The organism is Salinimicrobium catena, assembly GCF_900102915.1.
GTDB lineage: Bacteria > Bacteroidota > Bacteroidia > Flavobacteriales > Flavobacteriaceae > Salinimicrobium > Salinimicrobium catena.
The window spans coordinates 57,672-108,721 of record NZ_FNGG01000007.1; the positions used below are offsets into that span (position 1 = coordinate 57,672).

The 51,050-nt window shown below is 43.4% G+C and carries 31 protein-coding genes and 1 riboswitch (1 of these 32 only partly in view); of the genes, 12 read left to right on the plus strand and 19 right to left on the minus strand.

What is annotated here, in order from left to right:
• Nucleotides 1-351 carry the 3' portion of a TonB-dependent receptor gene (locus BLS64_RS12325; RefSeq protein ID WP_093113825.1) on the plus strand. The gene continues 2,166 nt to the left of window position 1, outside the view, so 351 of the gene's 2,517 nt are visible here — the last part of the coding sequence; its start codon lies off the left edge, out of view; the stop codon is at nt 349-351.
• Between the two features lie 575 nt (nt 352-926).
• Here the strand turns inward: BLS64_RS12325 and BLS64_RS12330 are convergent.
• The gene (locus BLS64_RS12330; protein ID WP_143019318.1) at nt 927-1,661 is read right to left on the minus strand and encodes a hypothetical protein; all 735 of its coding nucleotides are present in this window, start codon (nt 1,659-1,661) and stop codon (nt 927-929) included.
• A gap of 908 nt (nt 1,662-2,569) precedes the next feature.
• Nucleotides 2,570-3,313, minus strand: a complete 744-nt coding sequence (locus BLS64_RS12335) for a hypothetical protein (RefSeq protein WP_143019319.1) — start codon at nt 3,311-3,313, stop codon at nt 2,570-2,572.
• Between the two features lie 734 nt (nt 3,314-4,047).
• A riboswitch (cobalamin riboswitch) is annotated at nt 4,048-4,179 on the plus strand.
• Nucleotides 4,180-4,290: 111 nt separating this feature from the next.
• Between BLS64_RS12335 and BLS64_RS12340 the strand changes: the two genes are divergently transcribed.
• From BLS64_RS12340 to BLS64_RS12375, 5 genes are all read left to right on the plus strand, one after another.
• Nucleotides 4,291-5,265: a ribonucleotide-diphosphate reductase subunit beta gene (locus BLS64_RS12340; protein ID WP_093113822.1), complete on the plus strand. Its 975-nt coding sequence runs from the start codon at nt 4,291-4,293 to the stop codon at nt 5,263-5,265.
• 11 nt (nt 5,266-5,276) lie between these two features.
• Complete coding sequence (locus tag BLS64_RS12345) at nt 5,277-6,926, plus strand: ribonucleoside-diphosphate reductase subunit alpha (RefSeq protein WP_093113821.1); 1,650 nt, start codon at nt 5,277-5,279, stop codon at nt 6,924-6,926.
• Nucleotides 6,927-8,929: 2,003 nt separating this feature from the next.
• The gene (locus tag BLS64_RS12365; RefSeq protein ID WP_093113817.1) at nt 8,930-9,628 is read left to right on the plus strand and encodes a DUF2490 domain-containing protein; all 699 of its coding nucleotides are present in this window, start codon (nt 8,930-8,932) and stop codon (nt 9,626-9,628) included.
• Nucleotides 9,629-9,739: 111 nt separating this feature from the next.
• Nucleotides 9,740-9,910 (plus strand): hypothetical protein, encoded by a 171-nt coding sequence (locus BLS64_RS15245; RefSeq protein ID WP_176763478.1) that lies wholly within the window; start codon nt 9,740-9,742, stop codon nt 9,908-9,910.
• A 573-nt stretch (nt 9,911-10,483) separates the two neighbouring features.
• Complete coding sequence (locus tag BLS64_RS12375; protein WP_093113815.1) at nt 10,484-11,557, plus strand: helix-turn-helix domain-containing protein; 1,074 nt, start codon at nt 10,484-10,486, stop codon at nt 11,555-11,557.
• Between the two features lies 1 nt (nt 11,558).
• Here the strand turns inward: BLS64_RS12375 and BLS64_RS12380 are convergent, their stop codons facing one another.
• Entirely contained in the window at nt 11,559-13,106 is a 1,548-nt protein-coding gene (locus tag BLS64_RS12380; RefSeq protein WP_093113814.1) for a protein adenylyltransferase SelO, read from the minus strand.
• 287 nt (nt 13,107-13,393) lie between these two features.
• Here BLS64_RS12380 and BLS64_RS12385 point away from each other — a divergent pair, with 287 nt between their 5' ends.
• Nucleotides 13,394-13,753, plus strand: a complete 360-nt coding sequence (locus BLS64_RS12385; protein ID WP_093113813.1) for a hypothetical protein — start codon at nt 13,394-13,396, stop codon at nt 13,751-13,753.
• A 128-nt stretch (nt 13,754-13,881) separates the two neighbouring features.
• Nucleotides 13,882-16,008, plus strand: a complete 2,127-nt coding sequence (locus BLS64_RS12390; RefSeq protein WP_093113812.1) for a Tex family protein — start codon at nt 13,882-13,884, stop codon at nt 16,006-16,008.
• A gap of 177 nt (nt 16,009-16,185) precedes the next feature.
• Here BLS64_RS12390 and BLS64_RS12395 read toward each other — a convergent pair whose 3' ends face one another.
• The 10 genes from BLS64_RS12395 to tamL all read right to left on the minus strand — a co-directional run bounded on the left by BLS64_RS12395 (nt 16,186) and on the right by tamL (nt 30,351).
• Entirely contained in the window at nt 16,186-17,166 is a 981-nt protein-coding gene (locus BLS64_RS12395) for a YpdA family putative bacillithiol disulfide reductase (protein WP_093113811.1), read from the minus strand.
• A complete protein-coding gene (rpe, locus tag BLS64_RS12400) occupies nt 17,153-17,815 on the minus strand; it encodes a ribulose-phosphate 3-epimerase (RefSeq protein ID WP_093113810.1) in 663 nt (220 codons plus the stop codon). Before rpe ends, BLS64_RS12395 begins: the two co-directional genes overlap by 14 nt.
• A gap of 403 nt (nt 17,816-18,218) precedes the next feature.
• Nucleotides 18,219-19,082 carry a sigma-70 family RNA polymerase sigma factor gene (locus BLS64_RS12405; protein WP_011708302.1) on the minus strand — a complete coding sequence of 288 codons (864 nt, stop codon included), beginning with the start codon at nt 19,080-19,082 and terminating at the stop codon, nt 18,219-18,221.
• A gap of 90 nt (nt 19,083-19,172) precedes the next feature.
• Nucleotides 19,173-20,270 (minus strand): PepSY-associated TM helix domain-containing protein, encoded by a 1,098-nt coding sequence (locus BLS64_RS12410; RefSeq protein ID WP_093113809.1) that lies wholly within the window; start codon nt 20,268-20,270, stop codon nt 19,173-19,175.
• A gap of 50 nt (nt 20,271-20,320) precedes the next feature.
• Nucleotides 20,321-22,663: a TonB-dependent receptor gene (locus BLS64_RS15405; protein WP_093113808.1), complete on the minus strand. Its 2,343-nt coding sequence runs from the start codon at nt 22,661-22,663 to the stop codon at nt 20,321-20,323.
• A gap of 184 nt (nt 22,664-22,847) precedes the next feature.
• Nucleotides 22,848-25,061 carry a polyribonucleotide nucleotidyltransferase gene (locus BLS64_RS12420; RefSeq protein WP_093113807.1) on the minus strand — a complete coding sequence of 738 codons (2,214 nt, stop codon included), beginning with the start codon at nt 25,059-25,061 and terminating at the stop codon, nt 22,848-22,850.
• 308 nt (nt 25,062-25,369) lie between these two features.
• Nucleotides 25,370-25,639: a 30S ribosomal protein S15 gene (gene rpsO / locus BLS64_RS12425; RefSeq protein WP_093113899.1), complete on the minus strand. Its 270-nt coding sequence runs from the start codon at nt 25,637-25,639 to the stop codon at nt 25,370-25,372.
• 127 nt (nt 25,640-25,766) lie between these two features.
• Nucleotides 25,767-26,624, minus strand: a complete 858-nt coding sequence (gene accD, locus BLS64_RS12430) for an acetyl-CoA carboxylase, carboxyltransferase subunit beta (RefSeq protein ID WP_093113806.1) — start codon at nt 26,622-26,624, stop codon at nt 25,767-25,769.
• A 50-nt stretch (nt 26,625-26,674) separates the two neighbouring features.
• Complete coding sequence (gene fbaA / locus BLS64_RS12435) at nt 26,675-27,742, minus strand: class II fructose-bisphosphate aldolase (RefSeq protein WP_093113805.1); 1,068 nt, start codon at nt 27,740-27,742, stop codon at nt 26,675-26,677.
• A gap of 44 nt (nt 27,743-27,786) precedes the next feature.
• Nucleotides 27,787-30,351, minus strand: coding sequence for a translocation and assembly module lipoprotein TamL (gene tamL / locus BLS64_RS12440; protein ID WP_093113804.1), 2,565 nt, complete (start codon nt 30,349-30,351; stop codon nt 27,787-27,789).
• A gap of 37 nt (nt 30,352-30,388) precedes the next feature.
• Between tamL and BLS64_RS12445 the strand changes: the two genes are divergently transcribed.
• Nucleotides 30,389-31,132 (plus strand): TrmH family RNA methyltransferase, encoded by a 744-nt coding sequence (locus BLS64_RS12445; RefSeq protein ID WP_093113803.1) that lies wholly within the window; start codon nt 30,389-30,391, stop codon nt 31,130-31,132.
• Here BLS64_RS12445 and porT read toward each other — a convergent pair.
• A complete protein-coding gene (gene porT / locus BLS64_RS12450; RefSeq protein WP_093113802.1) occupies nt 31,119-31,829 on the minus strand; it encodes a type IX secretion/gliding motility protein PorT/SprT in 711 nt (236 codons plus the stop codon). The genes BLS64_RS12445 and porT overlap by 14 nt on opposite strands.
• Before the next feature lie 4 nt (nt 31,830-31,833).
• Nucleotides 31,834-32,562, minus strand: a complete 729-nt coding sequence (gene ubiE, locus BLS64_RS12455) for a bifunctional demethylmenaquinone methyltransferase/2-methoxy-6-polyprenyl-1,4-benzoquinol methylase UbiE (RefSeq protein ID WP_093113801.1) — start codon at nt 32,560-32,562, stop codon at nt 31,834-31,836.
• 131 nt (nt 32,563-32,693) lie between these two features.
• On the opposite strand from ubiE, the gene trkA reads away from it, so the two are divergent.
• Together trkA and BLS64_RS12465 are read left to right on the plus strand one after the other, a co-directional pair.
• Entirely contained in the window at nt 32,694-34,043 is a 1,350-nt protein-coding gene (gene trkA, locus BLS64_RS12460; protein WP_093113897.1) for a Trk system potassium transporter TrkA, read from the plus strand.
• A complete protein-coding gene (locus BLS64_RS12465) occupies nt 34,043-35,539 on the plus strand; it encodes a TrkH family potassium uptake protein (RefSeq protein WP_093113800.1) in 1,497 nt (498 codons plus the stop codon). Before trkA ends, BLS64_RS12465 begins: the two co-directional genes overlap by 1 nt.
• Nucleotides 35,540-35,701: 162 nt before the next feature.
• Here the strand turns inward: BLS64_RS12465 and BLS64_RS12470 are convergent, their stop codons facing one another.
• Together BLS64_RS12470 and BLS64_RS12475 are read right to left on the minus strand one after the other, a co-directional pair.
• Nucleotides 35,702-36,892 (minus strand): pyridoxal phosphate-dependent aminotransferase, encoded by a 1,191-nt coding sequence (locus tag BLS64_RS12470; protein ID WP_093113799.1) that lies wholly within the window; start codon nt 36,890-36,892, stop codon nt 35,702-35,704.
• A 22-nt stretch (nt 36,893-36,914) separates the two neighbouring features.
• Entirely contained in the window at nt 36,915-38,015 is a 1,101-nt protein-coding gene (locus BLS64_RS12475) for a fatty acid desaturase family protein (protein WP_093113798.1), read from the minus strand.
• A gap of 110 nt (nt 38,016-38,125) precedes the next feature.
• Here BLS64_RS12475 and rsmG point away from each other — a divergent pair, with 110 nt between their 5' ends.
• The gene (rsmG, locus tag BLS64_RS12480) at nt 38,126-38,755 is read left to right on the plus strand and encodes a 16S rRNA (guanine(527)-N(7))-methyltransferase RsmG (RefSeq protein WP_093113797.1); all 630 of its coding nucleotides are present in this window, start codon (nt 38,126-38,128) and stop codon (nt 38,753-38,755) included.
• Nucleotides 38,756-38,813: 58 nt separating this feature from the next.
• Here rsmG and BLS64_RS12485 read toward each other — a convergent pair whose 3' ends face one another.
• Together BLS64_RS12485 and BLS64_RS12490 are read right to left on the minus strand one after the other, a co-directional pair.
• A complete protein-coding gene (locus tag BLS64_RS12485; RefSeq protein ID WP_176763479.1) occupies nt 38,814-45,608 on the minus strand; it encodes a LamG-like jellyroll fold domain-containing protein in 6,795 nt (2,264 codons plus the stop codon).
• Between the two features lie 306 nt (nt 45,609-45,914).
• Nucleotides 45,915-51,050: LamG-like jellyroll fold domain-containing protein (locus tag BLS64_RS12490; RefSeq protein WP_305367225.1), on the minus strand; the 5,136-nt coding region annotated here is incomplete at its 5' end.

Consider the following 51,050-nt stretch of genomic DNA (forward strand, 5'->3'; position numbering starts at 1 on the left):
ACTTCCTACAGTTTTAGCAAATTGAAAATAGCAACAGGTTTAAAGTGGTACACAGGTAAAGCGATTACAAATCCAGTGCGGGGAAAGGAAGTAATGAATGGTGAAATAAATTTTGAACCCGCAAACGCCAGTAAATTGCCCGATTATTTTAGATGGGATGCATCCATGATATATGATTTTGAGGTCAAAAAATTTTTAGACATAGAAATGGGTATTTCTTTATGGAATATTACCAATAAGAATAACATCACCAACAAATTTTATAAATACAGCGAAGTACATTCGTATTTAGATATTAAAGAAAATTCGTTAGAATTTACACCAAACATCCTTTTAAAAATGATTTTTTAAATGATTTCCGAAAGTTGACTTAATATTGAAATGGCTGAATGACATGGTTGCTATTTTGGCTTTGTTTGTGAATTTATCCTGCCAGGACTTCTAGAAAATTTAAAACAGCCGATCCAAAGTTTCTTTCTTTCGTTCAGTGGCATAATTATGGTTTGCCATAGTTGATTTCTAGTAGTTCTAATTACCTTTTAAAGTCTAACAAAGATTTTTTTTTATGTGAATATTTCGTTCCTCCCCAGTCAATTTTTTCTATAAGCTTTTTTCAAATTTCTCAATTTAGTCAAATACATATTTTTTGTCAGACCATAGAATCGCCTTCAGCTTCTATTATTACCTTCAAAAGCCTTAGAGGAATGAATTCATGCAGTTTACAGAACTAGAACTTTAGAGGTTTATAAATAGATTGTTCCGGAGTGTACAGGAAAGTAAATTAACACGGCAAAGGGTGGAGCACGACATAATGTAAAATGGAGCGAAAGTAGTGAAATACAAATGACATTTGTGTCGGGAATACAAAAGTAAAATGGCATCCATTCTTAATGGATGCCACCTCCTTTAAATTCTATCTTTAGTTTTTACTCCTCGTCTTGATCATCCTCATCATCTTCCATTTCCACATCACTTGCTAAATCCAGTCCATCAGCAACGACATCAAAAATTTCAGTGTTCTCAGTTGAGCTAACAACTATAACACCTTCTTCGTTCTTAGTTGCATTGGCATACTGCTCATCAGTAACGGAAATAAACCATGCCACAGGATCGAAAGTGATTTGAGCAATAGCTACTTGAGCTTCTCCAAAGGAAATTAATCCTTCTCTCTCTACTTCAAAAGTTTCCTCAGAGTTAAATTCGAAACGAATGTTATGCTCTACTCCATCTGGAGCTACATAAGTTCCAAAAAGAAGAATAGCCGGTTGTTCTGATCCTTCACTTAATTCTATTTCCACCTCTACTTCTTCATAATTTCCTGCAGGAATTGATATGAAATTGATGTCAGGTGTAGTGGTTCCGGTAGCGAAATCAATTAACGTGTTTTGCTTTAGTTCGAATTCTATTTCTATAGAATCATTGTCTGTTTCTGCTTCGAATTCTAACCTGCTAATGGCAATATGTCCTGTAGAAAAGGAAAGGGTACCGGCGGCAGCTTGCTTTAGTGGAGTTTCCTTGCTAATGGCTTGAGTTGTTAAAGCCGATTTAACTGTGTTGAATTCTACTCCCACTTGTGCTTCTGGGGTAGATTCGGATTCTGTGCTACAAGAAAATAAAGCCACAGCTACGGTCATCATAAATGTTAAGGATAAGTTTTTCATTTTTAATAGATTTAGGTTTATGTTATATCTCTATAACAACAGTCGTATTTAATTTTACCCTTCCTATTCTGTTAATTTTTAAAAAGAAAGAATTTTGTCCTGATCTATATGTAGTAATTCACTGGCCCATAGGCTTATATAACTGTAAATAAGAGTAGATATTTTTGGGAGATTGCTGGAGGCCGTACAGAAAAAAAACCACTTTTATTTTTTCATCCTGAGTGTTTTCCATTTTGATTACCTGATCAAATGCAGTCGGCTGAACAGATGCGGCTGTTTTCCATTTACTTCCTTCAGAGCCCTCGCTGTTACCATTTTTGATGGCCTGCCATTTACGGGATTTAGAATTAGGATAGGTCGTACGGAAGCACCGGTTTAGAGGGAGAATGCTGATCCAGGCGGCTAACTTCTAAATCCCGTTCCTTTGCCTGCCAAAATGGTTACAGACGGGGAGGGCCTGAAAGTAAATGCCGTTGAAGCTGCACGGGTACTTTTATCTTGTGATATGGGTAGGACGAAGCAGGCGGACGCATTGCGCAAGGATTCCTGAAGCTGGACAAACCTGTGGAGCAGTAAGAGGACAGCGCAGGGAAACCTGGAGCAATGGGTGCAAGACTTTCACCCAAAGCTCTTTTCCCGAAACGCAGTGTAGGGGAATGTGCTTTGGGAGACATTTCCTTGTCTTCAGTTGTCGTAAAAAATCCAGTTGTGCCAGTCTCAACATAGGGTTTGAGCAAAAATAAGTTAGGTAAAAAGGATACAACTCGAGACACAACTGGTGTACACCATGAGGAACAACTTGTGCCGCGAAAATCGTTTTTCTAGGGAAAAACGATATAAAAACTATCTAAAACTTTTAAAAAAGCTAAAAGCTTATTTTTTATTTCTTTTTATATATAACCTTTACTTTATGTTTTCATTTTTTTCCGGCGGGTGAAAGAAAAAAGTGGAATGACTGCATCGATAAGCTGCAAACGAGAAGCTCCGTTATGGTACACAATATTCTGAGGGTGATCGTTGTATTTCAGGCATAGCTGCATGGGTCTTTTTTGAACTGCTCTTTTGGAATAATTCTTTTGTACTTCAAGGAGGTTTTCTCTTGCAGCTGCACATTTTAACCGAGAAGCCAGGGCCGGTGAAATATTAAATATTTTAGAAACTCCGTGCACAGAAACAGGTACAGCCAAATCCCGGTTCAGACGAAAATGCAGAAAATGATAGGTTCTCCCTTTTATCAGAACGCTCTTCTGTTTCTTCAATCTTCTCAGAAATGCTTTATAGAGATAGGCATAGATGCCTGCCCCCACAAATGCTTTCAGCTTCAACAGGTCGAGGGGTCGTAAAACCATGGCAGATCGGCTCCGCCAGTTATTTTCACTTCGGATCTTATCAAAGGATTTGATAATGTAATACCCTGTCCTGGTATTAAGCCTGATCCAGCCTTTCTGCTCAAAAAACTTCAGATAAGACCGGAGGGTTTTTTCTGATTTGATCCTTAGTACATGTTTTATGGCCATTAGCTCTCCACAGGATAGTTTTGTTTTTCCCTGTGGGTACAACATTTTCAAGAGCAAGAAGAACCTTAGCCTGGAAACATAATGTTCCTCCTGGGAGGAAATCAACAATTGTAAGGGGACAGTAATAGGGCGCATAAAAAGGTATCAGGAAAAATCACAGGAATAGAATATCAAAGCCGTTTTTTATTCTAAGGGGGTCGGGCAGTAAAGAGTCCTTTTCTAATCATGACAATAACAGATAAAAAAATCCCTCCGAAAATCATCTGACCTTCATAGGGATAATTGATTTGACTTTCGATAAGTCAAATGTGGGATGCGGAAAGCAATATGAACATCCCCTGAATCAACTTTAACCAAATTGAGGAGTATGAATTGAAGAATCTTTACTGCAAATACCATTTTTATTAATTTTCTTTCAAGAGCAACGAGAAATATCATTTTCTGTGATATGAGGAATTGAGGAGGCGAAATAAAGAAGGTTCTGTTAGTTTTGAATTTGTTTCAGGTTAATTAAGCACAAATGATTTCGTTCACCTTGAGACGAAAAAAATGCTCAAAAAGATTCACAATTCAGTCAACATCGCGAATTTTAAACCATGAAATTTCATTGTTTGCATGGTCTGCGGGATGGGTTCTAAAATTCCCGCCATAGTTTCGTTACTACCTCTATGCATTCGCGGGTGCGTTAGTAGTGGTTGTCAGGTTGATGGAACTCAATTCCGTACTTTTTGGGCTTCGGCTTTCCACCAGGATAGCACCATACCTCCTACTTCAGATAGAAATACTGAAGTAGTGTTGTGGAAAATTATGTGGACAACTTTCCAAGAGTGCAAAATATAGCTCTACCTTATTGCCTACTTTTACACCCGTAAACCTGTAACTGAAAAGTATTACCCACTCGTAATAAGAAAGGGGAATCATGTGAAAATCATGAACTGTTGCGCAACTGTAAGTAGCTAATAGCTACAAGTCAGAACACCTTCCTTTTCAGTTAGACTTTACTTTCGCATAAAAAGTAAATGTCCATCGATACTCCGTGAACCATCCTTCTTCACAGGATTCCTTGGCGATGTTTTTTTATGCTTTTGAATTGAACTAAAAACAAAAGTATTATGAGTATTTTCGACCCACGACTAAATTATAAGCCCTTTGAATATCCCGAAGTCTTACAATTCACAGAAGCATTAAACAGAACCTATTGGGTGCATTCTGAAGTGGATTTTACTGCCGATGTACAGGATTTCCACTCTCACCTCACTCCAAAGGAAAAACAGGTGATCAAACGGAGCCTTCTGGCCATAGCCCAGATAGAGGTTGCCGTCAAATCTTTTTGGGGGAATCTGTATGAGCATCTACCTAAACCCGAATTTAATGGCCTTGGTAGTACCTTTGCCGAATGTGAATTTCGACATTCTGAAGCTTATTCCAGATTGTTGGAAGTCTTGGGATACAATAACGAATTCCAGAACCTCGTTGAAACTCCTGTAATTAAAAAACGGATAAAATATCTTTCAAAAGCCCTTGCACATACTAGATCCAAGGATAAAAAGGAGTACGTAAGCTCCTTGATTCTTTTTTCCATTCTTATTGAAAATGTTTCTCTATTTAGCCAATTCGCGATCATCCTTTCCTTTTCCAGGTTTAAAGGGGTGATGAAAAATGTTAGCAACATTATAGCCTGGACCTCAGTGGACGAACAAATCCACGCCAATGCGGGAATCTATATCGTAAAAAAGATCCAAGAAGAGTATCCGGAATTTTTTAATCAACATTCGCTGGAGGAAATCAGGGCAATGGTTGATAATTCAATAGAAGTAGAAGCCGAAATACTCGACTGGATCTTTTCTGAAGGAGAAATTGAGCACCTCAGTAAACGGGATCTGCTAAATTTTATGAAATTTCGTGTAGACGAGAGCCTGGATAAAATTGGAATGGAAAAACTTTATCCTGTATCAAGCTCTGGAAATCAACCCCTCTTATGGTTTGAAGAAGAAATCTTTGCGAATAGCCTGGACGATTTTTTTGCCAAAAGACCCGTTGACTACACCAAGCATGACAAAAGTATTACCGCTAACGATTTATTTTAGAAAATTACGATATGAAGGAAAGACTATGGTGGCTTAATGAAGAAAGCCAGCAAATATTGAACCGCGGCTATTTGCTTAAAGGAGAAACCACAGAAGCGGCAATAGAAAGAATAGCCAATGCGGCAGCTAAAAGATTGTTTAAACCTGAAATGGCAGGGGCTTTTATTGAGATGATCGAAAGAGGCTGGATGAGCCTGAGTTCGCCCATTTGGGCCAATATGGGTACAGAAAGAGGCCTTCCCATTTCCTGCTTTAATGTTTACGTTCCTGATACCATTGAGGGCATCACACATAAACTTGGAGAGGTAATCATGCAGACAAAGATTGGCGGGGGAACCTCAGGTTATTTTGGGGAGCTTCGAGGCCGTGGAAGCGCTGTAACCGATAATGGCAAGAGCAGTGGGGCCACCAGTTTCATGAAGCTCTTTGACACAGCTATGGATACCATTTCCCAGGGCGGAGTAAGACGTGGCGCTTTTGCTGCATATCTTGATATAGACCATCCAGACATTGCAGAATTTCTGGAAATAAAAAATATTGGAAATCCCATTCAAAATCTCTTCAATGGGGTTTGTGTTCCAGATTACTGGATGCAAGAAATGATAGATGGAGATTACCAGAAACGGGAAATATGGGCAAAAGTACTGGAGAGCCGCCAACAGAAAGGGCTTCCTTACCTCTTTTTTACAGATAACATCAACAGGAATAAACCACAGGTATATAAAGACCAGGAATTAACTATCCATTCCAGTAACCTTTGTTCAGAAATCGCCCTTCCTTCCAGCAAAGAGGAATCTTTCATCTGTTGCTTATCTTCCATGAACTTGGAACTATATGATGAATGGAAAGATACAGAGGCTGTTAAATTAGCTATATATTTCCTGGATGCCGTATTACAGGAATTTATAGCTAAAACTGAAGACAATTACTATCTTTCATCAGCAAACAGATTTGCAAAGCGCCATCGGGCTCTTGGCTTGGGAGTAATGGGCTGGCACTCTTACCTTCAAAAGAATATGATCCCTTTTGAAGGACTTCAGGCCAAAGGTCTCACTAATAATATATTTAAAGAGATAAGTGAGAAAGCACTCAAAGCCTCTAAAGAGCTTGCGCACATTTATGGAGAGCCGGAAGTTTTAAAAGGATATAGACAACGAAACACTACTTTAATGGCTATCGCCCCCACCACTTCCTCCTCGGCAATTTTGGGGCAAACTTCCCCTGGTATTGAGCCTTTTAGCAGCAACTATTATAAGGCCGGTCTTGCAAAAGGTAATTTCATGCGGAAGAATAAATATTTGAAGCAATTGTTGATTGATAAAGGAATAGACAATGAAGATACGTGGCGTAGTATTATGCTTAATCATGGTAGCGTTCAGCACCTAAAAGAACTCTCTTCAGAGGAAAAGGCAGTTTTTAAGACCTTTAAGGAAATCAATCAGCTGGAAATAATACAACAAGCTTCGGTACGTCAGCGTTTTATTGATCAGGCACAAAGTTTAAACCTCAACATCCCTTCAGATTTGCCAGTAAAAGAAGTGAACAGACTCCTTATAGAGGCCTGGAAACTGGAAATAAAAACTTTATATTATCAAAGAAGTCAAAGTGTATCAAAAGAATTCATAGCAGAGATGGTGACCTGCGCCAGTTGTGAAGCATAAGGTTTTGAACTTGAACGATGAAATATCTCCTCTCTCCTCAGAAACTTTACCCGTAAACCATAAATGTTTGCGGGTTTTTAATTTTAGATAAAGGAATTTTTCCTTAGAAAATCTATATCCTTAGGGAGTTTTTTAGTAAGAGACTGTGAAATATTCCCATTTACTTTTTTCATCCGGAGCGTTTTCCATTTTGATTACCTGTCAGTATTTAGTCGGCTGAATAAGCTTGGGCTGTTTTTCATTTACTTCTTCCAGAGCCCTCGCCGTTACCATTTTTGATGGCTTTCCCAACACGGGATTTAGAATTAGGATAGGCCGTATTCAGACCTTCTGGGAGAATCCTATTGTTGATCCAGGCCGGCTAATTTCTAAATCCCATTCCTTTGCCTTTAAAAATTGGTACTTAAGGTGAGGGCCTGGAAGTAAGCGTCGGTAAAGCCGCACGGGTACTTTTTTGTTGTTATATGGTCAAGACGAATTAGGCGGACGCATTGCGCAAGGATTCCTGAAGCTGACTATTTTGTGAAGCAGTAAGAGGGCAGCGCAGGGAAACCTGGAGCAATGGGTCCAAGATTTTCACCCAAAGCTCTTTTCCCGAAATGCAGTGTAGGGGAATGTGCTTTGGGAGTAATAATTAATAAATAATTAGGTTAGGTAAAAATGACACAACAGGGAACAACTGGTGCCACCGTAATGTTGTTTATTTGGAAAAAAATGGTGTAAAAACATTTAAAACTTTTCAAAGATCAAAAAGTTACTTTTTTTTTCTTTATCTAAATTCCTGTTTCGACAAATATCCAGAAAATGATGGGCTCTCCCTTTTACCAGAACGCTTTTCTGTTTTCCCAGTCTTCTGAGGAAAATAACGTATAGATAGGCATAGAATCCTGCTCCCACGAAAGCTTTTAAGCGGAGAACATCCAGAGGAAACATAGTCATCGCATAGCGGTTTTTCCAATCATTTTCACTGCGAATTCGATCAAAAGCATTGATCAGGTGGAATCCTATTCTGGCGTTTCGTCTTATTCATCCTTTCTCTTCAAAGAAGCGCAGGTAGGACTTTAGGGTCTTATCTAATTTATTTTAAGCACGTGCTTATGACCTTCATCTCACCCCATGTGAGTCTTGTTTTCCCCTGCGGATAGAGCATTTTTAGCAACAGGAAAAACCGCGGCATGGACACATAATGTTCCTGCAGTGCTAGGGTCAACATTTGTAAGGGTGCAGAGATGGAAGAGCAAAAGAATTGAGGAACTGATCGAATTGATCAGAAATCTAGGGAGGCTTAAAAAAGAGCTTTGTGAGATTTTACCATCTTTGAAATAAATCCCTCCGAAAACCAGATAGACTTCAGGAGGGAGTAGCGATTTGACTTTCGTAACATCTAAATTGTTTAACTGCAAGGAATTTATCATAATTAAAGAGGGAGTTAACTCTCTCGAGGCTCAAAAAATTATTGAATGAAAAAAGATCCTAAAGATTTGAAGGATTTATTTTAATTCACAAATATGGAAAATCGGTAAGGCAGAGAGAGGGTTGGGTTTTACCAATTTGTCCTCAGGCGTCTGCCAAGTTTGGAATGATTTTATTTGATACTAAATCATTACTTTTACATTGAGACGAAAAAAATGCTCAAAAAGGTTCACAATTCGGTCAACATTGCGAATTTGAAACCATGAAAGTCCAGTGTTTGCAGGGTCTGCGGGATGGGTTCTAAAACTCCCGCGGTCACTTAAAGCAGAAAGTCCGCAGCGTAAGCTGCGGATTTTTTTGTTTTTTGGAAAAGCTGGGCTTGCTCAAAGCTTTGGAGAAAAACAAAAAAGCGCACCGACGATAGGCGGTGCAGACTTTCTATTTTCAGGCGGGAACGCAGTGAGGAACAGCGCAGCTGATCCTTTGAATCCCAAACTTTCCGAAAAGATGGACTTGCTCAAAGCTTTGGGATAAACATAAAAAAAGCATCGAGGAAACGTAGGTAATCTCTCACAGAAAAAAAGAAGTGAATGAACACAAACCGAATGACCTCAATTTTTAAAAACAAGACATTCATTGCCCTGCTCTTTTCTATTCTGGGTGGCGATCTGGTTTATTCACAAACTCCGGAATCGTATTTTCTTGAGAATGAAGTCGGAATTTCTTTTCGGGGAGAAGGCAAATTGTTCTATGATGTGGGAGTGGGAAGTAGGGCATTGCTTCAGGAAAGATTTGATGGAGAGAAAATTTCAGGTTATCAGCATGAACATCTGGAGCTGAACTTATTCATCAATTACCTGAAAAAAGAAATTCTCGTCCTTAGTCTTGGCTTAAGATACCGCTTCAGAGACCTTTTTGATGACTCTGAAACAGACGAATTCAGAGTTATTGAACAATTGTTAATTGATCCTGCCAATCTGCCCCTGTGTCACAGGTTTCGTCTGGAACAGCGGTTCAGGGAAAATATGATACATAGGTTTAGGTATGATCTATCGTATTCCACTCCAATAAGCCAAAACTCCTCCTTTAGTGCGGGCACAGAGGCTCTTTATGCTGTTTCTCCTCAGTTGAAACCGGAGGCAGAGCAAAGGTTTTCAATAGGTCTGGAAAACTCTTCTTTAAGACATATCAATCTGGAAATAGGACTTGAATACAGGATGGAAAATTATGCACGAAACCTGTCACACGAGTTTTTCATCACATCGGGGCTGCAGGTGAATCTCCAATGATCTGAAGCAGAGGTATTTTTAAAAAACCTTTAAGGTTTGTTTAAGATGCTCCGCCATTATGATTTTCTAACTTTAACCGTTGAATATCAATGTGTAACAATAAGTTGGAATATGGAACGAATCACCCTACAGGAGTTTTTAAGCCTCCCAGACCACGAGCAATTTGAGATCCTAGAAAATGAAGGAAAGTTCATTGAAGACCGTTCAGACGGGAATACCAAAACCGAAGTTTACGCCATTGACCGTTTTTTTGTAGAGGTTGAGGTGAATAAAACAGGATAATTTACATCTTCCAAGTTTAATGCAGAATTAAACCTGTTCAATAACAGATCGTTGGGGAAAGGGTGATCCTTTTTCCCTGCAGATTCTGTTGTTTTAAATTTCTGCGAGGCTAACTTACAAGCAAGCTTAAAGAGACCAGAAATATAAAAAATACCAGTACCATTAAATTTTCTTCCCAGGAGTGGTTTCCTTTTCTTCTGAGAAGCTTTCGGCAACAATGTGTCTTGTAGGTGCTCATCTTTTTGCGGATTTAATTCAACGACAGTTCCAGCTTCTTTAACGAGCAATTTTTTCCTAAAATAGTAATTTTCCCACACTTTTCAAAGCTAATTCCTTTAAAAAATGAGGGTTGGAGCGGTCAGGTCAGGATCCAATTTTATTAGCTGTCGCTGCCAAATTGAGTACACGACTTTCTTCGTAAAAGATTCGGTGAAAGTGCTTTATTCAACACAACCTTAACATTATTCAGAAATTCTTTGGGTAAATTAGAAGTAAGGAAGCATCTTCCTATTTTCTGATTCTGTATGTTTTGGGAAAAAGTGATTTTTTTGGTGATTCTTATTGAAGTTGATCATGTCGAAATTCTTTTTGGAAGTGCAGGATGTGAATGATAACGTCCCTAAACTCGCTTCCCTGTTCAAGATAGGTTTTAAAAAAAACCTTGCCGAATTCACCGTTCTAATACCTAACACGCTGGGGAAAGGGAAGGTTATGGGCATCAATTTCTCTAATGGCATCGGGCTTTATACCTACAAATGTTATTTTGAGGAGGATGTGGAGATCGTCCTGAAAAATTCGACGCTCAACCCTATTCGTATGGTGCACTGCCTAAAAGGGGAGATCACTAACTCCGGGGAGGAGATTTCAGAACCTGTCAGGATCGCGAAACATCAGCATTTCTTTATCGCGCCTAAGTCGGGCGCTTCTCACAGTATTTTTTTTCCGAAGAGAAAGCACATCGAACTCTGTTACCTGGAGATCGATCGGGCGAAGTTTAAGCAGAGTCTTCCGTTCGAACTGCAGGAAGTAGAACCAATTTTCTATTCTCTTTTCGGAGATGTTTTTGCCCTGCAGGGAAAATACCATTCGGGAATGTTCAGCCTAAAGGTTTCAGACATTATCAAGGAGGTGTACGATTGCAAGGAAACTGGATTTCCACGGATGAATTTCATGGAAGCCAAGGCCCTTGAGATCCTGTCTTTCATGCTTTCCAGATACCGGAAAGAAATAGGTGGTATGGCCGTTATTAATATTACCGGCAGGGAATTCAAGGCTGTAGAAGCCATTACCGAACATATCAATCAAAACCTCGCCAACCTGGAAACCATTCCAGAACTGGCCGGCATGATAGGCATCAACGTGAATAAACTGCAGTCCATCTTTCAATCGGTGTTTGGGAAAACGGTGAACGAATATATTCGTGACGCACGTTTGTCAAAAGCGCTCACCCTTTTAACCAAAAGAGACATCCCCATTGGAGTGATAGTGCAGGAGGTGGGGCTGAACAGCCGCAGCTATTTTTCAAAGATCTTTAAGGAAAAATACGGAGTTTTACCAAGGGAGATCCTTCAACATGAATCTGGTTTTATACCAGAGCATATTCGGGAAGAGAAGAGCGAGAACGGCAACAACTGGAAAAACGAGTAGGTTACGAGCTGCATGACAACATGGAGCATCCGGCTTTATTTGTGGCCCATTCCGGCCTTTTTTGCACCAGTTCGTCAAAACCTTCGGCCGCGTAAGGAACTTTCATGGCCTCCTGCAGGCGTAGAAAGCGCTTGTTGTCACCCTTTTCCAGATCTTCTATAGCCTGGTGTAGCAAATAGTTTCTAAGGATGATCCTGGGGTTGTTCCGGTTCATGATCTTTGCGGAAAGCTTCCGCGGAATTGAATTTTTGGTGATCCTTTTAATGTAATTTTCCATCAGGTCTTTGAGATCACCTCTTTCGGGAGTATTAAGCTCCCGGTAAAAAGAAGAAGAAAAATGATGCACAAAATCCTTTTCTTCCAGTGAGACTTCAGCCAGTAAACGGTAGAACAAAGTCATATCTGGCTGAAGGGAAGAGAGGATTTTTTCAAATTGAGTAATAAGCTCTTTATCTTCTAAAGTAACCTTGTCAAGACCAAGCTTTTTTTCCATCATTCCATAGTAGGCATTCCAGAAGATCTCTTCATAAGAATTCAGCGCCTCTTCAAGCGGTTCCAGATCGTCAAAGAGAATGGAAATTGCGTTCGCCAGTTTCCCCAGGTTCCAGTATGCAATAGAAGGCTGGTTTCCGAAAGCGTACCTGCGCCCGGGAAGATCGGTGGTATTGGGTGTGAAATTATGGTCGTAATTGTCCAGGAACGAAAATGGCCCGTAGTCAATGGTCAGTCCCAGGATAGACATGTTATCAGTGTTCATTACCCCATGAACAAAACCAACCCGCTGCCATTCAACCATCAAATTCGCGGTCTTTAAAACCACTTCTTTGAACCAGGTGAGGACGGGGTCTTCCCCTTTAATGTGCGGATAGAATTCAGCGATGGTCCAATCAACAAGTTTTTGCAATTTTTCCCGATCCTTTTGGGCTGCCAGGGCTTCAAAATTTCCGAAGCGAAGAAAACTGGGAGCGACCCTCGTGGTGATAGCACCGGGTTCATACTCGGCGTTACCATTGTAAAACATGTCCCGCAGTACCTTTTCTCCCGTAGAGACCAGGCTTAACGCACGCGTAGTAGGCACGCCTAAAAAATACATGGCCTCACTAATAAGGTATTCCCTTACCGAAGACCGCAGCACCGCACGACCGTCTGCCCGGCGGGAGTAAGCAGTGGGCCCGGCTCCTTTTAACTGAAGTTCAAAACGGCCTTTTTGAGAATGGATTTCACCTAAAGTGATCGCGCGGCCATCTCCCAATTGCCCGGCCCAGTTCCCGAATTGATGCCCGGCATAGCAGGCGGCATAAGGATACATGCTTTTGGTAAGCCTGTTCCCGGCCAGGATATCGATATCCTCTTTTTTCGGGTCAGCCAGTTCAAGATCGGCTGCCAACTCTTTTGACCAGGCAAGGAGTTTGGGTTCAGGTACGGGAGTGGGTTCGGCTTTGCTGTACAGCATGCCGGGGGTGTGGCGGGGAGTGCGGTCGCCGCTGTCGTCACCTTCAAATCGGGTCACAAAATCGTTCCTGAACTTCTTCTCACTAAGTCTTTCCATGTTTCGGGTTTTCTCTACTTATACTGGTCAAGTATGATACCAAAGTTACGCAATGAAGGGCTACCTGAAAAAGCTTCCGAAGAGCCTTTTTTAGCGGGATGAACTTCAGATAAATGGGATTTGATGCAGTTGGAGTTATTCGGTGGAGAGACTTTGTAGGGATTTTCTTTAGAAAATTAACACCTGCTTAATGAATTGATATTCTAAAAGTTAAAGCTGAACTAAATTGTTTTTTGACAAAGAAGAAGTACCCTACATTTAAATAAAAATTCAAAAAAACAATTGTTATGACTTCATATCAAAGCCGAAATCAAATCCACAGCGAGCTGCAAAGAATGCTGCCGCACCAGATCGAAGAATGTAAAGAATGTGATGAACTCCCGCCGGCGCTGGAAGAATTGATAAAGCATAATTTCCAGGCCACTTTTGTGTGTTATGATAAAAGAACCAATACTATTGAGGTTGGTATCGAAGAAGGGGAAGCCGTAAATTCTTACCCCGAGATCACCGTGCACAAGTTCAAACTTGAGGAAGCTGTGTCACAGGTAAAGAAGACCTTCAGGAATTCAGATCCAGATCTTCAGTTCTACGGAAAGCTGCTTGCCGGCCATGGCAGGGCAGGACAGGTTGATGTAGTACTGGTATAAAAAAGATCTTTCGGTAAATATATTCCAGCCTTCTGAAATTCTTCGGAAGGCTTTTTTTATGGAAAAATTTAGGCTAGATTCGGCTTTGAAAGCAGTTCATTTATCTTTGCCTTTCCTAAATCTTTCTCATGACCAAATCACAGTTCATCATTTCCCGAAGCGGAATAGCCTCAAAAAATGTAGAAAATACCCTGAAACTGCTGGAAGAAGATGCTACCATTCCCTTCATTGCCAGGTACCGCAAGGAGATGACGGGGAATCTTGACGAACTTCAGATTGGGGAGATCCTGAGCTTTAAACAGGAATACGAGGAACTGGAGAAGCGCAAAAAGAGCATTTTAAAAGCCATTTCTGAGCAGGATGCCCTCACTCCTGAGCTGGAGAAGAGCATTCTTGAAGCCGATGACCTTACCAGGTTGGAAGATCTTTACCTGCCTTACAAAAAGAAGCGGAAGACCCGTGCCGATGCTGCGAGGGAAGCCGGCCTGGAGGCTCTGGCAAAGATGTTAATGGCCCAGAATTCTGCTGATATCGAAGCTGCAGCCGAAAGATTCGTAGGCAAAGAAGTCGCTTCTGTTGAAGATGCACTTTCGGGAGCTAAAGATATCGCCGCGGAATGGATCAATGAGAATGAAGGCATTCGCGGCCGATTGAGAAAAATTTTTGAGCGCACCGCTGAAATTTCAGCAAAAGTGGTTAAAAAGAAAGAAAAGGAAGAGGCTGCACAAAAGTTCAGGAATTACTTTGATTGGCAGGAGCGGTTAAAGTTTATTCCTTCCCATCGCCTGCTGGCCATTTTAAGAGCTGAAAAAGAGGGTTATCTTAAAGTTAAGATAGAGGTTGATCCAGAAGAAGCGAAACAACTCACCGGCAGGTCTGTGCTAAAGAAGCAACCAAATTCCTGTACGCCTTATGTGGAAGAGGCCATGGAAGATGCTTTGAAAAGACTGCTTTTTCCTGCACTTTCTAACGAAGCTCTGACTGCGGCCAAAAAGAAGGCCGATGAGGAAGCCATCGCTGTTTTTTCTGAAAACCTGCGGCAGTTGCTGCTTGCCCCGCCTTTAGGTACCAAAAGAATCCTGGCCATAGATCCGGGGTTTAAGTCGGGTTGTAAAGTGGTGTGCCTTGATGAGCATGGCAGGCTGGAGCACAATGAGACAATTTATCCGCATCCGCCGCAAAAGGAGGTTTCCATGGCTTCGAAAAAGATAAAGTCGCTGGTCAATGCCCATAATATAGAAGCGATAGCCATTGGAAACGGAACTGCTTCAAGGGAAACCGAATTTTTCATCAGAAAAGTACCGTTTGATCGAGACGTGCAGGTGTTCGTGGTGAATGAAGCGGGCGCTTCGGTATATTCAGCTTCTAAGATCGCCCGTGCCGAATTTCCCAATTATGACGTGACGGTAAGAGGCGCGGTTTCCATTGGGAGAAGATTGGCAGACCCCTTAGCCGAACTGGTAAAGATCGACCCGAAAGCGATAGGGGTGGGGCAGTACCAGCATGATGTGGACCAGGTCAAACTTAAGACCGAACTGGACAGGGGAGTGGAAAGCTGCGTGAACGGAATTGGAGTGAACCTGAACTCGGCCAGTGAAGCCTTGTTGAGCTATGTTTCAGGAATTGGACCGGCTCTGGCCGCGAACATCGTTGCCTACCGAACTGAAAACACCGGGTTCTCTTCCCGTCAGGAACTGCTGAAGGTGCCACGACTGGGTGCCAAAGCTTTCGAACAGGCCGCCGGATTCCTGCGAATCCCGGATTCTGAAAATCCGCTGGACAATTCTTCGGTTCACCCAGAGAGTTATTCGGTCGTTGAAAAGATGGCTAAAGATCTAAAGGTCGAGGTGAAAGAGTTGATTGGAAACAAAAGCCTGCTCCAAAAGATAAAGCCGGAAAAGTACCTTTCCGAAAAGGTGGGGATGCCTACGCTGAAGGATATCCTTGGGGAGCTGGAAAAACCAGGAGTGGATCCGCGGAAAGCGGCTAAAGTCTTCGAATTTGATCCGAATGTTAAGAGTATTGCAGATCTAAAAACTGGAATGAAACTGCCGGGAATAGTGAACAACATCACCAATTTTGGTTGTTTTGTGGACATTGGTATCAAAGAAAGCGGACTGGTGCACATTTCGAAACTGGCAAATGAATTTGTGAGCGATGTGAATTCGGTAGTCAAGCTGCATCAGCATGTGCAGGTGACCGTACTGGAAGTAGACGAGGCACGCAAGAGAATCCAGCTGTCTATGATAGACTGAGGGAAGTTAGAGGTTGGAAGTGGGAAGTTAGACCTGGAAAATTTAAGCAACAAGCACCAATTTCCAAAGACGTGGAAGCAGAGATTCCTCAGTCGTCAAAAAGTTCCCCGCCCGTCCGGCAGGCGGGTTCGGGATGATACCTGTAACCGGCAACCGGCAACAGAAGATGGTTAACAGCTAAGAGCTGGCGATATCCTCCATGATCATCTTCGCGTGCACCCTCGAATTCTCGATGAACCACTTATGGGTTTCAACTCCCCCGCAGATCACCCCGGCCAGGTAAATGCCTTTTACATTGCTTTCCATAGTGTCCGGGTCGTATTGTGGGATCCTTTTTCCGTCCTCGGAAAGTTTAATACCCATGTCTTTCAGGAATTCAAAATTAGGACGGTAGCCGGTAAGCAAGAGTACCCAATCGTTCTCCAATACCTGTTCGCCATCTTTGGAGGTGATGACGACTTTATTTTCCCGGATCTCTTTGATCTCGGCATTGAAAATGGCCTTTATGCTGCCTTCGTCGATGCGATTGTCAATATCGGGCTTTACCCAGTATTTCACTCTCTCTCCAATGGCCGGCCCACGTACCACCATGGTCACATCTCCGCCTTTTCGGTAGATCTCAAGCGCGGCATCTACAGCCGAATTACTGGCTCCAACTACAATGGTCTTCTGGGTCGCGTAAAAATGTGGATCCCCATAATAATGTGCCACTTTCGGCAGGTCCTCTCCGGGTACATTCAGGTAGTTCGGGATATCGTAAAAACCGGTGGCGATTATGACATTTTTGGAACTATAGGTTCTTTTTGAAGTGGTTACCTTATGAAGGTCAGCCTCAGTGTCTATCTTTTCCACCTTTTCAAAAAGGTGAATATTGAGATGGTTCGAAGTGACTATTCTTCGATAATATTCCAAAGCTTCCTGTTTGTGCGGCTTCGGATTTGTACTGATAAAAGGTATCTCATCCAGTTCCAGCTTTTCAGAAGTTGAAAAGAAGGTCATGTTCGAAGGATAATTGTACAGCGAGTTAACCAGCGTCCCCTTCTCTAAAATGAGATAGGAGAGGCCTTTCTTCTTGGCTTCGAGGGCGCAGGCGATACCAATGGGTCCGCCGCCCACGATCAAAACGTCATATATTTTTTCTGTCTCAGGAATTGGCAAGGGCTTTTAGTTCTTTAATGGTTTTTGTAGGATCTTCTGCTTTGAAGACATAGCTTCCGGCCACCAGGGCATCAGCTCCGGCCTCTATAAGTTGAGCGGCATTCTTATCGGTCACCCCGCCGTCGACTTCTATGATAGTATCAGCATTGTTTTCGGTGATGATCTCCTTCAGTCTTCTCACCTTTTTATAGGTGTTCTCGATAAAGCTTTGACCGCCGAATCCGGGATTCACGCTCATGACGAGCACCAGATCAAGGTCGTTGATCACATCGGCCAGCAGCTCAACACTGGTATGCGGATTGATCGCTACTCCGGCTTTCATACCTTCAGCTTTTATCGCCTGAATGGTTCTGTGGAGATGGGTACAGGCCTCGTAATGAACTGTAAGTATATCTGAGCCAAGATCTGCAAAGGTTTTGATGTATCGATCTGGATCTACGATCATGAGGTGCACGTCAATGGTTTTGGTGGCATGTTTGGCAATGGCCTGCAAAACGGGCATTCCATAAGAAATATTGGGTACAAACACCCCATCCATGATATCGATGTGAAACCAGTCGGCATCGCTCTTATTGATCATTTCAATATCGCGCTGAAGGTTTCCGAAATCAGCAGCTAAAACAGAGGGGGCAATTACTTTTTTTGTCATGTGAGTTGTGTCGTGAGTGTGGGGCAAAAATAACAAGAATTATGCAAAACCCTGGTTTTTGCTTTTGTTTATCATTTCTGCGAAAGTTGGTGCTTAATTATTTTTGTATCTTAAAGAAACTAAACTTACCAATCTTAAAAACAGTTCCTATGGAAGTAGAAGAAAAAAGCAATAAAAGAAACTACGGAAGGATGGGGTGTTTCGTAGCGATTCTGATCTTGATTCTCATAATCATCCTGATAGCTACGGGGGTGATGAATTATCCATGGGAATATTAGACTGATCTTTACGGCTTTGCTTTAAGCTATTAAAAAGTGAACCCCGGTAATCAGCCGGGGTTCTTCATCAATCAATCAAAAAACGAACAGTTCATTTAAAAACTGTTTGTCATCTTTACCGGGTATTACCCCAGGTATGTCTTAAGGATCTTGCTTCTTGAAGTATGTTTCAGTCTTCTAATAGCTTTTTCCTTGATCTGTCTTACTCTTTCTCTTGTTAGGTCAAAAGTCTCGCCAATTTCTTCTAAGGTCATTGGATGTTGATCTCCGAGCCCGAAATATAACCTGATCACATCAGCTTCACGCGGGGTAAGGGTCTCAAGGGCTCTTTCGATCTCTGTACGCAGAGATTCATGAAGAAGTTCTTTGTCCGGATTAGGAGACTCCCCTGAACGCAATACATCATAAAGGTTAGAATCTTCCCCTTCAACCAGCGGAGCATCCATCGATACGTGACGCCCGGAATTCTTCATAGATTCCTTAACATCATTAATGGTCATGTCAAGCTCTTTCGCGATCTCTTCTGCGGAAGGTGGGCGTTCATGTGATTGCTCTAAAAAGGCAAATGTCTTGTTGATCTTGTTGATCGAACCGATCTTGTTAAGTGGAAGGCGCACAATACGGGATTGTTCTGCCAATGCCTGAAGAATAGATTGGCGAATCCACCATACGGCGTAGGATATGAATTTGAAACCTCGGGTCTCATCAAATCTTTTTGCCGCTTTTATTAATCCTAAATTTCCTTCGTTTATAAGGTCGGGAAGGGTCAATCCCTGGTTTTGATATTGTTTAGCCACAGAAACCACAAAACGAAGATTCGCTTTAGTCAGTTTCTCCAGGGCGCGGTCATCACCCGCTTTAATTCGCTGAGCCAGCTCCACCTCTTCATCGGCCGTAATCAGGTCAACTTTACCAATTTCTTGCAAATACTTATCCAGCGAAGCAGTTTCACGGTTTGTTACCTGCTTCGTAATCTTAAGTTGTCTCATCTATCGTTCTCCTTGGATTTAATTGTAAAATAACTCTTGTAATAAGTTATACGGGAAGAGGTGAGAAAATGTTACAAGAAATAAAGATAATCAAAAAATAATTTCTTCCGGGACTTTTTCTTGCTTTTTTCGAGCCTTGAGTCGCTTCTTTTTCTTGCGTTTTTTCCCCTGGCGCCAGATAATAAAACCTGATATTGAGAGGAATGGACCTGAAAGGCCAACCAGCGCGTAGAGCAGTTTTGACCAAATTCCTCCATACTGTCCAAAATGCAATGGGATCAGGGTATTTGACAATTGAGTAGAGAGATCGGCCTTGGTGATCTTTATTTCCCCGGTAATTTCTCCCGTTCGATGATCAACCAAAAAGTAATTTCCAAATTCACTGAAGTAGAATGGATCGCCTTCATAGATTCCATAAATGACGACGTAACCCTGTTCGTTCAGGGGCAGGCGGATATAAGTGGGTGTAAAATGAGGTTTTGTAACTTTTATTTCTTCCAGTGCAGTCTCTATGGGTGCGATAAAGGCGGGGGTTTGAGCCGCGGCCGGTGGATTAAATCCGGATTGAGTAACCGTCCAGGCTAGGACAGTACCTGTGATCACCAGCAGAAGATTGAGCAGTAATGCCCATACTCCCACGATGCGATGCAGGGAAGAATAAAAGCTGCGTTTGTTCTTCTTTTTAATCCTGGTGCGGAACAGGAGAGTGTCCATAATTGATTTCCTGTAGACAATAAGGCCGGTAAGCAGGGAAATGAAGAACAGAACCCCAACAATAAGCACCACTAATCTTCCCCATGGTCCAGATTGAAAAGAATAATGGAATTTTAGAAGCCATCGGGTAAAAGTAGTGAGTTCATTCACCTCCTTTATGATCTCTCCAGAAGTGGGATGAACAAAAACGAAAAGACGTTCTGTGGGTTTTCGAAGATTAAAGATCAGCGCCTCATTTTCTTCGAAGTGCATCAGCCTGATGTCCCACTGCCCGTATTCCTGCTGGATCTTTTGAAACCCCTGGTCAATATTAAGACCTTCAAAATTTTCCACCTGTATATAGTCTTTCCAGAGCACATCTTCAATATCGTGCTGGAAAACGAGGATAGTACCCGAAATCCCCATTAAAATGAGGAAGAGGCCTGCAATGAGGCCCGTCCAGGAATGATATTTTAAAAGGGTTTTATTTTTCATCTTTTAAAGTTGAAGGCCCGGTTGAACAGGCCTTCAACTTCAGAATTTAATTATAGTTCTATTTGCAGCGAAAGATTAAATCTTGCCCCGGTACCTTTGCGGTAGTTGGCTGCCCGTGCATCCCATTGTGAAATAGGTAGATAATAATCTTCATTTAACAGGTTTTCCACACCCAGTCCAATTCTTGTTTCCTCGGTTAGCTGATAACTACTGCTGAGGTTCACCAGGTGAAAATCATTTACAGGACCCATTCCATAGGTGTAAGAACCGTCTGCTTTAGGATCAAATTTTTCCCTGTTCCCGCTGTAAGTATGCGATAACCTTGCCGAAAATCTGTTAAGGAAAGCGTACTGCAGGTAAGTGACGGTTTTCAAAGGCGGAATTCTATCTCCGTTCATCCAGGTGTCATAATTTCCGTTATCCTGAGAATCCAGCTCTCCTTCGGTCCAGGAGATGGAGCTCCCCGCGCTCCAATTTGAAGTGAAGCGTGTGTCGAAGGCAGCTTCAAAACCATATACCTTTTCTGGTTGTCTTGCGATCTGGAAAACGCCATTCACTTCTTTATAAGTGGCTCCAAGTTCTGAGGTGCTAATGAAAGCAGCTCCGCTAAGTCTCGTATTGCCTAACCTGCTGTTGAATCCGGCTTCGTAGTTGTTCGCAATAACAGCTTCTGATGAGATCTGGGAAACCGTATTTTCAGTAGCTGAACGAAGCGTCCTGCCAAGATCGGCTATTGAAAAACTCTGGGAAAAGCTTACAAATGGCTTGAATGCTTCCCATTGGTTATACCTAAGCCCCACGTTAAATGTGGTTGCATCATATATAAGTGTACCCCCGTCTACATCAACGCCGCCATTTGGAGTATCTCCTCCGTATGGGAAAATGTAGATCGTGGTGTAATCTGGAATATCGATATTAATATTTTCAAAGCGGATTCCTGCTTTAAGTACAAAATCATTGTACAGGGTTTTCAGCTGGGCATATGGCGCAAAGTTCGTCATGTCTGTTTCAGGCACCCAGCTACGGCCGTCAACAAGTCCCTGCGCGGTCACATCATTAAGGATATCAATACCATATAAGATGTCTCCGTTAAGTTGCCCCAATTCGTAACCGGTCTTGAAGTTTGCACGAACTCCTTTTTTGGAGCTGGTGATCATGGATTGACCGCCTTCGTAACCTTCTTCGGCATTATAGAAGAAAGGGGAGTAGCCGTAAACGGTTTTGAAATCCTGGAAGTAAAGATTCAGTTTAAGATCGGTGTTCCCAAATATTCCGTAGGAATCATAGGTCAGCTGCCCGTTATGGTTATAGCGGTTTCCCTGGTCTACTCCAAGAACTTCACCAATCACTCCAATCGCAGGACGTTCCCCGTAAACACCGTTCTGGTTAATATACTCGGTATCCTGATTGCTGCTGAAGTAATTGTACATGAATTCCACAGCATTTGAAGAATTAAGTTGATAATTCAATTTTCCGAAAGCGCTGTACTGGTTGGTCTCTCCTTGTCCGTAAGTTGGTGACTGCACCTCGCCATTAGCATCTCTGAAGATACCGGTTTGGCGGAAGCTTCCGCTAACTACATATCCCAGTTTTTCACCGTAACCTGAGAAGCTCTGGTAAACTTTTGAACCTACAGTATGATCTATATCTACTAGTGATCCTTCGGTGCTTAATTCTGTAGTGCTGTTGAAAGGCTTGCCGATTTTTGGTTCTTTGGTGATGTAATTGATGATCCCGCCGTCGGCACCATTTCCGTAGATCGCGGTAGCCCCTTTGATAACCTCAATGCGTTCAATAGTGTTAGGGTCAATAGTGTTAATGTCTCGGCTTCCATCTCTTAAAGGAGTGGATTGAGGTATTCCATCTATCAAAACCAGCATATCTCGGCCACGCAGGGTTTGGCCGGTATTGCTGGTCATGCCGGTACTCATGGCGAGCCCGGGAACTTCATTAAGAATATCAGCTACAGAATTACTGGTTTGAGAGAGTGTCTGAATTTGTTCAGAAGTCAGTACAGAAACAGAAGAAGGAACCTCATCCAGGGTTTCTGTTCTTCGGTTTGAAGTGATCACAATCTCTCCCAGATCCTGAAACTCTTCTTTTAAAACGACTGTGATGTTTGTTTCAGTTCCTGAAGTGGGAGTAACAGTCTCAGTTTTTGATGCAAAACCCATGGCTGTAAACCGAAGATCCAAGGTTTTGGCGGGAACAGATTCAAAGCTGAAGTTTCCTTTTTCATCTGTGGCAGTTTGCTGCCCGGTCTCAACTACTGTGACCTGAACATAGGGAACTGGAAGGTCCTTTTCGTTTTTCACCTGTCCTGTGATCTGTGCCTGCTGAGCGCTGGCCCAGAAGCCGGTTAGAAATATGCTTAAGAATAATAAAGTGCGCATAATTTAGGGGGTTGTATTTATTTAGATTGTTTAAAAATAATGGCAAATGTAGAACGGTTCTAAATAATATACAAGGGCAGGATACATGATTTTGATCAGGAATGGGGTAAGTTGCTCAGCAACAGTTCAAAAAAAAACGCCCCGAAATTTCAGGGCGTTTTAATATCAAGGGTAATTCGCTATGTTAATCGCGTTTTTCTCTTCCTCTTCGGTCGTCACGACGACCGCGGTCTTTATTGCGATCTCCACCTTCGCGGTTTCCGCGTGGTGGACGGGATGCAAAACCTTCAGGTTTTGGCAGGATAGCCTTTCTGGAAACTTTTGGTTTCCTGGTCTTTGGGTCGATGCCAAAGTATTTCACTTCAAAAACATCTCCCATGTTCACCACATCGGTAACATTTTCGGTGCGTTCCCAAGCAAGTTCGGAAACATGTAGCAAGACCTCGTTGCCTTTAGCTTCGGTATATTCTACCACCGCGCCAAAATCAAGGATCTTCACCACTTTAACTTCGTATACCTGTCCAACTTCAGGCTTGAAAGTGATGGCTTTGATGCGCTTCTTCACTTCGTCAATACCGCTTTGGTCAACACCAAGGATCTCGATCACACCCATGTCCTCAACTTCTTCGATGACGATGGTTGTACCGGTCTCCTTCTGCATTTCCTGGATGACTTTTCCACCCGGTCCAATAACAGCTCCGATGAATTCTCCCGGAATTTCCACTTTCTCCATCTTTGGAGCGTGAGGTTTTACGTTAGAAGCCGGTGCGGCAATGGTTTCGGTGATCTTGTCCAGAATGTGCAGACGTCCTTCTCTTGCCTGTTTAAGGGCTTTGACAAGGATCTCGTAAGAAAGACCTTTGATCTTGATATCCATCTGGCAGGCAGTAATACCATCTGCAGTTCCGGTCACTTTAAAGTCCATATCTCCCAAAGCATCCTCGTCCCCGAGAATATCAGAAAGTACTGCATAGTCTTCTCCTTCAGAAATAAGACCCATTGCGATCCCCGAAACGGGTTTGGTCAACTGTACCCCGGCATCCATAAGAGCCATGGTTCCCGCACAAACGGTAGCCATAGAAGAGGAGCCGTTAGATTCCAATACTTCAGAAACAACCCTGATGGTATAAGGAGAATCATCTGGTACCATTCCTTTTAATGCACGCTGTGCCAGGTTTCCGTGTCCTATCTCACGTCTTGAGGTTCCCCTGATAGGGTAAGCTTCTCCGGTTGAGAAAGGAGGGAAGTTATAGTGTAAATAGAAGGTTTCTTCTCCCTGGTAGGTTGGAAGGTCTACCTGATTGGCCTCTCTTGAGGTTCCAAGGGTAACGGTAGCAAGAGCCTGGGTTTCCCCACGGGTAAAGATAGATGAGCCGTGTGTAGATGGAAGATAATCAACCTCACACCAGATTGGGCGGATCTCATTTGTCTTTCTTCCGTCAAGACGAATACCTTCTTTTAGTGTAAGGTCACGCACTGCTTTTTTATGTGCTTCCTTGAAATACTTAGAGATAAGGGCGCCATCTTCTTCCTGTTGTTCTTCGGAAAAAAGGGCTTTTACCTCTTCTTTTATTTCTGAAAAAGCATTGCTGCGCTCATGTTTTCCAAGAGCCTGCTTTGCAGTGTCATATATTTTTTGGTATGCCGCATCAAAGATCTTCGCTTTGATATCCTCATCTGTACGCGCCACTTCATACTCGCGAGTTGGTTTTTGACCAACTGCCTCGATCAAACGTCTTTGAGCCTGGCACTGGATCTTGATGGCTTCATGGGCGAACTTGATAGCATCTGCCATCTCCTCTTCAGAACACTCGTCCATTTCACCTTCTACCATCATCACAGACTCTTCAGAAGCACCAACCATCATGTCGATGTCAGCTTCACTTAGCTGGCTGCGGCTTGGGTTGATCACAAATTCTCCTTTGATCCTGGCAACTCTTACCTCAGAGATAGGAGCCTCAAAAGGAATGTCACTTAGCTGAATGGCTGTAGAAGCGGCCAGTCCTGCAAGGGCATCGGGCATTACTTCCTCGTCATGAGACATCAGCTGGATCATCACCTGGGTTTCGAACTTATAATCTGCAGGGAAAAGCGGTCTCAAAACGCGATCTACAAGACGCATTACCAGGATCTCCTCTGTACTTGGTCTGGCTTCCCTCTTGAAGAATCCGCCAGGATATCGTCCGGCGGCAGCAAATTTTTCACGGTAGTCTAAGGTCAACGGAAAGAAATCCATTGTGGTAGGAGTGTATGAAGATACCACGGTACATAGCAGTACGGCGTTCCCCATTCTTAGCTCAACAGAACCATGGGCCTGTTTTGCCAGTTTTCCGGTTTCGAGGGAAATGGTCCTGCCATCACCCAGCTCGATAACCTCTTTAAATGTTTTTGGAATCATAAATAAATTTTAGTTCTGCTCCTGCTTTATAGAAGGAGGTGTTAAACAATGGTCTCCCGGCTTACCGGCCGGGACGGTTGTGTTGTTGTTGTGGGTTGTTGTAAGACCAATGAAAAACTGCCTTTTGCTCTTCGGTAAAGCTTAAAAATTTCTGGTGAAAAGATCGAGCTTTGATTTGTCCGAAAAATTGAGGTTAAAAATTTACACAGAATTTTCTAAGGAAAGCAGAAAAAACCATTAAAATTTGCTAAAGCTCAGCTGTTTCAGAAGAAAAGCGATAAAAAAAAGGGGCGCGAAGCCCCTTAATGTTATTTTCTTAATCCTAATTCCTTAACGATGGCACGATATCTCAAGATATCCTTCTTCATTAAATAATCCAGCAGGCTTCTTCTTTTACCTACCAGTCTAACCAATGACCTCTCGGTGTTATAATCTTTACGATTGTTCTTAAGGTGCTGGGTTAAATGTTCAATGCGGTGAGTGAACAAAGCGATTTGCCCTTCGGCAGATCCTGTGTCATTCTTTCCTTTACCGTGTTTTGCAAACAGATCCTGTTTGGCTTCTTTTGTTAAATACATTCCAATATTAATTTTAATGATTTTTATGTATATGACAGCCTCTCTGCCAGGCGGCAAATATACTACTTTCTGTATAATTAACTATCCCGGCGCAAATTAAATTTTTGATCCTCAGTAAAAGAGGGTTTTAAGCCCTTAAAGGTTGATTCAGAATAAGGTCAATATATTGATTCACCTTGTTCTTCAATTCTGAACGCTTTGTAATGAAGTCCAAAAAGCCGTGTTCCTTAAGGAATTCTGCGGTTTGGAAATCTTCCGGAAGATCTTTTCCGGTGGTGTCCTTAACCACTCGAGGTCCCGCAAAACCGATCAAAGCTCCGGGTTCTGCAATGTTGATGTCTCCAAGCATGGCAAAAGAGGCGGTGGTGCCCCCGGTGGTTGGATCTGTACATAAGGAAATGTACGGGATCTTCGCATCGGCAAGCTGCGCCAGTTTAGCTGAAGTCTTTGCAAGCTGCATCAAAGAGTAGGCAGCTTCCATCATTCTTGCTCCTCCAGATTTTGAGATCACCATCAAAGGAATTTTGTGTTCTAAAGCATAATCTGCCGCACGGGAGATCTTCTCCCCAACAACAGCTCCCATTGAACCTCCAATGAATTTGAAATCCATACAGGCGATCACCAGGTCTTTTCCTTTTGATTTTCCAACTGCTGTGCGAACTGCATCTTTTAGGCCGGTTTTTTCCTGGGCTGATGCAAGACGATCTGTATACTTCTTGGTGTCCTCAAAATTGAGGGGGTCTTTTGAAGTGAGGTTCTTGTCCAGCTCTGTGTACTGGTTGTCATCGAAAAGGATCTGGAAGTATTCGTTACTTCCTATCCTTACATGATAACCGTCTTCTGGACTAACGTAGAAATTCTTCTCCAGTTGTTCTGCATCTACGATCTTGCCGGTGGGGGATTTGTACCATAAGCCCTTCGGAACATCTTTTTTGTCTTCGGTAGCTGTTTGTATCCCTTTTTGTGTTCTTCTAAACCAAGCCATTGACTGTTGGATTTAATGTTTCAAAAGCGAAACAAGTTATAATTTTTTGATTATAAAGTATTGACGTTATTAAGATCTTCAAAAGCCTTTTTTAGTCTGGCCTTAAAGGTTAATTCCCCTTCTCTTAACCATTTTCTTGGGTCGTAATATTTTTTGTTCGGAACTTCTGGTCCTTCAGGATTTCCTATCTGAGACTTCAGGTATTCCCCTTTTTCTCCCATATAATCCCTGATCCCTTCGGTATAGGCATACTGAAGGTCTGTATCTATATTCATTTTTATCACCCCGTATCCAATGGCTTCCCTGATCTCTTCTACGGTGGAACCGCTTCCGCCGTGGAAAACGAAGTCAATAGTGTTCTCACCAACTCCGAATTTTTCTGAAATATATTCCTGGGAATTTTTGAGGATCACCGGAGTAAGTTTTACGTTTCCGGGTTTGTATACCCCGTGAACGTTTCCGAAGGCAGCAGCAATGGTGAACTGGTCGCTCACTTTGCTTAGTTCTTCGTAAGCGTAAGCCACTTCTTCAGGCTGAGTGTATAATTTTGAAGAATCGATATCGGTGTTATCTACTCCGTCTTCTTCTCCGCCGGTTACCCCTAATTCGATCTCAAGGGTCATTCCCATCTTGCTCATTCTCTCAAGATATTCGCGGCAAACAGTGATGTTCTCTTCAAGTGGCTCTTCAGAAAGGTCTAACATATGAGAGCTGTAAAGCGGTTTTCCAAATTGCTCATAATGCTTTTCACTGGCATCCAGAAGTCCGTCAACCCACCCGGTGAGTTTTTTGGCGCAGTGGTCTGTGTGCAGGATCACGGTAGCACCGTAAAGTTCTGCCAGTTCATGCACATGTTTGGCCCCTGCTACTGCCCCGGCAATAGCCGCTTTTTCACCATCGTTAGAAAGGCCTTTTCCGGCATTGAACTGCGCACCACCGTTAGAGAACTGGATGATCACGGGAGCGTTAAGTTCTGCTGCTGTTTCAAGCACGGCGTTGATACTGCTGCTTCCTATCACATTCACCGCAGGCAAGGCGAAATTCTTGCTTTTTGCGTATTTAAAGATTTCCTGGACTTCTTTTCCGGTGGCTACTCCGGGTTTAATATTATGACTCATAGGTTTTTAATTTTAGGATAACAAAAATAAGAAAATTTACCGGCTTAAAAAGGATAATTGATCCCCACGTTATAGACGGCATTAGGAAGGTTGTAGTCTCTGAACCACCTGCTGCCTTCGGGCCTGGCCGGATCATAGGTTTTGAAACCAACATCAAAACGCAATACAAAGAAATCAAAATCATAGCGCAGCCCAACGCCCGTGCCTATTGCCAGTTCTTCCAGATCTTGTAAAGAGGTGAAGGTGGAAGCCTCTTCTTCTACCACATCTAGCGCGTTCCAGATGTTGCCGGCGTCCACAAAAACAGCGCTGTTGAGATCGCCAAAAAGATTGAAACGGTATTCTGCACTTAAGGCTATTTTCATGTTAGCTTCATTGAACTCGTTCCTGCCGCCGCTGCTTCCGGGTCCTAGTGAGTATGGCTGCCATGCACGGTTGTCGTTGGGCCCGCCGGCAAAGAAGCTGCGGATAAAAGGAATGCTGTTGGAGTTCCCATAAGGAATAGCGATCCCGCCAAAGGTGCGGATGGCAAAAATATTTTTCCTGCCAAGATCCCAATGCTTTATGTAATCTATTTCGGTTTTGGCGTATTGGGAGAAATTGACCCCAAAAAGATTGTATTTGCCATCTTCATTTTGATCAAGGTTAGCAACCTTAGAGACCATCGAAAGGAAGTTACCGGCAGTTTCCACTTTTACACGCAGGCGGGAAAAATCCTCGTCATAGATGTTCTCCTTTTTATTAAGGATGTAGGAGAAATTTGAAGCGAAAATTAAGTTATCCTCGGTCAGTCTGTTCTTTCTTTCCCTGATGTCGTTCAAGTTCTGCACTTGAGAATTTGTGAGATTTTCCACCTCCCCAATTCGGGCATCCCTTAAAAAAGCGTTGGCGCCCTCGGGAATAATAAGGTTCCTGCCTCCGTCTTCATTGATCACGAAGTAGCCTTCGTTGGTAACCACGTTCTCGGCAGTGGCAATGTCATTCAGTTCTTGATAGGAGTTTCGGTACACATTGAAATAGTTGGGAATATTAAGATTCCTTACATATTGAATATTGACCAGGTCAAGAAGGTGGGTAAGGGTTTCTGAAGGCAGCCAGCGGTAATTCATTACTGCTGTTAAGCTTTGTTTATCCAGACCAATGTTTGTCTGGGTGCTCGCTCCCAGGCTGAAGGTGGTGAAGGGGTACATGTACTTTGGAATGAAACTTTCCGTAGAAACCGGAAAGAATATTCGGGGCAGGGTAAGATCCATGTCGACTCCTACTTCAGTAATGTCAAAGAACCTGTCGGTATCATTGGCCGCATCTTTAGAGGAGCCAATGCTTCCGCGGGCCGAAATTTCCAGGATCTCTGCACCTCTAAAGACATTTCTTATAAGAAGCGAACCTCCAAATCCAATTCCGAACTTTTGAATGTTGCTTTGTGAAATGTCGAATTCAAAGCCTAAAGAATAGCGTTGCCTTGCTGTAAGGAACACATTGGCGATAAGATCGGTGCCGGTGCTGTCGGCAGGATCTTCCATATACTGTATATTCGGATATTTAAAGATCCTTAGCTGGTTAAGCCGGTTATAGGTGAGGCTGCGCTGCTCATCTGAATAGATGTTGTTGGGGGTGATGAAGATGGCATCTGTAAGAGCTCTGGGCCTGTACTTTAATTTACCAAAACTGTAAATGTGGTAACCTTCCCTGGAAGCGGTGTCGGTAACTGGATCGTTTCGGTTCTCAAAGGTATAATCGGGAAAAATGTTTACCCGGCTTATCTTGTGCACCTTGTAAGGGATCCTGGTAGCTGTTCCATTTACCGTGGCCTGCCGGTTCTGAATGATGACCGCGGTATTTACCTTGTGATCGGTGTTGATGGTATCGGCTTCAAAACTCAGGTTTTCCTGCTCAAAATAATAAAGTCCGTTATTCCTGAAAAGGCTGGTGAGGCGTTCCCTTTCTGTCCCGTAATCTTCGGTGCGGTATTGTTGCCCGGGTACAATTAAGGAATTCGCTTTATGTGCTTCATAAATGGAGTCGGCCACAATAGAGGCGATACGGGTGGTAATGGAGTCAACTATATAGGGTTCTTTAGGAGTGACAAAATAATTCACTTTTGCCCTTTTCTTTTTGGTAGGGATGATCTCGTAGCCGGTCTCGGTGTTGAACCAGCCGTTGTTCCAGTACCAGGCCTTCAGTCGGTCGGCCGAACGCTGAGCCAGGCTGCTGTCGATGACGGCAGGCGGTTCTCCTGTTTCCTTTATCCACTCGTTGATGTTCACGTAAATATTCCCCAGGCGCACTACCTGTTTTTCAGAAAGAAGATCTGCCAATCGTTCTTTTCTTTGCGGCTCTTTGGTCAGCCAGTGTTGAAAAAGGGAATCGGGACTGGGTTTAGCCAGATTGTAAAAATATAACTGTAAAGGGAGACCCAGAAAAGTAGTATTTGGCTCCTGGTACAGCTGATTGTAGATGCGTTTTTCCTTTATTTTCTCACCGTTAACCAGAATGGTGTTATCGGTGAGCAGGCGCTCATCATCCTCAACTCTTTTAACTGCATTACAGGAGGAAAGTAAAATGAAGGTTAAAAGAATTAATGATATTTTTGCCCCAAAGTGTTTCAAGTAGTGATTTTAAAGTGTTCAAAAATACAACTTTGGTATGTTTAGCAAAAGCCAAATTAAACTTATAAACAGTCTGGCCCAAAAAAAGTACAGGCGCAAGCACGGGCTGTTCACAGTAGAGGGTAAAAAAGGCATTTTTGAACTGCTCGACTCCTCGTTACAGTTGCATTCCCTGTTCACTACGGAAGATATTTTTGATGCCGAAAGGGCCAAAACGCATTTTATAGAGGAGGCCGAGCTTAAAAAGATCAGCAATCTCAGCACTCCGCAAACCGCGCTGGCGGTTTTCCATATTCCGCAGCCAACAGCGCCTGAAGCGGAAGGGCTGATCGTCGCGCTTGATAATGTGCAGGACCCGGGAAACCTGGGAACCATCATAAGGATGTGTGACTGGTTTGGGGTAAATGAGCTGGTTTGTTCTGAGGGAACGGTGGATTGTTATAACCCAAAAGTGGTCCAGGCAACCATGGGATCTATTGCAAGGGTAAACGTGAATTACCTGTCTCTGCCTGATTTCTTAAAAAAAATTCAGGGAAAAATGCCGGTCTACGGGGCATTTTTGGAAGGTGAAAATCTTTATTCTCGTGAGCTGGATGCAAGGGGAATCATTGTGATGGGTAATGAAGCGAACGGGATCTCTTCGGACGTTGAATCCTATGTGACTCAAAAACTGCTCATTCCGCAGCTGGGAGCCCTGCAAAAGACAGAAAGCCTTAACGTGGCCACAGCCACGGCTATTTTCTTAAGCGAATTCAGAAGAAGGGATCTTACTGGAAAGTAAAGTTGATAAAAATGGCTCTGGTGGACATTTTATCAATATTACTGGTATAATGACTGTTTGGAGTGTCGTCGCGAACTATTTCATCACTCAGCCCAAATACTCCTCTAATTGAAGGGGTGAATTTGAAATAATACATATAGAGATCTATCCCGAAGCCTATTTCATAATAGTAGGCGTTGGTTTTCATTCTGAACTGCCCGTTGTAGTTGTCATCGGGATTATTCTCGTTGCTGGAGAGGTTGATTGAGGTAGAAAGTCCGCCAACTACAAAAGGTTTAAAGTTGTTGATCCTGGTGGTGGAAAACTTTAGAAGCAGCGGAATGTGAACGTAGGTGTTATTGATCTCCCTGAAAGAATCAGGCTCTGCTTTGTAGAACTGGAAATTGATCCGGCTAAAAGCCACACCCGGCTCCAGGCGCAGGTCAAGATGTTCATTGATCCTCATGTTCCCGATCAAACCAACGTTGAACCCAATGGTCCTGTCCACTTCAAAATCCTTACCCGTAGCCTCACTCGGCACATACTTTATATAATCGAAATTGAGATCGTAGTTGTTGAAACCAAGAAAATAACCCCACGACCAGCGTTGTTTGTCAAAAGTGGGGTTGTTATCCACTTTATCATTAGGGGTAAATATCTGGGCATGCGCAGTGATTACGCCAAAAAGCACGAATGCAAATGTCAGATATAACCTCATAGATTTATTTTGACGCGGTATATATAGTTGCTACTCCCATGGTTTGGGGTTTGTCTTCTACATTAATAAACCCTGTTTTGCGCAAAATATTGTTGAAGTTCTCACCATAAGGAAAAGCTGCCGCGCTTTCACTAAGATAGGAATAGGCAACTTTATCTTTTGAGAACAGCTTGCCAATTACCGGCAAAAGGTTCTTTGTGTAGAAATGGTAACCTTGCTTGAATGGAAATTTAGTGGGTACAGAGGTTTCCAAAACAACGAAAATGCCACCCGGCTTCAGGATTCGGTGAATTTCAGATAAACCTTTCTCAAGATCTTCAAAATTCCTTACCCCAAAGGCCACGGTGATGGCATCAAAGCTGTTGTCTTCAAAAGGAAGCGCTTCAGAATCTCCCTGGACCATTTCTATTCTTTCAGAAAGGCCTTTTTCGGCGATCTTTTTTCGGCCTACCGCCAGCATGCCTTCAGAAAGATCAAGTCCTATCACCTGTGAAGCCCCCGTGCCTGCAAGACTTATCGCCAGGTCGCCCGTTCCGGTAGCGATGTCCAGTACAGAATTAGGATTTGTGCTGCCCACCAGTTTGACCACTTTTTTTCGCCATTTCACATCAATGCCAAAAGAAATTACACGGTTAAGACCGTCGTAATTCGTGGAAATAGTGTCGAACATTTGTTCTACCTGCTTTTTCTTGTTCAGGTCAGAATCTTTATAAGGAGTGATCTTTTTAGACATTTCGAGATTTTTGCCAAAGATACGAGATTATAGGGCATTTTCTCTACGGAAGCTAAATACTTGAGCCATACTTTCTTTTGGTTTAAGTAAATACCTTAACTTTGTATCTCTTTGAAAAATTCATCCCCCTTATGAAGATAATTATTGCCGGTGCCGGTGAAGTAGGATTCCATTTAGCGAAACTATTGTCTTACGAATCACAGGACATTACTTTAATTGATATCGACAGGGATAATCTTCTATACGCCGATACACACCTCGATATACGTACCATGCGTGGAGATGCGACCTCTATCGCTGTTCTTAAGGATGCGCAGGTTAAAAATGTAGATCTGGTGATAGGGGTGACCAGCAGCGAGACCACCAATATTACTGTCTGTGTGCTGGCAAAACAGTTGGGGGCTAAACGTACCATCGCGCGGATCGCCAATACCGAATTTTTAGAAAATAAGGATGAGATAGGCTTTGTGCAGTTTGGGATCGATGAACTTATTTCTCCTGAAGCCCTGGCGGCGCGGGAGATCGAATTGCTGCTAAACCAGTCTGCTTTTAATGACAGTTACGAATTCGAGAACGGAGCACTTACTATGGTTGGTCTTGGACTATCAGATTCGGCTGCATTCGTTGGAAAAACGGTTAAAGAAACGGCAAAGATATTCCCGGGCATACATTTTATGCCTATAGCCATGCAGCGCAAGGCGAGTCAGGATACTATCATTCCCCGAGGAAATACCTATTTTAGAGAAGGCGATCAGGTGTATTTTATCACCACCAAAGGTGGGGTGAACGACCTTTATAAACTTACCGGAAAGAAGAGGCACGACATTAAAAATGTCATGATACTGGGAGGAAGTAAAATTGGTCGTAAGACCAGCTATGACCTCTGCAAGAAAAAATTGAACATCAAGCTTATTGAAAGCGATAAAAAGACCGCTTTTGACCTGGCAGATGAACTGCCAAAGGCACTCATCATTCACGGTGACGGAAGGAATGTGGAACTGCTGGAGGAGGAAAGCATTCAGGATATGGATGCCTTTATCGCGGTTACGGGAAATTCTGAAACCAACATCATGACCTGTCTTGTGGCCAAGTCCAAGAACGTAAAACGTACCATTGCCCTGGTGGAGAACATGGATTACTTCCAGTTGAGCCATTCTATTGGTATTGATACGCTCATCAATAAAAAGCTTTTGGCAGCGAACAATATCTTCAGGTATATCAGAAAAGGGGAAGTTGTGGCCATGACCAGGCTCAACAATATGGATGCCGAGCTGCTGGAGTTCATTGTTAAGCCTTCTTCAAGGGTTGCCAATAAAAGGATCGTGGACCTGGATTTTCCACGATCGGCCATTATTGGCGGGATCATCAGGGAAGGAGTGGGGCAGATCGCCCTTGGGGACTTCAAGATAAGACCCGGAGACAGGGCCGTGATTTGCTGCCTGCCGCACTCGATTAGTAAGGTTGAAAAAATGTTCCTGTAATGCCACGACTCAATAAGCCCATCATAAGTCATATCATGGGGCTGCTGTTGGTGTGCAATGGCGGTTTTATGTTTACAGCTTCAGTAGTTAGCATGTATTACGAGGATGGGGTGGCTCTGGAGATCTTTACCGCTGCGTTAATAACGGTCATTACCGGGGTTTTACTGATGTTCTTTACCAAAGGACACAGACGGGAGATCAAGAAACGCGACGGATACCTGATCGTTACCTTTGGCTGGGTGCTTATGGCCCTTAGCGGGACACTACCCTACGTGCTGAGCGAAAGCATTCCTTTATTTACCAATGCTTTTTTTGAGACCATGTCTGGTTACACAACCACTGGTGCCACCATTCTCAATGATATAGAATCCATTCCAAAAGGTATCCTTTTTTGGCGAAGTCTTACCCACTGGATAGGCGGGATGGGGATCATCGTATTGGCAATTGCCATTCTGCCATTACTGGGAATTGGAGGAATGCAGTTATTTGCTGCGGAAGCTCCCGGCCCCAGCGCAGATAAATTAAAACCCCGAATTACAGATACTGCTAAACGACTTTGGTTCATTTATGTAGGACTTACTTTTGCTGAAACAGTACTTTTAAAACTGGCCGGAATGGGGCTCTTTGATGCTGCCAACCATGCGCTGAGCACTATGTCTACCGGAGGTTTTTCAACTAAAAATGCCAGCCTTGCCTATTGGAATGATAATCCGCTGATACAGTATATAGTCATACTTTTCATGTTCCTGGCAGGAACCAACTTCGTGATCAGTTATTTTGGTTTTAAAGGTAAATTTAGAAAGGTGATAGGGGATGAAGAGTTCAAGTGGTACAGCTATTTTATCATCGGGTTTACCATAGTGGCCACGTTGATCATCATCTTTAGGGCCGACCCTGGAGTGTCTTCAATTGACCATCCAATGGTTTACGGAGAATCTGAAAGTGCCTTGCGGCACGCTCTTTTCCAGGTGCTGGCGGTGGTGACCACAACCGGATTCGTTTCGGCTGATTATACCATGTGGACACCGTTTTTAACGGTCTTCTTTTTCGGGATGTTCTTCCTGGGAGGTTCTGCCGGGTCAACGGCAGGAGGTGTGAAAGTGATGCGTCACGTGATCATGATCAGGAACGGACTTATCGAGTTCAAGAGAACTCTGCACCCAAACGCGGTGCTGCCGGTGCATTACAATGGAAAAAGCATCAGCAAAAAGATCGTTTTCAACATCCTGGGATTCTTTATACTTTATATGCTCTCTTTTATCATTGGCGCCGTGGTGCTGGCCTCAATGGGGCTGGATTTTGAAACGGCCATTGGGGGAGCGGCTTCCTCCCTTGGGAATATTGGTCCTGCCTTTGGATTTTTAGGGCCGGTAAACAACTATGATGCCCTGCCTTTTGCCGGGAAGTGGTGGTGCGCTTTCCTAATGCTGATAGGAAGGCTTGAACTGTTCACCGTATTGATCCTACTAACGCCTTTCTTCTGGAGAAGAAGGTAGGTTTTTAGTAGATAGAGGACAGAGGGCAGAGAAAATGGAATTAATATCTAATCTTTTGAAAGAGGAGGTTCTAAAAGGCCTTTTTTTGATGTAATACTGAAAATTTATTAAAAAAAAATCCCCATTCGCGAGAATGGGGATTTCAGTTTTTATTCAAAAAAATTAGGCTTCAGAAACTGCATTTTTGATGCGCTTCATGGCTTCTTCAATTTCAGCTTCACTTGCTGCGTATGAGAGCCTGATGCAGTTAGGGCTTCCAAAAGCGTCACCGGTTACAGTAGCCACCAGGGCTTCTTCCAGCAGGAACATTGAAAAATCTGTAGCGTCATTTATTTTGTGACCTTTGATGGTCCTTCCGAAAAATTCAGATACATCTGGGAATACATAAAAGGCACCTTCCGGCTCGGTGATCACAAATCCGGGGATTTCACTAAGCAGGTCAATGATCAGTTTTCTTCGGCTTTTGAAACGATCTATCATATACTGAATCTCACTCACAGGAGCTTCCAGAGCAGTGATCACCGCTCTTTGTGCGATACAGTTTGCGCCACTGGTGATTTGCCCCTGCATTTTGTTGCAGGCACGGGCAATTTCCGCAGGCGCGCCAATATAACCAATCCTCCAACCGGTCATGGCAAAGGCCTTGCTCACCCCGTTCACGGTCACCACGCGATCATACATGTCTTCAAACTGGGCCATAGAGGCGTGCTCTCCCACAAAATTAATGTGCTCGTAGATCTCGTCGCTCACCACAACGATATCGGGATATTTTACCAGAACATCGGCCAAAGCACGTAGTTCTTCTTTGCTGTACACCATCCCGCTGGGGTTGCAGGGAGAACTGTACCAAAGCATTTTCGTTTTTGGAGTGATGGCTTTTTCAAGCTGCTCAGGAGTCATTTTGAAGTTGGTCTCTACGGTGGTAGGCACTTCAACAGGAACACCTTCTGCGAGTTTTACGATCTCTGCATAACTCACCCAGTATGGACATGGCAAAATGACCTCGTCACCCGGGTTGAGCATCACCATGGCTACATTGGCCAAAGATTGCTTGGCTCCCGTGGAAACCACTATTTGTGAGCGATCATAGGTTAGGCCATTATCTCTTTTGAACTTGGTGATGATGGCATCCTTTAGCTCCACATAACCGTCTACCGGCGTGTACGAATTATAATTCTCATTAATGGCTCTAATGGCGGCCTCCTTAATGAAATCCGGAGTATTGAAATCGGGTTCGCCCAGGCTCAGGCCGATAATATCTTTTCCTTCTGCCTTTAATTCCCTTGACTTTGCGGCCATGGCCAAAGTTTGGGAGGTAGACATGCTCTTGATGCGGTTGGATAGATTATACATGCAAGTGAATTTTTGATTTAGGTTAGGCTGAAACTGCCGGTTTTGCACCCATTTCCTTTAGGTGCCTGAAGTGTGCAGCAATAGCAGCCCTGGTAGTTTTATATTCGTTGTAAGGCAACTGGCATTCCTTTGCCGTTTCCTTCACTATTTTGGAGATATTACTATAATGTATGTGGCTAATATTCGGAAAAATATGGTGTTCCACCTGGTGATTCAGTCCTCCGGTGAACCAGTTAACGATCTTGTTCTTTGTAGAAAAATTGACCGTGGTAAATAGCTGATGGATAGCCCAGGTATTCTTCATGGAGCCGGTATCATCGGGTAAGGGCATTTCGGTCTTTTCCACTACATGGGCCAGCTGAAACACAATACTTAGGATCAATCCGGCAGTGTAGTGCATCACAAAAAATCCGATAAGGATCTTCCACCAGGCTACAGGCACGAAGAAAATTGGGATCACGATCCAAATAGAAACATAGATAAGTTTTGTGATGGCCAACAGGCTCCATTGTTTTACCGGACTTGGCATTTTTCCGTAGGAAAGCTGCCTGGCCAGGTAACGTTTGGTCTGGGTAAAATCTGTGGTCAGCGCCCAGTTAAAGGTGAGCAGTCCGTAAAGAAAAACCGAATAATACTGCTGAAAACGATGAAAACGGTACCACTTAGAATGTTCTGAAAATCGAATGATCCGTCCGGCTTCCAAATCTTCGTCATGCCCGTGAATGTTGGTATATGTGTGGTGCAGCACGTTATGCTGTACCTGCCAGTTGTAAACATTTCCCGCCAGGATGTAGATAGTGCCGCCCATGAATTTATTCACCCATTTGACAGAGGAGTAGGAGCCGTGGTTCCCGTCGTGCATGATGTTCATTCCAACACCGGCCATTCCCACGCCCATAACTACAGTTAATAATAACATCCACCACTGTGAAATGTCAAGACTAAGAATGAGGAAGTAAGGAGAAAGAAAAAGAGAGAACATGACCACGGCTTTTACATGAAGTCTCCAGTTGCCGGTTTTGGATAGATTATTCTCCTTAAAATATGAATTGACCCTTTTATTCAACGTTCTGAAAAATTTTGCTGAATCTGTTCGGGAAAAACGTACGCTGTTATTGTTCATTAAATTGTCTAAAAATTGAATACAAAGGTAAAGTATAAAAATCCTTTCCGCATATATAAGGTCATAATTAACTGCCTCAAATTAATTACTTTTGCTAAAAATTGTAAAAATTGGAATTAATTCAAAAGTATTTCCCCGAAATTACTCCAGATCAAAAGGAGAAATTCGCTGCGCTCCAGGATCTTTACAAGGACTGGAACAGCAAGATCAATGTGGTTTCTCGAAAGGATGTTGACGAATTGTACCTGCGGCATGTACTGCATTCTTTAGGGATCGCAAAGGTGCAGACTTTTAAAAAAGGAGCTTCTATTCTTGATGTGGGTACCGGCGGCGGTTTTCCGGGTATTCCCCTGGCGATACTTTTTCCTGAAGTAAATTTCAGGCTGGTAGACAGTATCGGGAAAAAGATCAAGGTAGTAAATGAGGTTTCTGAAGGTCTTGGCCTCCAAAATGTGGTTACGACAAATGCGAGAGTAGAGGAGATCGACGGAAAATTTGACTTCATAGTGAGTCGGGCAGTGGCTGCGATGCCAACCTTTGTTCACTGGGTACAGGGGAAGATAGCCAAGGAAAGCAAACATGAACTAAAGAATGGAATACTTTACCTTAAGGGTGGAGACCTTTCTGAAGAACTGCAGGACTACCCCAAAGCTACTATCTATGAGCTTCAGGATTATTTTGAAGAGGATTTTTTCGAAACCAAAAAAGTGGTGCATTTGCCCATGAAATACAAAAAATAAAGCCTGAGAAATCAGGCTTTATTTTTTTTAGAACTTATTAAAATGCACTAACTAACAATCACTCCACAATAAACTTTATAGACTTACTTTCGTTCTCCATTTGAAGTTTTAAGATGTAAACACCAGAGGCTCTTCTTTCCACTGGGAGTTCGATCAACTTTTCCAGAGGAATGTCATTGTATTCCTCAAGTTTTTGGCCGTTGATGTTATACATGGTCGCTCCCAGAATTGGGATGAGATACGGGTTTTCGATAGACACTTTACTTTCCTTGCTTGAGTAGTAAGAAGTAAGAGAGGTTTTCTCTAAGGAAGGAGTTTCTTCCGGATCTACAACGTTCGGGAAAACTAGTCTGAATCTTCCTTCTATTGACCCGGCCACTTCAGTCATCTTAAATGCAGATTTTCTCAGATCGTGTGTGGTCTTTGTGAGGGTATCCTTCAGATGGATCTGGAAGTCAGCAGGAATGTTCTCCAGCTTATCTATGGCAATAGTGAACTCTCCTTCTTTATGAAGTTTTACAGTAAGAGGCAGTTCCCTTTCATTTCCAAAATCGGGCACTCCCTGAATGACGAAACCTACATCATGTATTAACCAGTACATATCCTCATCGATATTTTCAATCAAAGGAGCATCATATCCCAGGTCAAAGCCCGAGGTGGTATTCTCATCCTGAGTGACCAGGATCTGCCTGTGGAAACCTTCAGGAGAGCTGTATCTCAAATAGATCTTTGATCTCTGGTCTGACTGTTGTTTTTGAGCCTGCTTTTCTTCTTTTGATTTGAAGATAGATTCGTCATCTACCTGATGCTCGGTCTCAAAAGCTCGCTGACTGTTTTTGAACATGATCTCTCCACCCGACACTTCGGCTATACCTGACAATGCCTGATCTACCTGAGTGCTTACATAAAATGCCTGCCCTACGGGAATATAACGTCTTGGATTCAGGGCCTTATCGGCATGTTCTCCGGTTGCATTTATTCGCTCATCGGTTGCAATAGCTTCGATGCCACCTGCTAGGTTCAGGGTGGCATAACCTCCAATGTATCGTTTTAAATAATGCGTTCTTCCGGAGAAATGATCCCAAAAATAAAGCGTTCCGTTGAACACATTCTCTGTTCGGTTACCACCGTCTTTGATATTATCCCGGATAAACTCCCAGCTGTCAATGGCTGAAGGGTATGGATTTCCAACCAGGTAATCATTGCCCGGTGAAACAACATGTGTAATGGTTCCGTTATTGGGTTTACCGGTAAAGGTATAATTCTGGCGATCCTTTATGGCAGCCGAACCTGAAGTGCCCTTCATGGTATACCCTTCTCCGGCCTTGATTTCACCATCCTTTCCAACATAATGCCATTCAGAGTAGGTGTTACTGGTAAAGTTAGTATAGGTATAAAGCCAGTAGGTACTTATTCTTTTGGCCCCGGTATAACTACCGTCTGCCCAATGATACTGATAGTTGAAGTTCAAAGCTCCCGGGTTGGCAGGATCTGTTCCATCCCTTAAAACCCCTTCTATGGTATATGGAGAATTATTTGCGCTGCCTCGAGGACTTACCGGCGATGACCAGTAATTGTAGTTAAAACTGCTCGCTGTACCCTGTTGATCGCGCTCCAAAAAACCGGTACTGCTTTCTTCCAGAATACTGCCTTCGTTCTGCAACAACTGTGATTCCCCCACCAGGTTAAGGAAACCGTTTAGTTTCAAATAGTGAGTAACCCTTAGAGCATGCCCCGGATTGTACTCATCCAACGGGTGGTTAGGGTCAAATACAGAAAGGCTGCTGGCTAACGTTCCATCAGTAGCAAGTCTTTCTTCTGAAAGGAGCCCCAGTACCGTAATATTTTTGTTTCCGGAAATGAGATTATGAGAGGTTCTCACAATATTCCAATCGATAGGTTGCTGATTTATCCCTAAACTGTTTGGAGCATCCCATTTTCCGCGGCCGTACAACCAGGGGGTGGTGGAAGCTTCGATATCTCTCCAGTTTCCGTCTCTTTTTGAAACGTATGGAAGTGGGGCTGTATTTTCCTGAAAGGTTGTGATGTTTTTCAGCACACCCGGTACCGGGGTGTCAGAAAGGTCTACAGTAGTACCGTTTCCATCGGCTGCCTCCAGGGCCAGCAACTGGTAATATCCGGCGAGATCGCTCCACTGTAAGGATCCCGGAACATCCATGGGCAGCTCGGTACCTTTGATCATTACCGTACCATCTGCAGCTGTATTCTTTTCCAGCCTTTGGTTCATCATGAACCGGAGCTGTTCAGCTGTGAGCGCTGTATTCCATAAACGAACCTCTTCGATCCAGCCATTAAAATGGGTGGTAGGTTTGGTAAGGCGTAAAGATGCGCTATCATAAGTGGCTCCCACTATGAAAGGAGCAGAAGACGGCGAGGGATTGGAGGTGGTAAGGCTATTCACCTGTATTCCGTCCACGTATAATTTTGCCGTAGTACCGTCATAGCTCACTGCAATATGGTACCAACGCTGAGTATTTAGTGGCACTGATGAATTAGGGAAAATGCTCACAGAGCCGGTCTTGAACGTAGGGACCCCGCCGGAGGTTATAACCAGTTCATAACCTGCCCCGGCAGCTCCTGAAAGGTCTTTTTTTGACAATATTGATCTTGTCCCGGCGGTGGTTTTAAGTTTTACCCAGGCTTCGATAGAAAAGGCTCCAGTGTTGAAATTATAGGATTCGGTTCCCATATCGACGTAATCATCGAGACCGTCAAAATCCAGGAAGTTGCAGTTCTCAATTATGTTGATCGTGACATTGTCTGTCGAGAAACAACTGCCATCAGCGTTAGAGATTGTCCAGGAAAGTTCATATTTTCCTTCGGTAGCCGTGAACTCGGAGTTAGGATCTGTTGGATCAGTGATAACAGGTAAGGTGCCGGTCGGTTGATAGATGATTTCCCATCTTCCGTTTCCTGGGAGCGCAGTGTTTGCTTCCAGGTTGGTAGAAGTGAACCCGCATTTGGTTTGATCTGGCCCGGCATTGGCTTTTGTCAAGGCTGGAGGTTGGGTGATGGTGATGGTTTCCATCGTGGTACAGCCCCAGGTATCGGTGATGGTCACGGTATATGTGCCGGGTCCCAGGTCTTTGGCCCTTGGTGTTTTCTGAAGTCCCGGGTCGTTCCAGAGATAGGTGTAGCCCGGAACGCCGCCGGTAACCGAAGTTACCTCGGCCCAGCCGTCCTGGTTCCCATAACAGGATACGTTGCCGCTATCTACTGTTGCTACAAGAGCTTCTTCCGGTTCTTCAATGATAACATCATAGATTACATAGCTGTTCTTCTCCTGCCCCAGTTCTTCAGCTACGTCCTTTTTATCGGTGACGGTAACAGTGTAATTTCCTGCAGGAAGGTCATTGAAAACATTTATTGTTGAAGTTATGGTGTCATTGGTAACAGTATTCACCGCTTGAAAATCAAATTCTCCGGTTCCTCCAAAGGCATACAGAATAATTGAACCCTCATCTACCCCGTAACAGGTATTGGTGGTTTCGGCGTATGCTCTAATAGGAGTGGCTACCGGGATGGTTTCATTGCTTGATGCACACATATTTCGCTCTGTATCACCACAAGCTTTACTGGTGTTGTTAGTCCATTTATAAGTGATATGGATCAAATTCAGGACCTCGTCACATTTCCAGTTGATCTGGTTTTCGCCGGGGCCAATTTCATTAAGGCGGACTTTATCTTCTGGTTTAAGCTGGATAGGAACACCGTTGCTATCTAAATTTGCAAAACAGTTAGTGGCTTTGTACTGTTTTGTAGAGGAAGCTGTTGAAACAGTATAAATGAATTCCGAATAAAGCCTGTAAACATTGGAACTCTTCTTTACTATGAACCAGATGTACATAGGAGTAGAGTCATCACATTCATCGGCACCCATTTTCACTCCATTAGCATCACCTATATAAAAACTGTCATTATAGGCCTCGAAGTTTTGAGATGAATCACAGGTCTCAAAACACTCTCCTACATAGTGTTGATATGTATGCACACTGGTTACGCCTCCTTCGTCTGTCACCGTAAGGGTGATGGTCTTATCTCCCGGTGAAAGGTAACTCACTTCAAAGGGTCCGATCCCTGTAGTTCCAGATGGCAAAGAAGCTCCCTCGCCAAAATCCCACGAATAGGTGAAGGCATAAGACTCTCCCTCACCTCCCATGGTCTGGTCTACGTCTACCTGAAAAGTTGAGGTGCGAATGGTGTCTTCGGTTTCCATACAAACTGAAATCGCACTGATCTCCGCTTTTACGGCATCAAAGATCTGGAAGGTCCTTACATCCTTACATCCTGCAGAATCACTTACAGTAACCTCATAAGTTCCTGCCTTTAATCCGGTGACGGTTTGGGAAGTCGCTACCAGGACTCCATTCGAATTTTTCCACTGATAGGTGTACAGTCCGTTTCCTCCTGTAGGTGAAGCAGTAGCAGATCCGGTTGCCGAGCCATAGGTTGTGGTCCTTGTGGTGGTAACATTTGCCAGGAGAATATCTGGTTCTGTAATAGTGACTGTTGCCAGGGTTCTGATACAATCACTGGCATCTTTCATATCTACAGTATATATTCCGGCCGTTAGTCCGCTGAAATCATACCCGGTAGGGGTAGAATTAGTTTGCCAGTTACCTCCGTTGATCCTGAAACTGTAAGGAGTACTGTTCCCGCCTGTAGGATTGGAAACTTTGATCCCGCCGGAATCGGCCTGATAACATTTCACGTCAATAACTTCAATATCGGCCTTTAATTCATCAGGGCCTTCTACAACAGCGGGAATCGCCTGTGGCAATCTACAACCATTGGTGTCCTGGACGAAAACCTCATATTCACCAGAATTGAGCCCGGTTATAGGGTTGCTGCTAAAGTTGATATTGTCAACTGAGTACTGATAATTGCCGTTACCCCCAGTAATAGTTCCGTTTAACTGAATTGAACCGTCCTGGGCTCCATAGCAACTTTCGGCGGTGGTTGTCGTGTAAATTCCATCAGCTGGAGGAGTATATGCCAAAGCATCAGGTTCGACGATCTCCACAGATTCCTGCCAGATACACCCCGTCTGGTCTTTGACCTTTACATTGTAAATTCCGGCGGTAAGATTAGTAAAAACAGAAGTATTGCTAAAACTGTCATTATTAAGTGCAAATGTATACGGGGGTTCCCCGCCTACCGCCTCAATTTCTATAGTTCCATCGTTACCCCCGTTACAAGTAACCTCAGAGGTAGTAAGAGTTGTGATAATGGGGTTGATGGTCAATTTTTGGTCTGCATAGGTCACATTACCCTTTTCATCTTCAAATCTCCAGGTGATAGTATGTTCAGTAATGTTGTTCTGCGGTTTATAGGTGAGCGGATCGGAAGTGGTAACCTTGATGTTTTCGCTTACCGTACAGTTATCTGTTCCTTTTGGGGGGGTAAGAGTGATCTCACAACTTGTTTCAATATCGGGAAGAGTAGGTGCGAGGGGTTTTTCGGCATCTACGATTGTGATCACCTGTTTTACAGTTTCTGCAGCAACTCCATGAATATCGGTCACATCCCAGGAGATGACGGTTGTTCCCACCGGATAGGTAGCCGATAGCGGACGACCGTCATTTCTTGTTCCGACAGGCTCACCTACTCCGCAATTGTCGGTTGCCTTGGGAGGATAGATCGCAACGGAGGCATAACACTCTCTGGGAGAATTATCTTTTGTGATAGAAGGTGCAAAATCTATGACCGGTTTTTCAGTATCGGTCACTGTGATGACTTGTTCAACAGAAATTTCATTGTTTGAAGAATCTCTTGCCGTCCAGGTAATGGTAGTGGGGCCAACGGGATATGTATCGGTGAGTGGCAGACCATCGCTGCGCACCCCCTGGAGATCTACACTGCCGCAGGTGTCATTGTCCTCTGCGGAAGCGGTCATGGCTACCGTGGCGTAGCATTGACCGGGATCTGTGGAAACGTTTACAGGTTCAGCGGTGATGACCGGGGCAAGATCATCGATCACGATCACTTCAACATCCACCTCACTGTCAGGATTAGTGTTGTCTGAAGCGATCAATTGAATAGTATTTGTACCTAAATGAGAACAATCAAAAGTTGACCGGCTAAGAGATAGCTGAAGAGAGGAAGGACAATTGTCCAGAGAACCATCATCAACATCTTCTGGTAGAAGCGTTGCCTGTCCCGAAGCATTCAGCGAAATTGTTATGGTAGTTACGGCAGTTGCAACAGGAGCCTGGTCATCGGTAACAGTTATTGTCTGGTCAACGGGATCGGCTGGATTTCCGTTTGCGTCGGTTACATTCCAGGTGATAATTGTCGTTCCTACCGGGTAGGAATCAGACAAAGCAAGACCATCGCTGCGCGAACCAGTGGGTGCACCAACGCTGCAGTTGTCAGATACAGAAATGGAATCCTGAAGGGTAGTAGATGTTATCGCCGCTGTGCACTCATCAAGATCTGCAGATTGAGTAATGGGTGTTACCGTAATTACGGGAGCCTCAATGTCACTTATTGTAATTTCAATGGGCTCTGAGGTTTCGGTCAAACCGCTTTCATCTGTAACCGTAACTGAATAAGAACCTGCGCCAAGCCCTGTAATATTGGGCTCGTTAACTGCATAGGTAGTGCCGTCATCTGTATGGGTCCAGGAATAGGTATAAATGCCTGTTCCGCCAGAAACGTTTACAGAAATTGCCCCAGTAGTGTCTCCAGGGCAGCTTACATTCTGAACATCATCAACGGTGATCGTCAATTCAGCCAGATCTGAGGTAGAAGCGGTTGAAAAAACGATGGTCGAAAAAATAAAAACCGAAACGAGAGTCCAGATCTTTCCGGGTAAAGTAATTTTTTCCATACGCAGATGCATTTTAACGACAAAAATACGCTTTTTAACGAGATTTTAGGGCTTTTAACGGAAAATTATTAGTCTAAATCTCTATAAAACAGTTATCAAGCAGGTCTAAAGTCAGGCAGAATAAATGATGAGAAGAATGCGAACCAAAAAAGTTTTGTAAGAAAAAACTGTATAAATTGATATTTTTGACAGAGAATTCTTTCAGGATTTTCTACTGCATTAGGGTCGCAAAAAAGGAAATTAAATAAACAAAAAGACCACCTGATCAAATTCCGGTGGTCTTTTAAAGGGATGAGTGTTATATTTTTAGTCTATAAGGAATTTTAAGGTTTTAATTCCCTGAGCTGTTTCAAGTCTTAAAATATACACTCCCAAAGTTTTTTGTGGTATGGCCAGTTGAACTGTTCTTTTCGCAGGTAGGTAGCCATAAGTTCGAAGATGCTGACCGTTCAGGTTGTAGAGAGCTGCCTGCACCAAAGGGATAAGGTCGGGATTGTGAATATTCACAGTTTTATCTTCTCGCGAGTAGAATAGCTCGACGGGAATTGTTTTTTCTTCCTCAAGAATTTCTTCTGGATCCTGCTTTTCATTCAGAAACACAATTGAAAATCTGCCATTAATGGTTCCGGGAGAGGCAGTGAAAGTAAAATTTGATCTTCTTAGATCATGATGCTCATTCCCCAGGGTGTCCTTTAAAAGTATGGCAAAATCATCTGGAATGTTTTCAAGCTTATCTATTCCAATAGTAAAGTCTCCTTCGTGTTTCACTTTAAGTCCCAGTGGGAGTTCTACCTCTTTATGAAAATCTGGCACTCCCTGAATGATAAGCTCCATTTGTTCCATATCCCAGTAAATGTCTTCATCAACTATGTCAAGTACAGGTGCGTCATATCCCGGGTCGAAATGGAGTGTAGCATTAATGTCTGCTCCCACTAACAACTGTCTGTGATAACCCATAGGAGACCGGGATTTTAACCAGATCTTTTTGCGGCTATCCTCCTCAACAGCTTCCACTTCAACATTTTTTGAGTCTGGTGTGTTCGGTTTTTCTTTGCTATGAAAGACGGCTTTTGCCGGATCTTCTTTTTGAAAAACTCTTTGATTATTGTTGAACTGGATTTCGCCTCCTACCATACCTACGGGAAGTGGAAGTTTATTAGACTCATTGGGAACCTGATCATCTTCTGCAGAATTTATAAAAAATGCCTGGCCTGGAGGGATGTATCTGCGTGGCTCCATACCTCCTGTTTCTCCGGTAGCATTAATACGAGCATCATTAGCAACAGCCCGGGCAGCCCCCAGAAGGTTATACATGGCGTATCCTCCTTCATATCGTGTCAAATAGTGGGTCTTTCCTTTAAAATGAGACCAAAAATATAAAGTGCCGTTAAAGACATATTCTTCATTTTTGTTCTTCAGGTTTTGCTGAATAAACATATCGGCATCAATAGCTGAAGGATATGGATTGCCGATCAACCTGTTCTCATTGGTGTCAATTGTAAACGAGATGGGGCCATTGTTTGGCATACCTGTAAAAACATAATTCTGCAGGTCAAGTATACCAAGGTGACCAGAGGAACCTTTCATAGTAAAGCCTTCTCCGGCTTGAAGATGGCCATCAGGTCCTATCCAATGCCACTGATTATATTCCCCTGCTACTCCATGAAATTTATACAGCCAATAGGAGCTTATCTTTAAAGGATCGCTCAAAGGGCCATCTGCATAATGGTACTGGTAATTAAAATTAATGTTGCCGGGATTGGCAGGGTCGCTACCCGATCGAAGAACGCTCCTTATGGTGTAACCCGAATTTGGTTCACCACCCGCAGTGCTTACGGGAGAAGAGAAATAATTATAATTATAACTGCTTCCGGTTCCCTGTTGATCCCTTTCCAAATATCCATTACCATCTAGAATACTGCCTTGCGGCTGTACCAGTTGGGATTCTCCATTGAGGTCAATGAATCCATCCAGATCAAGATATTTAGTAATAGTTAAGCCATTACCTGTTCCTGCCGTGCCCACACTGGATTGATTTACCCCCAACATATCCAGTTTTCCGTTTTTCAGGATAAGTCCCAGGAGTTTAATGTTTTGATTTCCAGAGTTGAGGTCATGTGCGACCCGGGCGATGTTCCAGTCTATTTTTTGGCCATTGATACCGTTGCTGTTAGGCGCATCCCAATAATCGGGATAAAGCCAGGAATTCACTTCCCACCAGTTGCCATCTTGAGCCGAAATATAAGGGAGAGGAGCTGAGTTCTCTTGTTCCTCTTCAATATTCCGAAGGTAACCCGCGGTAGGATTACTGGCAAAATCGGGCGTGGTACCGTTCACTGCATCAATCTCCAATACCTTCAATCTGTAGTACCCCGAAAGATTAGACCAAAGCAGGTCACCCGGAACAGCCATTGGTAGTACCTCTCCTTTTACAACTGTTTCTCCCAATGCATTTGTTGTAGATACCACTCTTTGATTCATCATGAACCGCAACTGTTCCACACTAAGAGCGGTTTTCCAGAGCCGAACTTCTTCAATCCAACCGTGGAATAGATTTTTTGGCCGTTCAGGACTATTCTGATAATAGGCACCTCCTATCATGAACGGATGATTAATAGCCTTTGGGTTTCCGGAAGCCGCTATATCCAATTGTAGAGGGATTGATATTCCATCCACAAAAATTTCGGGTATACCTTCACTAAAGATAACCGCTACATGGTACCAGCGATCAGTCCCTACCTGGGCAGTAGTATAAACCTTATTGTCATTCCATCGAAAGCTTACTGCACCATTAATTATATCCAGGTCATATCCCCCTGAAGCCATGTTGCCAGTATTTCTTTTAGACAGGATGGTCTTGGTTCCATTCACTGATTTCGGTCGCACCCATGCTTCCAGGGTAAAGTCTGTACTGGTAAACCCGTATTGATCTCCCATTACCACGTGATCATCTATGCCATCAAAATTCAGTGTGCTGCATTTTTCAGCAAAAGTAATGGAAACCCTATCGCTGTTCGGGCAGGTGCCGTCAGTTTTGGAAATCGTCCATTGCAACACGTAGGTTTGCCCAGATTCTCCGGTAAAAGGAGCATTCGGGTCATTCAGGTCTGTAGATGATAAGGCTCCTCCTGTTCCCGAGACAAGGGACCAGGTTCCTTTTTCACCTGTAGCTGGAAGATTTCCGGCCAGGGTTGTAGAAGTAATTCCGCAGCCAAAAGACTGATCGATTCCCGCATTCGCACGTGTCAATTGTGCGGGTTGGGTCAAAATTAACTCTTTGGTAATTTTACAGCTATTTGCATCTGTCACAGTAACAGTATAGGTAATGCCGGCCAAAAGGTTGTCTGCAGTAGCGGTGGTATGGCCAGAACTCCAGGAATAAGTATAAGGGCTCACTCCTCCAGAAGGGGTTACCGTAGCCGTTCCTGTGCCTCCATAGCAGGTAATTTCACTGCTAACGGCTAAAGTTGCACTTACTTTGGTTGCTGGCTCAGAAATAACGACTGTTCCGGTAGTTATAATTGTATCTGCATCTTTTGCGCTGAAGGTGTATTCCCCTGCAGGTAAATTGTAAAAATATTCTGAATCCTGGTAGGGGCGTGTCACAGGTCCAGATAAAAGACTATACTGGTAAGGCTTTAACCCACCTGCCGCATGAACCGTGATGCTTCCTGTACTTTCCTCCTTACAAAGAACGTCCTCTGGTGTGGCATCCACTACCAGCGGAGTCTTGACAATGACTTCAGTTTCCGGGCCGTAGCACATTGGTTTCGTTCCTTCATTACAACCCCTGGTGTCCTGATTTGTCCAGCGGATATTAATTCCTTCGACCTTGAAAGTACTACCACACTGCCAGGTGATCATATCTGTAGCTGTTCCGCTTTCCTGTACCTTAAACAAACGAAAAAGACCTGTCGGAATTTCGTTATAAACAGGATCCCCCTGGTTATCATAACCCACAACTTCTGAAAAACAACCTATAGCTTTACCAGTAATAGTTTCAGTTCCATTATTAACAGCATAGTTCATTTCAGCACTTAAGGAGTAACCATTTGCATTATTAATGATATCGATCCACATATATTTGTCGGTAACGGAATCGCAATTATCGCCGGTTAGAGGATTACCAAATTCATCTCCAATGAAAAAATTATTCGTATCCATTACAAAGTTCGACGTAGCCCCGCAGCCTTCAAAACATCCCCCTACATAATGAGGAATAGAAAAAGTCTGCTTATAATCGCTCTCATCTGTAATTGTTAGATAAACGATCTTGTCTCCCTGGGCCTCCCAGGTCACCGTATGCTCCTGTGGGCCTGTGGCAGTATTTGGACTGGCATCTAAACCGAAATTCCATTCATAAGTGAAATTCTGAGGATCTCCCACACCTCCGGCTACATTAGGAAGATCGATCTCAAAAGTAGAGGTACGTATATAATCGTGGACATCATAACAAGCTGAAGAAGCAACGTGTTCGGGTAATACAGCGCTGATAACTTCGACCTGCTCGATGGTCTTACATCCATTTACATCAATTACCGTTACTTCATATATTCCTGCTGCTAAATTGGTTGCCTCTTTTGCGGTTGAAACTATTGTCGGACTTCCTGTGAGTCGCCATTCATAGGTATACGGTGAAATTCCGCCTGAGAGATTAACAGTGGCTGTTCCGTCATTTTTACCATATACGGTGGTGCGTGTAGAGGAAACCGTAGCCGTCATAGGGTTGATATTAATGGTTTGCTCTGCAGTAGAGGAATTTCCTCGATCATCGGTAAATGTCCAAACAATGACTCCTGAAGAATCAAATGTGGTTGAACGATTCGCGGTCACTGTCAAAGTTTCATCGCAATTATCTGTAGCTGTTGGAGTGGGTACGGTGAAAGAGCAACCCCAGTTTATCGTATTAAGGTCATTGGGTATGGGATCTTCATCATCAATAACAGTAACCACCTGGTCTGATCTACTGGTAAGTCCACCGGCATCCCTGGCTATCCAGGTTACCGTGGTGGAGCCGACGGGAAATTCGTAAAGTTCCGGGTTTATCTCAGTACTTCCAATATACGCTTTGGTGCTTACGGTGTTACAGTTGTCTTTAATGGCCGGGAAGCCGATCATTGCAGTAGTTGAACAATTTCCAGTGCCATCCTCACTCGTATAGGCGGTAACCGGAGAAGGAGATTCAATAACGGGATTCTCATCATCTTGCACTGTTACTGTTTGAATCGTCGTAGCTTTATTGTTGCTTCCATCTGTTACTTCCCAGGTAATTGTCGTAGTACCTTTAGGAAAGAGATGGGTGGATGGATTTATGGGGTAGCCATTCACGTAAGCTTTCAACGTAGGGGTAGTACAATTGTCGGAAAAAGTAGGAGAACCCAGACTAACAGCCGTAAAACAATCTCCGGTGCCATCGGCGCTGGTAAAGGCTTCCGTCACGTC

Bases quoted from the DNA above. Each gene is read 5' to 3' on its own strand.
- BLS64_RS12330 (WP_143019318.1), bottom strand. From the start codon at position 1,661: ATGAAAAACTTATCCTTAACATTTATGATGACCGTAGCTGTGGCTTTA.
- BLS64_RS12335 (WP_143019319.1), bottom strand. From the start codon at position 3,313: ATGCGCCCTATTACTGTCCCCTTACAATTGTTGATTTCCTCCCAGGAG.
- BLS64_RS12340 (WP_093113822.1), top strand. From the start codon at position 4,291: ATGAGTATTTTCGACCCACGACTAAATTATAAGCCCTTTGAATATCCC.
- BLS64_RS12345 (WP_093113821.1), top strand. From the start codon at position 5,277: ATGAAGGAAAGACTATGGTGGCTTAATGAAGAAAGCCAGCAAATATTG.
- BLS64_RS12365 (WP_093113817.1), top strand. From the start codon at position 8,930: ATGAACACAAACCGAATGACCTCAATTTTTAAAAACAAGACATTCATT.
- BLS64_RS15245 (WP_176763478.1), top strand. From the start codon at position 9,740: ATGGAACGAATCACCCTACAGGAGTTTTTAAGCCTCCCAGACCACGAG.
- BLS64_RS12375 (WP_093113815.1), top strand. From the start codon at position 10,484: ATGTCGAAATTCTTTTTGGAAGTGCAGGATGTGAATGATAACGTCCCT.
- BLS64_RS12380 (WP_093113814.1), bottom strand. From the start codon at position 13,106: ATGGAAAGACTTAGTGAGAAGAAGTTCAGGAACGATTTTGTGACCCGA.
- BLS64_RS12385 (WP_093113813.1), top strand. From the start codon at position 13,394: ATGACTTCATATCAAAGCCGAAATCAAATCCACAGCGAGCTGCAAAGA.
- BLS64_RS12390 (WP_093113812.1), top strand. From the start codon at position 13,882: ATGACCAAATCACAGTTCATCATTTCCCGAAGCGGAATAGCCTCAAAA.
- rpe (WP_093113810.1), bottom strand. From the start codon at position 17,815: ATGACAAAAAAAGTAATTGCCCCCTCTGTTTTAGCTGCTGATTTCGGA.
- BLS64_RS12405 (WP_011708302.1), bottom strand. From the start codon at position 19,082: ATGAGACAACTTAAGATTACGAAGCAGGTAACAAACCGTGAAACTGCT.
- BLS64_RS12410 (WP_093113809.1), bottom strand. From the start codon at position 20,270: ATGAAAAATAAAACCCTTTTAAAATATCATTCCTGGACGGGCCTCATT.
- BLS64_RS15405 (WP_093113808.1), bottom strand. From the start codon at position 22,663: ATGCGCACTTTATTATTCTTAAGCATATTTCTAACCGGCTTCTGGGCC.
- BLS64_RS12420 (WP_093113807.1), bottom strand. From the start codon at position 25,061: ATGATTCCAAAAACATTTAAAGAGGTTATCGAGCTGGGTGATGGCAGG.
- rpsO (WP_093113899.1), bottom strand. From the start codon at position 25,639: ATGTATTTAACAAAAGAAGCCAAACAGGATCTGTTTGCAAAACACGGT.
- accD (WP_093113806.1), bottom strand. From the start codon at position 26,624: ATGGCTTGGTTTAGAAGAACACAAAAAGGGATACAAACAGCTACCGAA.
- fbaA (WP_093113805.1), bottom strand. From the start codon at position 27,742: ATGAGTCATAATATTAAACCCGGAGTAGCCACCGGAAAAGAAGTCCAG.
- BLS64_RS12445 (WP_093113803.1), top strand. From the start codon at position 30,389: ATGTTTAGCAAAAGCCAAATTAAACTTATAAACAGTCTGGCCCAAAAA.
- porT (WP_093113802.1), bottom strand. From the start codon at position 31,829: ATGAGGTTATATCTGACATTTGCATTCGTGCTTTTTGGCGTAATCACT.
- ubiE (WP_093113801.1), bottom strand. From the start codon at position 32,562: ATGTCTAAAAAGATCACTCCTTATAAAGATTCTGACCTGAACAAGAAA.
- trkA (WP_093113897.1), top strand. From the start codon at position 32,694: ATGAAGATAATTATTGCCGGTGCCGGTGAAGTAGGATTCCATTTAGCG.
- BLS64_RS12465 (WP_093113800.1), top strand. From the start codon at position 34,043: ATGCCACGACTCAATAAGCCCATCATAAGTCATATCATGGGGCTGCTG.
- BLS64_RS12470 (WP_093113799.1), bottom strand. From the start codon at position 36,892: ATGTATAATCTATCCAACCGCATCAAGAGCATGTCTACCTCCCAAACT.
- BLS64_RS12475 (WP_093113798.1), bottom strand. From the start codon at position 38,015: ATGAACAATAACAGCGTACGTTTTTCCCGAACAGATTCAGCAAAATTT.
- BLS64_RS12485 (WP_176763479.1), bottom strand. From the start codon at position 45,608: ATGGAAAAAATTACTTTACCCGGAAAGATCTGGACTCTCGTTTCGGTT.